The 55328-nt window shown below is 58.5% G+C and carries 62 protein-coding genes and 4 tRNA genes (1 of these 66 running past the window's edge); 29 read left to right on the forward strand and 37 right to left on the reverse strand.

What is annotated here, in order from left to right; all coding sequences use genetic code 11:
- Positions 1-847 precede the first annotated feature (847 nt).
- From MCUTH_RS00050 to MCUTH_RS00060, 3 genes are all read right to left on the reverse strand, one after another.
- Complete coding sequence (locus MCUTH_RS00050) at positions 848-2113, reverse strand: Coenzyme F420 hydrogenase/dehydrogenase, beta subunit C-terminal domain (protein WP_066953708.1); 1266 nt, start codon at positions 2111-2113, stop codon at positions 848-850.
- A gap of 3 nt (positions 2114-2116) precedes the next feature.
- Positions 2117-4177: a formate dehydrogenase subunit alpha gene (gene fdhF / locus MCUTH_RS00055; RefSeq protein WP_066953711.1), complete on the reverse strand. Its 2061-nt coding sequence runs from the start codon at positions 4175-4177 to the stop codon at positions 2117-2119.
- A gap of 133 nt (positions 4178-4310) precedes the next feature.
- Positions 4311-5165, reverse strand: coding sequence for a DNA-methyltransferase (locus MCUTH_RS00060; protein ID WP_083524714.1), 855 nt, complete (start codon positions 5163-5165; stop codon positions 4311-4313).
- Positions 5166-6362: 1197 nt separating this feature from the next.
- Here MCUTH_RS00060 and MCUTH_RS00065 point away from each other — a divergent pair.
- Both MCUTH_RS00065 and MCUTH_RS00070 read left to right on the forward strand, forming a co-directional pair.
- The gene (locus tag MCUTH_RS00065) at positions 6363-7592 is read left to right on the forward strand and encodes a tyrosine-type recombinase/integrase (protein ID WP_161937553.1); all 1230 of its coding nucleotides are present in this window, start codon (positions 6363-6365) and stop codon (positions 7590-7592) included.
- Positions 7593-7604: 12 nt separating this feature from the next.
- A complete protein-coding gene (locus MCUTH_RS00070) occupies positions 7605-8291 on the forward strand; it encodes a tyrosine-type recombinase/integrase (protein ID WP_066953722.1) in 687 nt (228 codons plus the stop codon).
- On the opposite strand, the gene MCUTH_RS00075 is transcribed toward MCUTH_RS00070, so the two are convergent.
- Positions 8288-9148 (reverse strand): MarR family winged helix-turn-helix transcriptional regulator, encoded by an 861-nt coding sequence (locus MCUTH_RS00075; protein WP_150468706.1) that lies wholly within the window; start codon positions 9146-9148, stop codon positions 8288-8290. The two genes, MCUTH_RS00070 and MCUTH_RS00075, sit on opposite strands and share 4 nt — an antisense overlap.
- Positions 9149-9287: 139 nt before the next feature.
- Between MCUTH_RS00075 and MCUTH_RS00080 the strand changes: the two genes are divergently transcribed.
- The 10 genes from MCUTH_RS00080 to MCUTH_RS00115 all read left to right on the forward strand — a co-directional run bounded on the left by MCUTH_RS00080 (position 9288) and on the right by MCUTH_RS00115 (position 15845).
- Positions 9288-9527: an AbrB/MazE/SpoVT family DNA-binding domain-containing protein gene (locus MCUTH_RS00080; RefSeq protein ID WP_066953731.1), complete on the forward strand. Its 240-nt coding sequence runs from the start codon at positions 9288-9290 to the stop codon at positions 9525-9527.
- Between the two features lie 410 nt (positions 9528-9937).
- On the forward strand, positions 9938-11023 hold the full coding sequence (locus MCUTH_RS00090) for a phage NrS-1 polymerase family protein (RefSeq protein ID WP_150468705.1): 1086 nt from the start codon (positions 9938-9940) through the stop codon (positions 11021-11023).
- Entirely contained in the window at positions 11020-13098 is a 2079-nt protein-coding gene (locus MCUTH_RS00095; RefSeq protein ID WP_066953740.1) for a DNA primase family protein, read from the forward strand. Before MCUTH_RS00090 ends, MCUTH_RS00095 begins: the two co-directional genes overlap by 4 nt.
- Positions 13095-13331, forward strand: a complete 237-nt coding sequence (locus MCUTH_RS00100; protein WP_066953743.1) for a hypothetical protein — start codon at positions 13095-13097, stop codon at positions 13329-13331. The genes MCUTH_RS00095 and MCUTH_RS00100 overlap by 4 nt, the downstream gene beginning before the upstream one ends.
- A complete protein-coding gene (locus MCUTH_RS00105; RefSeq protein ID WP_066953746.1) occupies positions 13328-13666 on the forward strand; it encodes a hypothetical protein in 339 nt (112 codons plus the stop codon). The genes MCUTH_RS00100 and MCUTH_RS00105 overlap by 4 nt, the downstream gene beginning before the upstream one ends.
- Positions 13663-13821 (forward strand): hypothetical protein, encoded by a 159-nt coding sequence (locus MCUTH_RS11655; protein ID WP_161937554.1) that lies wholly within the window; start codon positions 13663-13665, stop codon positions 13819-13821. Before MCUTH_RS00105 ends, MCUTH_RS11655 begins: the two co-directional genes overlap by 4 nt.
- A 73-nt stretch (positions 13822-13894) precedes the next feature.
- The gene (locus MCUTH_RS12025) at positions 13895-14029 is read left to right on the forward strand and encodes a hypothetical protein (RefSeq protein ID WP_263478151.1); all 135 of its coding nucleotides are present in this window, start codon (positions 13895-13897) and stop codon (positions 14027-14029) included.
- Positions 14026-14199 (forward strand): hypothetical protein, encoded by a 174-nt coding sequence (locus tag MCUTH_RS11660; RefSeq protein ID WP_161937555.1) that lies wholly within the window; start codon positions 14026-14028, stop codon positions 14197-14199. Before MCUTH_RS12025 ends, MCUTH_RS11660 begins: the two co-directional genes overlap by 4 nt.
- Positions 14196-14570, forward strand: a complete 375-nt coding sequence (locus MCUTH_RS00110) for a hypothetical protein (RefSeq protein ID WP_066953749.1) — start codon at positions 14196-14198, stop codon at positions 14568-14570. The genes MCUTH_RS11660 and MCUTH_RS00110 overlap by 4 nt, the downstream gene beginning before the upstream one ends.
- A 147-nt stretch (positions 14571-14717) precedes the next feature.
- On the forward strand, positions 14718-15845 hold the full coding sequence (locus MCUTH_RS00115; RefSeq protein ID WP_066953752.1) for a hypothetical protein: 1128 nt from the start codon (positions 14718-14720) through the stop codon (positions 15843-15845).
- A gap of 101 nt (positions 15846-15946) precedes the next feature.
- Here MCUTH_RS00115 and MCUTH_RS00120 read toward each other — a convergent pair whose 3' ends face one another.
- Positions 15947-16372, reverse strand: coding sequence for an FxLYD domain-containing protein (locus MCUTH_RS00120; protein ID WP_066953754.1), 426 nt, complete (start codon positions 16370-16372; stop codon positions 15947-15949).
- A gap of 177 nt (positions 16373-16549) precedes the next feature.
- Positions 16550-16726 (reverse strand): hypothetical protein, encoded by a 177-nt coding sequence (locus MCUTH_RS11665; RefSeq protein ID WP_161937556.1) that lies wholly within the window; start codon positions 16724-16726, stop codon positions 16550-16552.
- A gap of 52 nt (positions 16727-16778) precedes the next feature.
- Here MCUTH_RS11665 and MCUTH_RS00125 point away from each other — a divergent pair, with 52 nt between their 5' ends.
- Together MCUTH_RS00125 and MCUTH_RS00130 are read left to right on the forward strand one after the other, a co-directional pair.
- Entirely contained in the window at positions 16779-17210 is a 432-nt protein-coding gene (locus MCUTH_RS00125) for a hypothetical protein (RefSeq protein WP_066953757.1), read from the forward strand.
- Between the two features lie 181 nt (positions 17211-17391).
- A complete protein-coding gene (locus MCUTH_RS00130; protein WP_066953760.1) occupies positions 17392-17853 on the forward strand; it encodes a zinc ribbon domain-containing protein in 462 nt (153 codons plus the stop codon).
- Positions 17854-18083: 230 nt separating this feature from the next.
- On the opposite strand, the gene MCUTH_RS00135 is transcribed toward MCUTH_RS00130, so the two are convergent.
- Positions 18084-18156: transfer RNA gene (locus tag MCUTH_RS00135), tRNA-Thr, on the reverse strand.
- A 42-nt stretch (positions 18157-18198) separates the two neighbouring features.
- Positions 18199-18480 (reverse strand): DUF504 domain-containing protein, encoded by a 282-nt coding sequence (locus tag MCUTH_RS00140; protein ID WP_066953763.1) that lies wholly within the window; start codon positions 18478-18480, stop codon positions 18199-18201.
- Between the two features lie 165 nt (positions 18481-18645).
- On the opposite strand from MCUTH_RS00140, the gene mmp10 reads away from it, so the two are divergent.
- A complete protein-coding gene (gene mmp10 / locus MCUTH_RS00145) occupies positions 18646-19872 on the forward strand; it encodes a methyl coenzyme M reductase-arginine methyltransferase Mmp10 (protein ID WP_066953767.1) in 1227 nt (408 codons plus the stop codon).
- Here mmp10 and MCUTH_RS00150 read toward each other — a convergent pair.
- The 3 genes from MCUTH_RS00150 to MCUTH_RS00160 all read right to left on the reverse strand — a co-directional run bounded on the left by MCUTH_RS00150 (position 19853) and on the right by MCUTH_RS00160 (position 23115).
- Positions 19853-21751: an ATP-binding protein gene (locus MCUTH_RS00150; protein ID WP_066953770.1), complete on the reverse strand. Its 1899-nt coding sequence runs from the start codon at positions 21749-21751 to the stop codon at positions 19853-19855. The genes mmp10 and MCUTH_RS00150 overlap by 20 nt on opposite strands.
- A gap of 120 nt (positions 21752-21871) precedes the next feature.
- On the reverse strand, positions 21872-22438 hold the full coding sequence (locus MCUTH_RS00155; protein ID WP_066953773.1) for a type 1 glutamine amidotransferase: 567 nt from the start codon (positions 22436-22438) through the stop codon (positions 21872-21874).
- Positions 22435-23115, reverse strand: a complete 681-nt coding sequence (locus tag MCUTH_RS00160) for a diphthine--ammonia ligase (RefSeq protein WP_066953776.1) — start codon at positions 23113-23115, stop codon at positions 22435-22437. Before MCUTH_RS00160 ends, MCUTH_RS00155 begins: the two co-directional genes overlap by 4 nt.
- Positions 23116-23481: 366 nt before the next feature.
- On the opposite strand from MCUTH_RS00160, the gene MCUTH_RS11670 reads away from it, so the two are divergent.
- A complete protein-coding gene (locus MCUTH_RS11670; protein WP_161937557.1) occupies positions 23482-23643 on the forward strand; it encodes a hypothetical protein in 162 nt (53 codons plus the stop codon).
- A 117-nt stretch (positions 23644-23760) separates the two neighbouring features.
- Here the strand turns inward: MCUTH_RS11670 and MCUTH_RS00170 are convergent.
- Both MCUTH_RS00170 and MCUTH_RS00175 read right to left on the reverse strand, forming a co-directional pair.
- Positions 23761-23833: transfer RNA gene (locus MCUTH_RS00170), tRNA-Asp, on the reverse strand.
- 45 nt (positions 23834-23878) lie between these two features.
- Positions 23879-23963: transfer RNA gene (locus MCUTH_RS00175), tRNA-Leu, on the reverse strand.
- A 423-nt stretch (positions 23964-24386) separates the two neighbouring features.
- Between MCUTH_RS00175 and MCUTH_RS00180 the strand changes: the two genes are divergently transcribed.
- Positions 24387-24647: a tetratricopeptide repeat protein gene (locus tag MCUTH_RS00180; RefSeq protein ID WP_150468704.1), complete on the forward strand. Its 261-nt coding sequence runs from the start codon at positions 24387-24389 to the stop codon at positions 24645-24647.
- 133 nt (positions 24648-24780) lie between these two features.
- Here the strand turns inward: MCUTH_RS00180 and MCUTH_RS00185 are convergent.
- The 14 genes from MCUTH_RS00185 to MCUTH_RS00250 all read right to left on the reverse strand — a co-directional run bounded on the left by MCUTH_RS00185 (position 24781) and on the right by MCUTH_RS00250 (position 35354).
- Positions 24781-24891, reverse strand: a tRNA-Met gene (locus MCUTH_RS00185).
- Between the two features lie 72 nt (positions 24892-24963).
- The gene (locus tag MCUTH_RS00190; protein WP_066953784.1) at positions 24964-26439 is read right to left on the reverse strand and encodes an acetyl-CoA carboxylase biotin carboxylase subunit; all 1476 of its coding nucleotides are present in this window, start codon (positions 26437-26439) and stop codon (positions 24964-24966) included.
- Positions 26440-26453: 14 nt separating this feature from the next.
- Positions 26454-28208, reverse strand: a complete 1755-nt coding sequence (oadA, locus tag MCUTH_RS00195; RefSeq protein WP_066953788.1) for a sodium-extruding oxaloacetate decarboxylase subunit alpha — start codon at positions 28206-28208, stop codon at positions 26454-26456.
- Between the two features lie 52 nt (positions 28209-28260).
- Positions 28261-28914, reverse strand: a complete 654-nt coding sequence (locus tag MCUTH_RS00200; protein WP_066953791.1) for a hypothetical protein — start codon at positions 28912-28914, stop codon at positions 28261-28263.
- The gene (locus tag MCUTH_RS00205) at positions 28896-29594 is read right to left on the reverse strand and encodes an ATP-binding cassette domain-containing protein (protein WP_066953794.1); all 699 of its coding nucleotides are present in this window, start codon (positions 29592-29594) and stop codon (positions 28896-28898) included. Before MCUTH_RS00205 ends, MCUTH_RS00200 begins: the two co-directional genes overlap by 19 nt.
- Positions 29591-30262, reverse strand: a complete 672-nt coding sequence (locus MCUTH_RS00210) for an energy-coupling factor ABC transporter ATP-binding protein (protein ID WP_066953797.1) — start codon at positions 30260-30262, stop codon at positions 29591-29593. The genes MCUTH_RS00205 and MCUTH_RS00210 overlap by 4 nt, the downstream gene beginning before the upstream one ends.
- Positions 30259-30759 (reverse strand): biotin transporter BioY, encoded by a 501-nt coding sequence (locus tag MCUTH_RS00215; protein ID WP_066953800.1) that lies wholly within the window; start codon positions 30757-30759, stop codon positions 30259-30261. The genes MCUTH_RS00210 and MCUTH_RS00215 overlap by 4 nt, the downstream gene beginning before the upstream one ends.
- A gap of 80 nt (positions 30760-30839) precedes the next feature.
- Entirely contained in the window at positions 30840-31820 is a 981-nt protein-coding gene (locus MCUTH_RS00220; RefSeq protein WP_066953803.1) for a biotin--[acetyl-CoA-carboxylase] ligase, read from the reverse strand.
- Between the two features lie 5 nt (positions 31821-31825).
- Entirely contained in the window at positions 31826-32248 is a 423-nt protein-coding gene (locus MCUTH_RS00225) for a DUF2111 domain-containing protein (RefSeq protein ID WP_066953806.1), read from the reverse strand.
- 32 nt (positions 32249-32280) lie between these two features.
- A complete protein-coding gene (locus MCUTH_RS00230) occupies positions 32281-32859 on the reverse strand; it encodes a hypothetical protein (protein WP_224732761.1) in 579 nt (192 codons plus the stop codon).
- Positions 32856-34292, reverse strand: a complete 1437-nt coding sequence (locus MCUTH_RS00235; protein ID WP_066953812.1) for an RtcB family protein — start codon at positions 34290-34292, stop codon at positions 32856-32858. The genes MCUTH_RS00230 and MCUTH_RS00235 overlap by 4 nt, the downstream gene beginning before the upstream one ends.
- Before the next feature lie 11 nt (positions 34293-34303).
- Positions 34304-34711, reverse strand: coding sequence for an archease (locus MCUTH_RS00240; RefSeq protein ID WP_066953816.1), 408 nt, complete (start codon positions 34709-34711; stop codon positions 34304-34306).
- 3 nt (positions 34712-34714) lie between these two features.
- On the reverse strand, positions 34715-34984 hold the full coding sequence (locus MCUTH_RS00245; RefSeq protein WP_066953819.1) for a hypothetical protein: 270 nt from the start codon (positions 34982-34984) through the stop codon (positions 34715-34717).
- Positions 34985-35039: 55 nt separating this feature from the next.
- Complete coding sequence (locus MCUTH_RS00250) at positions 35040-35354, reverse strand: DUF2551 domain-containing protein (RefSeq protein WP_066953822.1); 315 nt, start codon at positions 35352-35354, stop codon at positions 35040-35042.
- Positions 35355-35890: 536 nt separating this feature from the next.
- Between MCUTH_RS00250 and MCUTH_RS00255 the strand changes: the two genes are divergently transcribed.
- The 5 genes from MCUTH_RS00255 to MCUTH_RS00275 all read left to right on the forward strand — a co-directional run bounded on the left by MCUTH_RS00255 (position 35891) and on the right by MCUTH_RS00275 (position 39936).
- Positions 35891-36745, forward strand: coding sequence for a protein translocase subunit SecF (locus tag MCUTH_RS00255; protein WP_066953825.1), 855 nt, complete (start codon positions 35891-35893; stop codon positions 36743-36745).
- Complete coding sequence (locus MCUTH_RS00260) at positions 36742-38202, forward strand: preprotein translocase subunit SecD (RefSeq protein ID WP_066953829.1); 1461 nt, start codon at positions 36742-36744, stop codon at positions 38200-38202. The genes MCUTH_RS00255 and MCUTH_RS00260 overlap by 4 nt, the downstream gene beginning before the upstream one ends.
- Before the next feature lie 61 nt (positions 38203-38263).
- Entirely contained in the window at positions 38264-38548 is a 285-nt protein-coding gene (locus MCUTH_RS00265; protein WP_066953832.1) for a thioredoxin family protein, read from the forward strand.
- Between the two features lie 4 nt (positions 38549-38552).
- Positions 38553-39203, forward strand: a complete 651-nt coding sequence (npdG, locus tag MCUTH_RS00270) for an NADPH-dependent F420 reductase (RefSeq protein WP_066953835.1) — start codon at positions 38553-38555, stop codon at positions 39201-39203.
- 187 nt (positions 39204-39390) lie between these two features.
- Positions 39391-39936, forward strand: coding sequence for an aldolase (locus MCUTH_RS00275; RefSeq protein WP_066953838.1), 546 nt, complete (start codon positions 39391-39393; stop codon positions 39934-39936).
- On the opposite strand, the gene aglJ is transcribed toward MCUTH_RS00275, so the two are convergent.
- A complete protein-coding gene (gene aglJ / locus MCUTH_RS00280; protein WP_066953841.1) occupies positions 39907-40833 on the reverse strand; it encodes an S-layer glycoprotein N-glycosyltransferase AglJ in 927 nt (308 codons plus the stop codon). The genes MCUTH_RS00275 and aglJ overlap by 30 nt on opposite strands.
- Positions 40834-40873: 40 nt before the next feature.
- On the opposite strand from aglJ, the gene MCUTH_RS00285 reads away from it, so the two are divergent.
- A complete protein-coding gene (locus tag MCUTH_RS00285; RefSeq protein WP_066953844.1) occupies positions 40874-41458 on the forward strand; it encodes an endonuclease dU in 585 nt (194 codons plus the stop codon).
- Here the strand turns inward: MCUTH_RS00285 and MCUTH_RS00290 are convergent.
- From MCUTH_RS00290 to thiC, 9 genes are all read right to left on the reverse strand, one after another.
- Positions 41432-41878: a universal stress protein gene (locus MCUTH_RS00290; RefSeq protein WP_066953847.1), complete on the reverse strand. Its 447-nt coding sequence runs from the start codon at positions 41876-41878 to the stop codon at positions 41432-41434. The genes MCUTH_RS00285 and MCUTH_RS00290 overlap by 27 nt on opposite strands.
- Positions 41879-41934: 56 nt before the next feature.
- Positions 41935-42537 (reverse strand): archaellin/type IV pilin N-terminal domain-containing protein, encoded by a 603-nt coding sequence (locus MCUTH_RS00295; protein ID WP_083524693.1) that lies wholly within the window; start codon positions 42535-42537, stop codon positions 41935-41937.
- 567 nt (positions 42538-43104) lie between these two features.
- Entirely contained in the window at positions 43105-43449 is a 345-nt protein-coding gene (locus MCUTH_RS00300; protein WP_066953854.1) for a helix-turn-helix transcriptional regulator, read from the reverse strand.
- A gap of 5 nt (positions 43450-43454) precedes the next feature.
- Positions 43455-43691, reverse strand: coding sequence for an LSM domain-containing protein (locus MCUTH_RS00305; RefSeq protein WP_066953857.1), 237 nt, complete (start codon positions 43689-43691; stop codon positions 43455-43457).
- Positions 43692-43838: 147 nt separating this feature from the next.
- Positions 43839-44936, reverse strand: a complete 1098-nt coding sequence (gene fbp / locus MCUTH_RS00310; protein WP_066953860.1) for a fructose-1,6-bisphosphate aldolase/phosphatase — start codon at positions 44934-44936, stop codon at positions 43839-43841.
- Between the two features lie 360 nt (positions 44937-45296).
- A complete protein-coding gene (locus MCUTH_RS00315; protein ID WP_066954640.1) occupies positions 45297-45752 on the reverse strand; it encodes an Hsp20/alpha crystallin family protein in 456 nt (151 codons plus the stop codon).
- Positions 45753-45814: 62 nt separating this feature from the next.
- Positions 45815-48241: a CDC48 family AAA ATPase gene (locus tag MCUTH_RS00320; RefSeq protein WP_066954643.1), complete on the reverse strand. Its 2427-nt coding sequence runs from the start codon at positions 48239-48241 to the stop codon at positions 45815-45817.
- Positions 48242-48312: 71 nt separating this feature from the next.
- The gene (locus MCUTH_RS00325; RefSeq protein WP_066953862.1) at positions 48313-48876 is read right to left on the reverse strand and encodes a 5-formyltetrahydrofolate cyclo-ligase; all 564 of its coding nucleotides are present in this window, start codon (positions 48874-48876) and stop codon (positions 48313-48315) included.
- A 319-nt stretch (positions 48877-49195) separates the two neighbouring features.
- Entirely contained in the window at positions 49196-50470 is a 1275-nt protein-coding gene (gene thiC / locus MCUTH_RS00330; RefSeq protein ID WP_066953865.1) for a phosphomethylpyrimidine synthase ThiC, read from the reverse strand.
- A gap of 175 nt (positions 50471-50645) precedes the next feature.
- On the opposite strand from thiC, the gene MCUTH_RS00335 reads away from it, so the two are divergent.
- The 6 genes from MCUTH_RS00335 to MCUTH_RS00360 all read left to right on the forward strand — a co-directional run.
- On the forward strand, positions 50646-51344 hold the full coding sequence (locus MCUTH_RS00335) for an anaerobic ribonucleoside-triphosphate reductase activating protein (RefSeq protein WP_066953868.1): 699 nt from the start codon (positions 50646-50648) through the stop codon (positions 51342-51344).
- Positions 51345-51559: 215 nt separating this feature from the next.
- Positions 51560-52111, forward strand: coding sequence for a dephospho-CoA kinase (locus tag MCUTH_RS00340; protein WP_066953871.1), 552 nt, complete (start codon positions 51560-51562; stop codon positions 52109-52111).
- The gene (locus MCUTH_RS00345) at positions 52108-52881 is read left to right on the forward strand and encodes a sugar phosphate isomerase/epimerase family protein (RefSeq protein WP_066953874.1); all 774 of its coding nucleotides are present in this window, start codon (positions 52108-52110) and stop codon (positions 52879-52881) included. Before MCUTH_RS00340 ends, MCUTH_RS00345 begins: the two co-directional genes overlap by 4 nt.
- Positions 52869-53822, forward strand: coding sequence for a ribonuclease Z (gene rnz / locus MCUTH_RS00350; RefSeq protein ID WP_083524694.1), 954 nt, complete (start codon positions 52869-52871; stop codon positions 53820-53822). Before MCUTH_RS00345 ends, rnz begins: the two co-directional genes overlap by 13 nt.
- Positions 53823-55040, forward strand: coding sequence for a magnesium transporter (locus MCUTH_RS00355; RefSeq protein WP_236707417.1), 1218 nt, complete (start codon positions 53823-53825; stop codon positions 55038-55040).
- A gap of 32 nt (positions 55041-55072) precedes the next feature.
- Positions 55073-55328 carry the 5' end (the start) of a potassium channel family protein gene (locus MCUTH_RS00360; protein ID WP_066953877.1) on the forward strand. It continues 947 nt past the right edge of the window, so 256 of the gene's 1203 nt are visible here — the first part of the coding sequence; the start codon lies at positions 55073-55075; its stop codon lies off the right edge, out of view.

The raw sequence follows: 55328 nt of genomic DNA on the forward strand, positions 1-55328 counted from the left end.
ATAGCCATTCGTCGACACTAACTCTGCTCCTTGTTGTTGGTTTCGTCATTAACACAAGGAGCAACGGTTTTATAGATCTTTCCCCTCAGATGGAGCCGACCCTCGACTAGAGGGTTTCAACAGAGCCAATTATTCAGTAATTTGAGAGTGCTATTAATAGGTTTCGAAATGATCGCCGTGTCCGACGAAGATATCCCAAATTCAGGCGTTTATACTCGCTTTAAGTTAATTTCTGTCATTAAACACTATATAGGCAAACGTTGCTTTTTCTATCACACACGCGCCCACGCAAAAAATATGAGGATTGAAGCGAGTTTGCGGGCCAGGTGCGCGGAAGTGACCGCACGAATCTCGCATGTCAGTGCCGGGTAATGGATGCTCGGACAAAATTTCTGCAGGTATATGCGTATCGTGATATGCTTCGATACCGAGTGTAAATGTGGTATTTTTTCCAGGAATAGGTGATTCGACTCGGCTGGTCGCAACCGCCTCATTCGGAGTCATGCTCTCCCGGCAATACACTGGCATATCGGGCTTCTAGTGGTTATGGTTGTGCTCCCGATGTCTTTTTATCACTCCCCCGGAGATCGCATGCTATAGGTGCGTTTTCGGGCTTCTGGTGGAGGCTGGTACTCGGATGCCGTCGCGGCAGGGAACCCCGGGGCGATGCCCTTAAAGACGGCGCGCATAATTTTCTCCAGAGGACGCTCTCGGGTTTTGTCACTCGAACGGACGTCATGAAAGCGCCGCCATTCTGGGGTAGATAAGCACCTTGCTAATACTGAAGATGGCGCCGGAAAAGCGTTTCGACGAAAAAAAGGGCCGATGGTGAAGAACTGAATCCCGGTCAGCGAAAGATATCAAAGATCTGGTCGCTCCCGGTCGCGGCAAGTCGGTCGCGTTCAGCCCTCTCATCGACGAGCGCGAGGACCGGTGGAGTCATATCCTCACCCGGGTGGAACCCAAAGAGTTTCTCGAGTTCGGTCTGGATGGCATGGAGGAAGACCGAGTTTGAGATCTCGACTGGGCAGAGTTCCTCGCACTGGCCGCAGTTGACGCAGGAATCGGAGATGTGGGCGAACCGGATGAGGTGGAACATGAAGGGCGGCGGGATCACGCCCGGCTCGACCAGATAGTCCCTTCTTGTGCTGCAGTCGATGCAATAGCAGATTGGACAGTTCTCGATGCAGGAGTAGCACTTGATGCATCGGCTCGTCTGCTCCTTGATCTTGTTCAGGCGCTCCGTCCCCTCGCCGAGCGCTCCGAAGTAGCGTTCCCGCCATTTGTCGCCGAGTTTGAGCATCGCGTTCTCGACCTTGCCGCGGATCTCGATTCCCTTGGGGTTCGCGGGTTCGGTGGCGACCGCTCCAGCTGCAACCGCTGAATTAAGGAGATTTGCCCCCTTCTCGGAGCAGACCTCGACGAAAGTCGCCTTGCCGGCCCGCTCACCGATGACGCCCCAGTTGCCGCAGGCAAGATCCGCCTGGCGCGGGATCTTGATCTTGCACCGGCGGCAGTTCGAGCGGCGGCCAAGCCCCTCGTTCCCGAGGAGATCCTCCGCCCCCTCTTCGAGTTCATCGATGGAGATGCCTTTGTGCTGACCGTCCTTTGTCTCGACGATGAATTTGCCTTTGTCGATCTCTTCCTTGACGACATCGTCGGGATCGAGACCGAGCCTCTCCCGGACGATGGTCCGCGCGGTCTCCGGTCGGATGGTGCCGCCGCAGTTGAGGCCGATGATGATGATATTGTCGAGGTTGACCTGGCCGCGCTTCGCCATCTCATAGATTGCCTTGACGTCGCAGCCCTTGAGAACGGTGGCGATCCGCATATTGGGTTCGGTCGCAAGGAGGCAACGGCGCATCTGCTTGGGGAGGAGCAGGGTGCCGCAGTGGAGCGACCCGGCAATTCCGCCGATCTCGGCGGGGTCGGTGATCAGGGCCGGGACGGCGTCATATACGTCCGCACCTTTCCTGACCGCAAAGACCCCGTCGACCATACCGCTCTCGAGAGCATGGCGCAGCAGAGCGGTGACCGCCCCGCCCGTCTCTGCTTTTGCGCGGAGTTCGTCGTCCGTCGTCCATGCATAGAGTAAATCGCCTTTTCCTGCCATATCTCACACCTCCGAAATCTTCTCAACCTTAACAGCACACGCCTTGAACTCCGGGATCTTTGATATGGGGTCGAGCGCGTTGTGGGTCAGCCGGTTTGCCGGATGCTCCTTGTAGTGGAACGGGATGAACATCACGCCCTTGATGATCTCCGGCGTGACCCGTGCGGGGATCTCGACTGATCCGCGGCGGGTACTTGCCCGGACGACTTCGTTGTTCTTGATTCCGAGTTCTTCTGCATCCTCGGGGTTGATCTCGATCCAGCCGATGGGCGCCTCCTTCTCAAGGCTCCACGATCGCCGGGTCATCGTGCCGGTGTGCCACTGCCAGATGGTGCGCCCGGTCGTGAGGACGTACGGATACTCGGCGTCCGGGACCTCGGCAGGGGGTTTCCACTCGATAGGCGAGAAGACTCCGAGACCGTCGGGCATGGCAAATGTCTCCCGGTGGAGGATCGGCGTTCCCGGATGTTCCGCCGTCGGGCAGGGCCAGTGCAGGCCGTCCGGGTCGAGGCGGGCGTAGGACATGCCGTGGTAGGACGGCGTGACCGCGGCGATCTCGTCAAAGATCTCCTCGGGGCTCTTGAACGAGAACTGCTTCTCGTAGCCCATCCTGCTGCCGAGTTCACAGAGGATCTGCCAGTCGGGCTTCGCCTCGCCGGGAGGGTTCTGGGCCTTTCTCCAGCGCTGGACACGGCGTTCGGTGTTGGTCTGCGTGCCGTCTTTCTCGGCGTAGCAGGCGGCGGGGAGGACGACATCGGCGAGCTCGGCGGTCTCGGTCATAAAGATGTCCTGGACGACCAGGAACTCGAGGTTCTTAAGCCCCTCCTCGACGTGCTGAATGTCCGGGTCGGAGAGCATCGGGTTCTCGCCCATGATGTACATGCACTTGATCTCGCCGGGCTTCTCGGCGAGGACGTTGATCATCTCCGTGACCGTGTAGCCGACCTTGCCCTCGGCGAGTTCGTCGACGCCCCACATCTCCTTCATCTTCTTCTGCGCCGCCTCGTCGGTGACCTTCTGGTAGCCGGAGTAGACGTTCGGGAGGGCTCCCATGTCGCAGGCGCCCTGAACGTTGTTCTGGCCGCGGAGCGGGTTGACGCCGGAGCCGGGTTTGCCGAGGTTGCCGGTGAGCAGCATCAGGTTGGCGGTTGATTTGACGTTGTCGACGCCGACGGTGTGCTGGGTGATGCCCATCGAGTAGATGAGCGCGGCAACATCGGCGGTTGCAATCCATTCTGCGGCGGTCTTGAGGCTTTCCGCGGGGACCCCGGAGACTCTTGAGACGTTCTCAAGGCTGTAGTCCTCCTTCATGACGACTTCCTTGAGTTTCTCGAAGTCTTTCGTCCGATTCTTGATGAACTCCTTGTCTTCCCAGCCGTTCTTGATGATCTCCTGCATCAAGCCGTTCAAGAGAGCGACATCGGTCCCCGAGATGAACGGCATGTAGAGATCGGCCTGCTTGGCGGTCGGGGTGTAGCGCGGGTCGGCCACGATCACCTTTGCCCCGCTTTCCCGTGCACGGATGATGCTCCGCCCGATGAGCGGGTGCTGCTCGAAGGTATTGCTTCCGAGGACGAAGACGCACTTTGACTCGGCGATGTCCTTGATCGAGTTGGTCATCGCGCCGGACCCAAAGACCGCAGCAAGGCCAGCGACGGTGGATGAGTGGCAGAGCCGGGCGCAGTGGTCGATGTGCGGGGTCTTGAGGACCACTCTCGCAAACTTCTGCATCAGGTAGTTCTCCTCGTTCGATGTCCGGGCAGACGAGAGGCAGGCCATCTCTTCGGGCTTGTAGGACCTGAACTTCTGTATGATCAGGTCGTATGCCTCGTCCCAGGTCGCCTCGACGAACGTGCCGTTCTTCTTGATGAGCGGCTTAGTGAGTCGATCCGGGCTGTTTATAAATTCGTGGGCGTAGCGCCCTTTTGGGCAGAGTTTGCCCCCGTTGACGGGTGCGCGTTGCCAGTGCGCCACGTCAACGACCTTGCCGTCGCGGACGACAAGGTTGAACCCGCACCCGGTGCCGCAGTACGGGCATGTCGTAGATACGTATTTGAGATCCATTATTCTCCCTCTGGCAGGGACTACATACCGCCTAAATTATATAATGTACATGGTCCGGGCCGGTTTTTTGAAGAATAGTGGTGGGAGTGGGTTGGGCCCGGAGTATCTCCTGCCTTAAAAAGGATAGTCTACGTCAGTCCGATCCTTCTTGCCGGCGTGCCTTGGCAATTCGGGCCTCTGCAATGGCCTGGTATTCCGGGTCGATCTCAAAGCCTATGTAGTCTACGCCAAGTGCAATCGCCGCAAGCGCCGTGTTCCCGATGCCCATGAAGGGGTCGAGGACGAGCGTCCCGGGACGGCAGCCATGGAGCCTGATGCACATCTCCGGGAGTTTTTCCGGGAAACTGGTCGGATGAGGTCGGGAGGAGCGAATGGTCCGATAGGGGATGAACCAGGTGTTCCCCCGGTCGCGGAGGTCGCGATCCGCCGCCTTCCATCGACCGATGTTGCTCTTGTCCTGGTAGGGCACGCCGATCGCCATTTTGTCGAGGATGACGTCTCCTTTCTTTGTGAAGTGAAAGATGTGCTCGTGGCATTGACTCAAGTAGCGTGAGCTGTTCACCGGCTGGTAGTGGCCGACGGCGATATCGCCGAGGATGTTTTCGTAATTCCCCACGTCCTCCTTCTCGATCGCGATCGATTTGACCCAGTGGATGACGTTCTGTAGTTCAAAGTGAGGACGGAACTGCTGGATGACATCGAAGGGTATCCAGGGGTCGCGAGGTTTGCCGCCGATGTTGAGGAAGAACGAACCGTCGTCGGCGAGGACCCGCGACGCTCCGGCGGCGACCTGCCCCATCCAGCGGAGGTAGTCCTCGCGGGGTTTCTGGTCGTCGTAGGTGTTGTACTCCTTTCCGATGTTGTAGGGCGGCGATGTGACGATGATATCGACCGAACCTGCCGGGAGGCGCTGCATGCCTTCGATGCAGTCCATGGTATGGATGGTGTTGATGGCTAGCCCGCCAGTCCTTCTCTCCTCTTCTGCCACTCCGATCACTTATTGATTCGCGGTCCAGTGCAAAAAGGTGAATGGGCCCAAGTAGGGTCGATCAGGGGAGGGCTCCCTGCCAGGGGCCGCTCCCCTGAGTCTCTCGCGGTATCAGTCCTGCTTTAGGTCAATTTCGACTCGTTCGGAGTAAGTACTACAATAAATCATTCCGAGCAGTTTCAATCCTACTTTAGTCCAATTCTAACTCGTCGGATATAGAGCCTCTGTGAGGATGGTCGATTGTTTCAATCCTACTTTAGTCCAATTCTAACAGCGCCTAAAAATGCCCTATTCAAGCATCGGGCGAGGTGTAGGTTCGCTCTACAGATATGTGATCGGGGATCTCCAATAATGCTATCGGTTTATAAAGATCCACGATCTCATCAGGTCGTCGACGCAGACGAACTTCGTCTCCCCACCTGTTGACGGGTGTAAGCGATTGAGATCTAAATGGCATCGAAACACCGGGAGAGTCTCCGGACAGAACATTGATGTGGTATCTAAAAAACCACACGGGGTGACGTCTGGTAGTACGGATCATACATTTTTGGTATGTTAGATCTCGTCCCCCTTACGTCCTAACTCTAGAAAAGATGCCCGGTACCGGTCACGCATAGTCACATGACTCTCGGTGTGGCCTAACTCCAATCATCCCCGGAGAGTGCAGTCCGACCCGTGTGCTCCCCAGAGCCGGATTTGCCACGAAGGTCATGGTCGCCGCCGCTTTACGTGAAATGGCGCTGATACGCCAGTGGCTCTCGATGTTGAGGGGAACCCGGAGGCATTCACCCACAGGATGATATCTGCTCGTTTGCCTCTCATGGCGGTTTCGTCTGCGTCTCCGGATCATTTGCGGGTTTGAGAATGCCTCCCCTCGGAAAACTGCCTTGCTCGAGGCCCTCGAAGATGATCTTCCCCCGATTATGTAATCGAACGCACAAACACAGATGGTAGAGGGCTCGCCTTATCACAAGACGGAGGGCCTCACCGATGCGCCCGAACTGGCACGGCCGAATCTCCGGGGAGCGAGGACATTACCCCCGGGTTGGAATTGGATCGAAGGGGATTGAACGATTACAGGAGTATTCGTTTACCTCAGGGTTTGAACTAAAAGCGCAAGAGCCCCAGCCGGGCTTAAGGAAACGAAGTTCTTAATCCATAGTAGTCTTTATAATGGTCGGGCGCATATCATCACTCATGGGGAACGAGCGGTTTCATCACTCGCCTGAGGAGTACTTCGAGTACGCCGAGAAGAGCCTCACGGCCGCAGTTGAGGACGGACGGATAACCCCGGAGGACGCCGGGCTTATTCGGGAGTACGTGGCGGAGAGTTCGAGTGGGTTGTCTCCCGGCCGCCAATACAAGACAGCCTATACTCTGATCGCGGTCCGGCGATACCTCCCGCCGTTCCTGGAGACGAAGAAGACGGACCTGCTCGGCGGCATCAACCGTATGCGTTTTGCGAAGAAGGATAACGGGAAGCCGTACAAGAAGAACACGATAGCCGACTACGTGCGGTTTACTAAGCGGTTCTACCTCTGGCTAGTGAAGAGGGGATATGTCGATATCCCGGCGGACATCATCAAGGAGATCAAGAACCCTCAATATGACACGCAGACCAAGAACGAAGACGACATCTTGACAGGCGAGGAAGTCTCGCAGCTGATCGACGCGGCGAAGAGCATCAAGTACAAGGCGCTGATCGGCGTGATGTACGAGGCAGGGCTCCGGTCCGGGGAGGTCGCCTCGTTGAAGTGGAAGGATGTCACCTTCCACGAGTGGGGAGCGAAGGTCCGGACCGCCGAGAAGACCGGCCGGCTCCGGACGATCCCGATCATCACCTACCGGGAGTACCTCGCCAAATGGAAGACCTCGTATCCCGGCGACCCGACCGGCGATAACTACGTGTTCCTGACGAGCCGCGGCGAGCCGATGCAGTATCGCGGGCTCGCGAAGGCGATCTCGAATTTCGCCAAGGCTGCCGGGATCAAGAAGAAGATCACCCTGCACACGTTCAGGCACAGCAGGATAACGCACGCCCTTCGCGGTGGGATGCAGGAAACGCTAGCGAAGAAAGCGTTTTGGGGCAATCAGACCACAAAGATGATCAATACCTACTCGCACCTGGTAGACGAGGATGTCGATAACGCCTTCGCCGCCCTCGCCGGCGTGGAGCTGCCCGATAGCGATCGAACGAACGAATCCCCGGAGCCGGTGCAGTGCCCGAACTGCCACCTTGTCATGCCGCCGGGGTCCCGGTTCTGTGGTCGGTGCGGGCTGACGCTTACGGTCGAGGCGGCGGAGACTGTGAACACGGTTATCAAGGCCGCCGAAGCGGTGGTGGCGAACCCGAACGACCCCGAAGCGCTCACGATCTTGCTTGAGGCCCGGGCGAGGATGGCGATGAAGAACGGCGGGGGGACGTGACCCGGGGAGGGGTTGGGGATCGAGTGGTCGGACGTTGACCTCTCAACTGGAAAGATCCACATCCGGCGGGAGATAGCTAAAAATGGAGAGCCCCGCGACACCTTCATATCGAGCGAGGCGCTGGAAGTCCTTCTCCAATGGCAAGCCTATCACCCCCTGTACGCGGAGAAGGCCGATGCGTATACTATTCCAGACGAGTATATCAGGGACACGAACCGGGTTTTTCCGCTCTCGTACAACGGCGTGCGGGATAAATATGGCCGGGTTCTTGAGAAGTGCGGGCTCGACGAGAAAGATCCCACAACCGGGTGGTTGGTGCTCCGGCTCCACGTGATGCGAAAATATTTTAGAACCCGACTCCCCCAGGGCGGCGCTTCTATCGATGTGGTCGAGTCGCTGATGGGCCACTCGGGGTATCTGTCCGACAGTTATGTCAGGATGACTGACGAGGAGGTCGAGGCGGCATACAGGGCGGCCGAATCGGTCCTGTGGGTCTTTAAGACTAAACCGATCAACGAGGGAGAGCTCCGGCAACTTGAGCAGGAGAACCGGGAACTTCGGGGAGAGCTTGCTGGCATCCAGCGGCAGATCACAATGATGAACGCGATGCAGGCGGACGTGGGCGCTACCCCGGAGGCGCTGCAGCGGCTGGTGGATGAGCGGATAAAAGAGCTGATGGGGAAGGCCGGAGGGGCCTAATCCGTTTTTACGTTCTCCAAGGAGGCCATGGCGTTCTGGTAGACCTCCCGGGTCTCTTCAAGAAATTTCAGGTGTACTTCAAATATAGCAGCCATATGTTCTGCTAGGTCATCAAAGGCGCGGAGAACCTCGCAACAGTACGGAATCCACGCTGGATGTTGCATGGTCATACACCCCCCTGTCGCGAGGTAGGACGAGAAGAACACGTCGAAGACGGCACCATTTATCTTTTTCTCGCCTGCCTGCGAGTAAACCCCGAATACACCCGAACAAGCATAGTACAGGGCGGCATACCATACCCAACGCGGATCGTTCCTCGGTAAGAACAAATCGGGCGTTTTTGCAAAGAATCCGACCTGATCCCATATCATACACGTGCTAAAATCAGGGGGATTTGGATAAACTTCTGCGATTCGTATGATTTCCTCCCAGTGTTCAAGGAACATTGTATCTCCTCTCTCACCGCCGCGGAGTGGCTCTTCCGTCAACGTGTCGAGTAGTTGACCGTGAAGCGAATCGTCTCTGACGCCAGCGGGTTTGAATACATCGGCACGGCGCGCTATACCTTGATTGAGCACCGCCGCGACACGTTCGCCGGCGAATGGCGAACCCCCCTGTTTAAGTAGAAGCATCGCTGCAGCGCACCACCCCAGGCCAGTCAATGAGTAATTTTTCCGCGAAATTCCTGTATCACCCTTCTCCTTACCATAGAGGGAGATTAGCCCGTACTCCTCCAACCTCCCAACTATATTCTGAAGTGTTGGTTGGCGAATCTCCGTTTCTTTAGCGATCGAATACACGTAATCGGGCCCCTTGCGGAACAGGTGCAAAATTGTCTTTGCCTGATTCTCAGTCAATGTGGAGCCCGTCTCATCCCATACCTGTTTTTTTCGTCCATCTAAGCAACCGGTCATATGCGTGCCTCGTCGATAGTATCAACCTACACTTATGATATTCATGCTGCTAATATATATCAGTTGCCGCTGATGTATATACATGCGAGAGATCCTTGTCGGGACCGTCCAAGGTCTGGCGCTGAGCAGATCGCTTGCGCTCACGATCCCCTATCATCTACGGGAAGAGCACGGCTTCAAGAAAGGTGATCGCTTCGCCGTCAAGACTGACGGATGGGGGCGGATCATCTATGAAAAACTGCCCGACGAGAGGGGTTGCAATGCGCCAACATCCGGCCCCTCCCGCAACCCCGACACATACGCGATGGAGGCATCGAGGTGAGTACCACTTGTTCGCCATCACAGATGGGAGTATCGGTTCCGGCGCTCGTCATCGACCAAGAAACGCTCGACCATCTACCGGCGTTTCATAGAGCGATCGCAGAAGTGCTCATCGAGAAAGGGCGCTGGCAGTTAGCAGACAGTGAGAACAAGGATTCGAGGAAGGTCTCGGCGAAGACCGACCTCAGTGACACAGCGAGGAACTGCAATGAATTATACGCAGGAGAAATATATTAAGGTTCCTATATCCTCCGGGAGCATACCCTCAGAGGATCTACCGACCGTCTGCCGGTCGTTGGCCGGCACGTTGTGCGGCTCGTTCCTGACATCAAACGGGCCATGCCGGCGCTTCTCGGTGCGGGGTTGCCCTCTTCGGCGGCTACCTAGCTATCACCTCGACGGGGCGAGCGCGTGACCACCGGCGACCCGTTCGGGGATGCGAAGGCATCCGGTTTTCAGATCATACGCTCACCGAAAGGAGCAGCGCCACAACCGCCGGCAAGATCGGCACCGGCACCAACGAGCCGCCCCGCGACCTCTACCAGGTACGCCGCCATCCCCGCCGCGATGCGACAGGCGAAGCGGTGGGTTACCTGGCAGTACGAGATTCGTGAAGGGAAGAAGACAAAGGTGCCACACACCCCCGGCAAGGGGAAGGCGAGCAGCACCGATCCCACGACATGGGTGACGTTTGAGGAAGCGTGCCGGGTGGCAGAGTTCTACAGCGGGATCGGGTTCGTCCTGGGCGACGGCTGGCTCGGGCTCGACGCGGATCACGTGCGGGATCTTGATACCGGGGAATGGTTGCCCGGAATCCTCGACGAGATCAAGAGTCTTGGCTCTTACGCGGAGCTGTCCCCATCGAAGACCGGCGCCCATGTGATAACCTTCGGGACGAAGCCGGGCGACAGGAGCCGGGCAGCGGGCGAAGTATGGGAGATGTACGACCGTGGCCGGTTCTTCACCGTTACCGGAGACCACATCCCCGGCACGCCCGATGACGTGCGCGAGCCGGCGCCCGGGAGCCTGGAGGCGATCTACGAGAAGATCGGCCGGACGAAGGAGATGCAGCAAGCGCCCCGGGCGAAGACCCCGACCCCACGATCTACAGCCGCCCCGGATCTAACCGACGCGGAGATCATCGAGAAGTGCCAGAGCGCCGCGAACGCCGCGAAGTTCAACGCCCTATGGCGCGGGGATATGTCCGGATACGGATCGCACTCTGAAGCGGATCTCGCCCTGTGCACCATCCTCGCCTTCTACAGTCAAGACCCCGCACAACTGGAGCGATTGGTTCGGCAGTCGGGACTCTACCGCGAGAAGTGGGACCGAACCGACTACGTCACGCGGACGATCTCGAAGGCCCTGGAGCATGTGGGAGAGACATGGAGCCCGGGCGGCGGCATGGATGCCCTCCCGCCCGAAGCACGATACCTCAAGCGCATCGAGTACCGGCGAAAGATGCAGGCGGCCCGGCGGGAGGCGGTGCGGGCATGACCGCGGACAACCTCTCCCCGGACGAGAAGATCGCGATCGGTCTCGCAGACGGGGATACCCTCACCACCGTGTCATGGTGGGGTGGGTTTTACTACAACATCCCTGCATCGTGCGATCTCGCGAAAGAGTGCGGGATACCTTCGGCTGACGAGGCGGCCGCCGACGAGCGCCGGGAGCAGGCAAAGCGGGTTCTGTTCCGCATCGCGGTCTACTGCCACGATAAAGGGCTCGAGGTCGCAAGCAACCTCTCCAGGCGGTGGTCCCGGCTGCCGGAAGAGATCCGCCCGACGCCCGAAGAGGTCGAGCACCTTACCAAAATGGCGAAGGTCTACCGGGAACGTGCGCGAAGGGACCGAAACGATGAGATCCTGTCCGCGGATCAGGAGGACCTGACCACCGGGATCGGGCTGACGGACATAGGGAACTCCGAACGCCTGATCAGGATGTACGGCGATGATGTCCGATATTGTGCGACGCTGAAAGCGTGGTTTGTGTGGGACGGCCGGCGGTGGGAGCAGGACGAGACGAACCGGATGCTCGACCTTGCAACGAGGACGGCTAAGGCGATCTTCCTCGAAGCGGCGACAGCACCGAACAGCGAAACCGTCGCAAAGTGGGCGATCAAATCGGGTTCGCTCGCGGCACGGCGCGCGATGATTGACGGCGCTGTGCATATGGTCCCCGTCCGCGCCGACGAGATGGATGCGCGCGAAAACCTGTTCAACTGCCAGAACGGCACCCTCGACCTGGAGACGTTCGAGTTCCGGGAGCACAGGCGCGAGGACCTTCTTACGAAAATAGCCGGTGTGCGGTATGACCCCGACGCGACATGCCCTCTCTGGCTGGAGCACCTGAAGACGGTTTTTTGCGCCGACGAGGAGGTAATCGCCGGATTTCAGGGCATGATGGGATACTCGCTCCTGCAATACAACCCCGAACAGATTATGAGCATCCTGTGGGGTTCGGGCAAAAACGGCAAGTCGGAGACGCTGAAGGCGATCGCTCTCATACTGGGTGACTATGCGACCAACATCGAGGCTGGGACCTTGATGCAGTCCCGACACGATGATGCTGGGCGGGCACGCCCGGACGTTCTCAGGCTCAAGGGTGCGCGGTTCGTGACCTGCACCGAACCGGAGCAGGACGCTATCCTTTCCGAGTCGCTGATCAAGTCTGTGACCGGCGATCACAAAGTCACCGCTCGGCCGTTGTACGGCAAGCCGATTGAGTTCAAGCCAGGTGCAAAAATCTTCCTTGCAACGAATTACTTACCGAAAATTCACGGGACCGATAACGGGATTTGGCGGAGAATATGGTTATTCCCGTTTGTCGCCGTCATCCCGCCCGAGAAACGGCAGCCGGAGTATGGCAACGTCTTGTTCGAGCAGGAAGGCCCTGGAATCCTCAACTGGATGATCGAAGGTCTCCGGCGATACAAGGAGCAGGGCAAACTCGCACAGCCCGCGGCCGTGCAAAAGGCCACGCAGGAGTACCGGATCACATCGAACCCGGTCGGCCGGTTCCTCACAGAATGTTGTGTGATCGGGCCCCGGGAGCAGGTCGGGAAAAACGATCTCTATGAGGCATACCTCTCATGGTGCGAAACCATCGGGTGGAGATCCGTGGCCCGGAACAAGTTCGGCAGCCTTATGAAAACCCTGTTTGATGACTACAGCGACGGCGCTAATCGGTATTGGATCGGAATCAGGCGCAAGACCGAGGCCGAATTACGAAACTGCGACATCTCTGCTGAGAGACAGGCCGAACTCTCCGAGCGCCCGACACCCGGCACTGACACACCTGACAGACTTTCCCCTAATTTTTCCTATACACACGCGCGAGAAAAAGTTGGGGAAAGTCTGTCAGTTGTGTCAGGAGAGGATGTCCCACCGTCTGTGTTCGCTACTATCAACACCTACACCTGGCGTGGCGGGCTGGAGAAGAAAGGCGCCCGGTGCAGCGTCCGCGGGTGTGACCGAAAGCCCGAGTGGGTGAACGAACACGGCGAGTGGCCGCTGTGTAGTGTGCACTATAACGAGCTCTCCCTCCGTACCAAACGCGAGGTGCGCCCATGACCTCCTGCCGGGACAACGCCGGGCGATACCTCCGGGAGCACTTCTCTAGTGCCGACGGCATCCTGGAACTCTGGGAGTGTTTCGTCGAACAGTGCCCCGACATGACGCTCGTAGCGGACGCACTCGACCACCTCGCCGGTTTCCATGACTACTACCGGCAGCCCCGGCAGGCGACGAAGTATCGAGCGGAGGCGGCCGCCTTGAGAAAGTGCATGGCAAAGGTGACAGCATGACAGAAACCGCGGTTTTACTGGCAGATAACGGACACGGCAGAGGCACAACCGCGCCTTTACCGCCTGCAAATCGTGCAGCGGAGTCCGGAAACGACGCACAGGCTGACGAAAAAATCGACCGGGAGCAGCTCCTCGCCGTGAGTACGGACCTGATCCGGTCGCTCCACCGCCGGATCACCGGCCGCCGGTTCCGGGGGAACAAGCACGACGGCGTGAAACTCGGGTATGCCCGGGCGCTCGCAACGGCCGTGCAGGTCCACAACCAGGTGCTCCGGGACATGGAGATGGAGGAACTCGAGCGCAGAATTGCAGCACTAGAGGAAGCGAAGAAATGAGACGAACCATTGAGCGGCGTGTTGCCGCACTGGAACAGGCAGCCGACCCCGACGCCGGCACGCCCCTGATCCTCTTCGGGGATGACCCCGAACCCGCACAGACGAGAAGACCCCGCCGCGTGATCCGATTCGACGAGGAGGACCGGCACCTATGAACCGCGGCAGCATCGAGCGCAGGCTCGCAGCACTGGAGCACGCCCACCGAAGGCCCCTCGTGGTGTTCAGGACATGAGCGACGACGAACTCATGAGCATCTTCGACGAGCACCTCGTCGAGACCGCCGCGGGGATGGTGCCATTCCGTGAGGCAAACGAGGCCGACCAGAATCGATACCTCGAAGCAGTTGTGGGGGGTGCAGTATGAGCCGAGCTCACCTCGAGCGCAGGCTCGCAGCACTGGAGGAGGCCGCGAACCCGGCGGTATCGACATGGGCTGACCTCGTGGTCGCTGTGGAGGAGGGGCGGGACCCGATCATCCTCTCGCCGGCCATGCAGGATCTCTTTGACTCCTCACTCTCGGAGAGGGGGCCATGATCCGCGATTCACTCCGCCGCCGGGTCTCTGCCCTCGAGCATGACCGGCAGGAGCGGGAGAAGTTCACCGGTGCAGCCACCGAGCAGGCCCTTACCCTCGCCGGCCGATACATCGAGAAGGCACAGCGAGCCCTCGACGATGGCCAGCCGATTCCGCGGGAGACTCTCACAATCTCGTCGGCGGTCACCCTGGCAACAGTCTACCATGGTGGCCCGGTCCGGACGCCCGACGCGGTCGAGGCGGCAGCCTGGCAGACCCTCAAGACGATCGCCGACCTCGAGGTCCCGGACCTGGCAACCGGCGAGGATCTCCGGCAGTACCTCGACCGGCTGATCGAGCGACTCGATCTAGCCGCGGTCGTCGAGCCGTGAACACCCCGCCGGCAGGGTCATGCCGGCAGAACCGATGACACCATGACAGAAACAGCCTTCAAGACAAGCGACTTCGGCCCCACCATGCAGGCGGCCCGGATCGAAGAGGAGGAACGGAAGATGAAACAGCGCACACGGAGGAGATAGATGGGGCTACTCGGCAGTCTGGTCATACGTTACGCGGCCGAAGGGCACCATGATGTGATCCGGGCCGACAAGCGCGTCCGGGACAGTCTCTCGACGACCGCCCGCCACGCGAAACGCGACGAGGCCGCGACGAAAGGGTGGATGCAGCGGCACATGACGGCGCTGCTCGCGGTCGCCGGGACGATCGGGGCGGCGATGTACACGATCGCCCGAGAGTCGCCGTCGATGAGCGCCGCGATCGGGGAGATCCGGCTCGCGTTCTCCATGTTCTTCATGGACGTTGGGGAGCGGGCAGCGCCGTTCTTCGAGGGGCTGGCCGATCTGGCCGGGAGGTTCCTCGAAGAATGGGAGAAACTCCCGGACAGCATGAAGGACGCGCTCGTCGGGGGCATGCCTGCGATCCTCGAAAACTGGGGTCAGCTCTTCGCGGACCTCGCCGCCACCGCGGATCGCTATCTCGGCACGGAGGACACGTTCCAGACGCTCGCGCAAAAGATTCTCGATACGTGGGACTGGCTCAAGAAAAACGCCCCGCTGGCCGTCTCGGCGATGTTCACCCGCATCGGAGAGGAGTGGGGGAAGTTCCGGGAGGATCCGATCGCGTGGGGGGCAGATCTCGTGACCCAGTTCGTTACCGGCGTCCGGAACCTGGCTCCCGCCCTGTACAACTACGTGATAGGGGTCCTCGGCACGGTTGCCGGCAAGTTCCTCGATTGGCTACCGGGCGCCTGGCAGTGGGGCGTCGACCTGATGAACAATTTCATCGGCGGTATCCGGTCGATGTTCGCCTGGCTGGACAGCACGATCGCGACCATCAAGAGCAAGATCGAGGCGGTGATGTCGTTCGACATCTCGGCAAACGATCGCATGGCCTATCGATGGGGTTCGGACCTGGTCCAGCATTTCGAGGCTGGCATGCGGTCAGTGCAGCTCTCCCCGGTCCTGCCGGTCGCTTCACCGGCGCCTGTGGCTGTGGGTGCCGGCGGCGGGATATCGCAGACGGTATACGTCGATATTGGGGGGATCACGGTGTCGGGAGCGGCCGCACAGTCCCCGCTTGACGAGAGAAAGATCGCCCGAATGGTGCGGGACGAGATCGGGCAGGCGCTCAGGAGCCGTGGCCGATGACCCGAGGCATCGCCCCGCCGTGATCCGGGCTACCCGCCCCTTTTTCTCACCCTCAACCTCCCGGCAAATTTGCCGGAATGTCTGCGAGGACCCGGCCTTGCTTACCAGGTCGAGCCCACCCCGATCTTGTACGAATCCACGGCGCCGTCGGAATCGTAATACGTCACCTTGAACTTCCACGTCTCGCCCGGGTCAAGGTCCTGGACGAAGTCGGCCCCGTTTCCAACCAGGTTGCCGTCATGGTCGTAGAACTTAACATCGATGGAGCCCCACGAAATACGCTCATCCCCGATGTTCTTCGCGCTCCCAACCACGTAAATGGATCCGTAACTCCCGTACTCGAGTTCATGTGACACGATCTGGAGAGCGTCGCGCCCGGTCACCTTCGTCGGTGTCGCGGCGGCGGTCGTCGGCGCGGTCGGGCCGGGTTCGTCGTCCCCGGATACATATTGGGTCCTGCTGGTGCACCCGCACGCGGTGACACCCACCACGAGCAGGAGAATTATCAGAATGGCTGAAAGCCTCATATGAAGGGAGGTACAGTTACACCATACTTAAGCGTTGCAGTTTTAGATCACGGGGCATCGTAGGCCGTGCCCAGGCCCCCGCACTGCATATAAAACAAGGCGATCTCACGCTGGATGCCGAAGTCTTCGGCACAATCGAGGCCGTTAAATCGACGACATGAGGGCACACAGAAGGGGTTATTCGACCTTCTCAACAACGACGCGGCGCTTATCCTCTTCGATTCTCACCGTGACCTCTTCGCCGGTCTCGAATGGGAAGCGATCATCCCCGGCCACATCCGCCGGGATGGTGACGTATCGGGTTCTCGCCCGCTCGGAGAGCTGGATAACCTTACCCTTTCCTTCCTTTGACATAGTGAGTATGTTGGTAAGTAAAGTATTTATACTTACAGGTATACTTAGTATTATGGTAAGTATAACACTGACAAAGGAGGAAGAACCCATGCAGAAGAAATTTACCCCGATGGGAAAGATCCAGAAGCACCACGACGCCCTGCAGGTGCAGGTGGATGGGTGGAAACTCGGCGAACTTGTGATCGCCGCCGCGGACGTTCCGAAGATGCTAAACGGCCGCGTGGTAGATGTTCAGTTTGTGCAGGAACGCCCCGGCCACGAGGTCTTCGTCGGTCACGCCGGCAGCGCCCGGATCTCCCGGAGCGGCCGGGCGGTGAACGTCCGGATCGAGAGCAGGCTCATGTCGGCCCCACTCGCGGCAGTGCAGAAGGTAATCACCGGGCAGCAGCTCGCCGCCAGGCTCTCCGCCCCGGCCCCGATCATCGACGCGGACCGGGAGCAGGCGAAGTCGATCGACCATGACCTCGTGAGGTCGTTTGCATGATCCCCGTCGAGGACGCGGAAACCCTGCGCGCGGAGGCGGAGGCGCTTCGCGCGGAAGTCCGGGAGGTCGTGGCCATCCTGGAGAACTGGAACGCAGACCGCCGACCGTAACCACGCGGGCGGGAGGTGCAACCCCTCCCGGCGGCATCCGTCAAGGGGAAACCAACAGAAGAGACGATATCATGACAAACGTCAAATTTGGAACCACTGTTTCGGCGGTCTTGGAGTGCCTGGACTTCGCCGAAAGCGACCTGACAGACGACGAGCGCCACAACTCCCGCAAAGCCCTGGAGCACTACAAGGCAGCGGTTGCACAGACGATCCGCGAGGTCTTCGACGAGGCGGACGTCCCCGGCCCGGCCGCCCCGGAGCCGGTGCCCTGCACGCGGTGTGGTGCCATCCTGGAGGGAGAGAGGCGCTTCTGCACCGTGTGCGGTATGCCGCAGAAGAAGGAGGCGCCCGGCGACTCCCTGGAGAGGATGCTTGCAAAAGATGCCGGCACGACCCCGGACGACCCGCGCTTTAAGGCAGTGGTCGCCCGGATCCGCGAGGAGCAGCCGGAGGCGTGGGACGCCCTGGTGCAGAAGATCGCCACGGCCACGGCGGCCCCGAAACCGAAAGAGGCAGAGCCGGCGAAGTCCTAATCCTACACTCCTTCCGCTCTTTTTCGAGACGACTCTATGATACTGTTCGATCGCGACAGCCTCACATTGTTGGTTTAAGGCACGATCTCCCCTCACATCGATACTTCCCACACGTGGAAGAAGATCGTGCCTCATATCGAATCTGTGAAGGTTTCTCGTTTCGCTTCACAAGAGAAATAACCCCAATCTGGAGCCTGTTTCAAGAACGGATTAAGAACTTGGCTTCTTCAAGCCCCAGCCGAGATTTGAACTCGGGACCTGCTGATTACAAGTCAGCCGCTCTGCCAGCTAAGCCACTGGGGCACACCCTATTATGTGGGCGGTCTGCAGTAAAAAAGGTGGCGCTCACCCCGGGTTGTCTTCGCCCCTCTCCATGCCCTCGGCCGGTTGTGGCCATAGGGTCTTGCCGTCGTAGAGGATGCGGCGGATCCGGTGGTAGGGGATGCAGGCGACGTGGGTCCCGGAGTCCACCTCCAGGTACTGGGCATCGAGCGCGACGACCCGCTCCCCCTGCACCCGTGAGCGGTCGCCGGGCGCTCCCCGATCGACGTACTCGACCTCGACCCGGGAGAAGTCGTAGCCAGGATCGTGGTAGAGCCGGAGCAGCAGCCGGTGGCTTGTTCGCATATCCTTCCTCTCCCACGATCACCTTGCCCACCCCGGGGCATAAAGGTGCACGGTGCCGCTCGGGTTGTCGTGCAATGCCCGTTTTGTCGATGGGCCTGGCTGCAGCGCGACGGCAAGGATGGGTCTGCAATCTTCATAACCGAGGAGCACAGAAGTACCATCAGAATGTCGCATCTCACCGTCGATCTCGGGGGTCGGCCCGGCCTCGACTGCCGGGGATTCTGCTCGTACTGCTACTTCAAACACGTCAAGGGCACAACGTCGTTCGGCTGCAAATACTGCCTCCCCTTCCAGAAAGGCTGCGACTACTGCACCCGGGGCGTGCGCGAGGGCTATACCGGGTTCAAAGACCTCCGGAGCGTCGCCGACGAGACGCTGGCAAACCTCCAGGTGATGGGCGACGATCTCGACCGGATCACCATCAGCGGGGGTGGGGACCCGAGCTGCTACCCGGAGTTCCGCGACCTCATCGAACTCCTCGGCAGCATGGAGGTGCCGCTCCATATCGGCTACACCAGCGGCAAAGGGTTCGATGACCCCGGTATTGCCGACTTCCTCATCGATAACGGCCTCGCCGAGGTCTCCTATACCATCTTCGCCGCAGACCCAGAACTGCGGCGAGAATGGATGCACGACCCGACGCCGGAGACCTCGCTTGAGATCCTCGACCGGCTCTGCGGCGCAGTCGACGTCTACGCCGCCGCAGTCATCATCCCGGGCGTCAACGACGGCGAGATTCTTGAAGAGACCTGTGCGTGGCTGGAGGAGCGGGGTGCAAAGGGGCTGATCCTGATGCGGTTTGCAAACCGAACCGACCAGGGGCTCATTCTCGGGAATGCACCGCTCCTAGAGGGGCAACGGGTCCATACTGTCGATGAGTTCCACGATATCGTCACCGACCTAAACGAACGGTTCTCAATGAAGATCAGCGGGACCCCGCTTGGCGATCCCTCGATCGGATCGCCGTTTGCAATCCTTCACGAGCCCGACCTCTTAAAGAAACTCCCCCGGGTCAGGAAGCGTGCGACGGTGATCACCGGGAGCATCGCGGCCCCCTTCATCCAGCGTGTCCTCTCGATCCGCGGCTCGACATCAAGGGTCGTCAAGGTCAGAAAGGAGATCGCCTGCCTCATCACCGCCGACGACCTTGCCGGGGTGGACCTGGCGAGGCTTGAGGACGCTGTGGTCATCCCCGGTCGGGCCTTCGTCCATGACGCCGAGGCCCAGAAGATCCTCTCCGCAGACGGCGTCGACCGCGTGGTGGTGCGCGGCCCCGATATGCTGACGGCCGACGCGGAGATGAGCATGGGGATGACCCGTACGGAAGTGCTCGATAAAGAGATGGAAGGGTTTGCAGCCCTGATCAACACGATCAATCGTTACGGCCGGTGACGGGTGGGCACGCCTGGAGCGTGAACCGGAAGGCGGCCCCGGACTCCGGATGCCCCGGCACCCGGTCCTCGACCCATATCCTGCCGCCGTAGCGCTGGACCAGGGTGTGGACGATGTAGAGTCCTAGACCTTTGCCGCTCCTACTCCCTGTTTTCCTGAACTTCTTGAATACCATGGGTTTCTCGGCGTCCGGTATCCCGGGACCGGTATCCTCGACCGAGACCAGAATTCTCCCGTCCTCCTCCCGTGCAGTGATCCAGATCGAGACCCCGGGGCCGCCGAACTTGACGGCGTTGCCGACGAGGTTTATGATGATCTGGCCGAGGAGATCGTCGGCGGCGACGCACAAGGTCTGCGGGGTGTAGTGGATATCGACGTCCGGAAAGAAGGAGATGATATCCCTGATGACAGGATCGAGATTCACCGGCCCGAGTGCGGGAGTTTCCTCCGCAATCCTCCGGATCGTCGATACGTTCCCGATGATCTCGGCGCTCTGCCTGATAGCCGCTGCGAGTTTTCGGGCAAGACCCTTATCCGGCTCGGCGAGTGTCTCTGCAAGGAGTGTTGCATAGCCGCTGGCGACGGTGTTTGCGTTGTTGATGTCGTGCGTCATGAGGTCCAGGTAGAAATTCGCCTGCTCGTTGAGCCACATTCGCTCGACGGCGCCCCCTACCTCCCTGCCGATGGAGACGAGCACCTCCCGCTCATCCGGTGAGAAACTGTGCACGGTCCGGCTGACCAGGTTGATGGCGCCGATTACTCGTTTCCCGGTCATGATGGGGATGCTCGCAAACGCCTGGATACCTGATCCGGCATCCTGCGGGTAGGTGCGCGGGTAGTTCTCTACAAAGTGCGCCGCACCCTTCCCGAGAACCTGGTCGTATGGCGGTGCACCGAGATCGATGATCCGTCGCCGGAACGAGAACCCTTCCGGAAGCCCGATCTCGGTGACCAGTTCGGCGCTGGACCGGCCGGGATCGATCAGGTAGACGCCGCCGCCCTCAAAGATGAGGAGTTCCAGGGTCTTCTCAAGCACGCCTCTCAGCAGTTCGTCTAGATCTGCCGACGATGTGGCAGTCCTGACCACCTGATTGATGACATAAAGTTGAGTGTTCCTGCGCCGGATCCTCTCCTCGGCGAGTTTTTGGTTGGTGATGTCCGCAACGCCGATGGCAACACCAACGTATCCGGAGTTTCCGCCGGTCACCGGTGAAGTGGTGAGTCTGGCGTCGATAACCCGTCTGTCGGATCGGCGGAGCCGGAGTTCAGTCTCCTCCCGCCCGCCTCCATCCCGCTCGATCAGGATCCTTGCCCGTGGGACGTCGACCGGGTCGACGAAGGAAAGGAAGGGGGTCCCCTGCATCTCGTCTGTGGTGTAGCCGAGGATCTCCTTCATCCGAGCACTGGCAAAGACGATAGTGCCTCTCTGGTCGACCACGAGGATTCCTTCATGCAGGCTCCTGCCGATCTCGTGCCAGAAGCACTCTATTCGCTTGAACGCCACCTCGGTGCGCTTCAGCATGAGAGTATATCGGATGGTGCAGAGCAGGAGTTCGGGGGTGAGTTGCTCCCGGATCAGGTAATCGTCCGCACCACGCCAAAGGAGCCTGATCGCGGCGTCAAGGTCGTCACGCGGGATGAGAAGGATGACCGGAACACCGGGGGCATTCTTGCTCACCCGCGTCACCACATCGGGATCGTTATCGGGGTCGAGCATGACGAGATCGAACGGCTCCCGCATGAGGGCAGCAAGACCGTCGGCAACCTGCGGGTATGAGATTATCTCAACCGGGAGCCCGACTTCCCGGAGCAGCTGCTCTATCAGCAGGGCGTCGCCCGGGCTCCTGGTGATGATGAGCAGCCGGAGGGGTTCGGGCATTCCTTCATTCCCCCGCCGTCAGGTTCTGGATGTCTGGTAACTCGAATCCCATACCCATGCGAGGCACGCCGGGATACGCCCGGAACACTTCCATCTTCTATCCGGTGCTGACGATAAGTCTTACTGAGCGGTTCCCACTAACTTGAGGAACCGTTCGATGATCCACTCGTTTCTGACTTCGGGGTGGAAGAGGGTACCGTAGAGAGGGAGTGAATGGTGCCGGATCGCCTGGAGGCACCGGTCGGAGGCGGCAAGCGATATGAACCCATTTGGAGCCTGCACGGCCTGTTCATGCAGTTCGTATGCAAAAAAATCCTCCTTTCCGGCAAAGAGAGGATCGGGAATGAGCACTCTGATCTCGGTCATGCCGATCTCGCAGCACGGTTCGATACCGCCGCCGAAGGCAGCCGCGAGAACCCGCATCCCGGAGGAGATGCCGAGCACCGGGCGCTTGAATTCAGAAAGCCACTTGAACCGTTCCGGATGTTCTGCGAACCCGGTATCCTGGAGCGCCGTCCCGCAGATGATCGCCGCATCCGCGGCCTCGATCTCCGGTGCACCGACGGCGGTGTAGTGGCGGGTGGCAAACGGTGTTCCGGCATTCTGGAGGTGCCGTTCAATCGGCCTGACAAACTCGTCCCGGGAGAGCGAGTTCTCCCTGTAGCAGAGGTCGAGAACGAGGATCATTTTTCCATCAACCCCGCCCGCTCAATCCGAAGGACGCCGTTGTAGTTCTGGTAAACTCGCGATGCTTCCTCGATCGCGATCCGCTGTGAGAAGAAAGGGGCATCGACGACGAACGTCTCAAACTCCCCACCTTCCCCGGTGAGGGTAACCTGGTGCTTCCGGGCGATTCTCCGGAGTTCATCGAGGGTATGGCGGTCGATCTCCTTCCCAAGCCATGATGCGTCAAAAGGAGCGGAAAAAACGCCGACGATGATGGCCTTAAAGCCGGCGCTGATGAGTTCGTCCATGTACGCCTCCTGGTCTGTATCCCAGAGCGGGTTGAAGCACCAGAGGCCCAGTTCCTGGCAGACCCGCTGGACCCTTGTTGCCTGGTAGACAGAGAGGATCGCCCCGGTGACGATCCCTTCGATCCCGAACTGTTCCCGGGCAACGAAAAGAGCCCGCTTTAAGTCTTCAAGTTCGGTCTCCTTCTCCCCTGCCGTCTCCACCTCAACGAGAGGGAGCCCAGCCGCCTTTGCCTGGAGTGCGGCAAGGCGGATGTTTGGGGTGTGGAACATATAGCTCTCGGGGTTCTTGGAGACGACCGTGATCAGACAGACCACTTCTTCCTGTTGCATCGATTTCCAGCAGGCAAAGAGTGAGTCCTTCCCACCGGAGAAGAGCACGCCGAGTTTCATCGTAACTGCATATCGTTCTCTTTCGGGCATGATAACTCCTGCGGCGCGGCAGAACTATGTGCCTTATGGGAATCCGGGTGCATGTGGGCTGGTAGTTGCAAAGGGGGACGCTGCGTCGGATTCTGGGCAACGGCGAGATGCCCTGAGGGCGCCGGGCGAGCGGGATCAGGCTTATATGGTCTCGAACCTTCACCCAACGTTGGCACCTGGAGTATCAGGAGGTAGCCGCTATGGCCGGAGATAAACAATACCTGAAAGATCAGATCGAAGTGGTGGTAAACTGTGTCCTGGTAGATTATCGAGGGGATTCTGAGTCGCGGGATCGGGTTATCCATGCGATTATAGAATGGGCTGAGGAGCACCCGGATGAGTGGGATGAACTGCAGGCACGCTGCCAGCAGCGCCATGAAATACTGGCGTGATCTCTCCCTGCCGGTACGGCATCTCTTCTATCCTTTCCTCTCTGCGCGGTTTGTCCCAGGGCGCATCGAACTGTTTGTTGTCGAGCCGGATATCTGGCGGATCTGATACTCACGAACGGCTTGGTGGCTATGGAGCGAAGAGTTGGGTCGGGAGCGGTTGGGGTTATTACTGGAGAAGTGGGATGTGCTCTATCGCCTGCTGAAAGATGGTGAGAGAATGGAACGCCCAGGACGGAATTCGAATCCGTGTCGACGGCGTGACAGGCCGTCATGATAGGCCACTACACTACCTGGGCACTCTGGTGATTCTCGCCGCCCGTTGCCCGGGCGAGAAGCATAAGTGCGAGGGGAGCGATTTGAACGCTCGAACTCCTACGAGACAAGGCCCTCAACCTTGCGCCTTTGACCTGGCTTGGCAACCCTCGCTAGGGTATGAGGAAGAACATGCTTTACGCATGAACGGAGATGGGTAATCCATCGGTTGCGCTTTCGCACCCCGTTTACCTCATTTAATCTGTCGTCATCCCTCAAATACTTTTGTATGCTGATGGGGTAGCAATGCGGCCTGGCCCCCCTGGCAGCACGAGATCGCTCCTGCAACTGCGGTCTATTGGATGTAGGATCGGGTCAATGCAGAGCGGTTCTGGCAGGGCCTGAAGGACACCACGTTTGACTGCCGATAGCGGGGTTTGATTAACCGTCGGGTCCAATGGGATTCCATGAAGACCCCATCCCCGGTTGTATGCCTCTGCTGTGTGTTGATACTTGCTCTGTTTACCGGTGGTTGCATAGTTCACGTCAAAAACCAGGAGTATTACGATAACCAGGAGTATTACGATAACTGGGTTGTTGCGGAGCCGAACAACCCTGGAGGCCTGGTGCATCCGGGGGATGTACTACAACAATAACTATAATCAGTACGCCGAAGCGCTGGAGAGCTGCAACAGGGCGCTTGAACTGGACCCGGAGTACGGGCAGGCATGGTACCTGAAAGGAGTCATCCTGACGAATATGAATAGGACCGACGAAGCAGCGGCGTGTTTTGAGACTGCAACGAAGTACGATCCGGGATTGCCCCGGGGAATGCCGCTTGTTAACGGAGATATGTGAGTGTGTAAGGGAATGCACTCCCGTGAGTAGTATGGATCTGCTCACCGGTTGTTGTCTTTCTAGTCCCCATGCAAAGGTGGTCTGAATAGATGTATAAAAAACACTTTCTGACAGATCTGAACCTGAAAATCGATGCTGCGGGTGGGATCCGAACCCACGATCTCCAGATGTCCCAGGTTTGGACGCACCGTTTCGCTTGAAAACCCTATGAGTCTGGCGCCCTAACCAGCTAGGCCACCGCAGCACACAAAGTGCATTATAACAATGATGTATTGACAAATAAACCTTACGTCTCCCCAAAAAATTGGATGACGGGTTACTTCATGTTTTTCTGTAGATACACGTTGACTGCTGCGGTTATTGCCGCCACATGTTTCCCCTGCCGGAGCGACGCGGCCAGTGTCTGCATACGCGCCTCTTCCTCGTGGAGGTAGCGGCGCAGATCCGCCATGATATGCTCCTCCTGGAGGAAGTGTGTGTGCGTATCGCCGGCGATGAAGTGAGCGTTATGCATGATCGCGTAGTGGAGCGGGAGCGTTGTCTTCACACCCAGGATGACATACTCGTAGATGGCCCGGCGCATCCGCTGGATAGCCTCCTCGCGGTTGGAGCCGAGAGCGCAGAGCTTCGAGATCATCGAGTCGTAGTGCGGAGGGATGGTATAACCCACATGAATGCCGGAGTCAACCCGTATCCCCGGCCCGCCCGGGGAGCGGTAGCGGACAATCTTTCCTGGATCCGCAGCGAAGTTGTTCAGGGGGTCCTCAGCGTTAATCCGGCACTCGATCGCGTGCCCCCGGATACTGACATCCTCCTGGTCCATCGCGAGTTCCTCCCCGGCAGCGATGGCGATCTGCTGCTTGACCATGTCAAGCCCTGTGATGAACTCCGTGACCGTGTGCTCCACCTGCAGCCGGGTGTTCACTTCCATGAAGTAGTAGTTGCCGTTTGAATAGAGAAACTCCACCGTGCCGGCGTTCGTGTAGTTTGCTGCCTTTGCGGCGGCAATGGCCGAGGCTGTCATCCGTTCGCGGAGTGCGGGTGTCATGATCGGACAGGGTGCTTCCTCGAGCAGTTTCTGGTGCCGGCGCTGGATCGAGCACTCACGGTCGTAGAGGTGGAGGATGTGCCCTTTCGAATCGGCAAGGATCTGAATCTCGATGTGGCGCGGTTTCGTGAGATATTTCTCCACGAAGACCGTCGGATCTCCGAAGGCGGATTGGGCGATCCGCATGCCTTTTTCGATTGCTTCCTCGAGTTGCTCCTCGTTCTCGGCGATGTGCATCCCGATACCGCCGCCGCCCGCGCTTGCCTTCACAATCACCGGGTAGCCGATCTCAGCGGCGACCTTCTTCGCTTCATCGAGGCTCCTGACGCCTTCCGGGGTGCCGGGAAGGACCGGTACACCCGCATCGTGCATCATCTGCTTCGACCCGATCTTCGAGCCAAGAGCCTTGATGGTCTTCCACGATGGTCCGATAAACGTCAGACCTTCATCCTCGACAAGTTTTGCAAAATCGGCATTCTCAGCAAGGAACCCGTACCCCGGATGAATTGCCTCCGCTCCGGTCTTCTTCGCCACATCGCAGATCCGCTCTTTGTTGAGGTAACTCTTTGATGGGTGCGCCTCGCCCACGCAGAATGCTTCGTCGGCATACTTGACGTGGAGTGAATTCTTGTCGGGTTCTGAGTAGATAGCAACCGTATCGATACCCAGTTCCCGGCAGGCACGCATAATCCGGATGGCAATCTCGCCACGGTTAGCAATCAGGATCTTGTCAAAGTACTTCATCGCGCAAACAGTCCCTATTCGATGATCATGAGCACATCGCCGTTCTGCACGACGTCCCCGGCATCCACGAAGATCTCCTTCACCGTGCCGTCGCGTGGACTGCGGATTGGGTTCTCCATCTTCATCGCTTCAAGGACAATGAGGGTATCGCCCTTCTTGACGGTGCTCCCACGCTCGGTCATCACCTTCAGGACCATGCCCTGCATGTTGCTCTTGACGCCGCCGGCGACCTCGCCGCGGGGGATCCTCTCTTTGGCTGATGATTCGGCTGCAGGTCCCGGGACCGAGCCTCCCTCCACGGTAATGATCCGGACCGAGAAGATCTCGCCGTCCACCTCCACCTCCATGGACCGGGGTATGCCTGCAGCCCCTGCTGGTGCGGTGACGACTGCCGTCTTTTCCGGGATCACTTCGGCCTTCCGCTCGCCCCGGAGGAACGAGGGAGCAATGTTTGGATAGAGGATATAGGTGAGAACGTCCTCCTCACGGGTGACGAGACCCTGCTCCATTGCTTCCGCCCGCATCTGCTCGTAGATGGGTTCGAGGAGATCCGCCGGACGGACCGTGATCGGTTTCTCGTCGCCGATGATCATCTTCTGCACCTCCGTGCTGATCGGGGCGGGTGAGCGGCCGTAACAGCCGAGGACGTAGTCCTTTACCTCTTTTGTCACGTTCCGGTAGCGTCCGCCCATCAGAACGTTGAGCACCGCCTGCGTGCCCACGATCTGGCTTGTCGGTGTCACGAGCGGCGGGTAGCCGAGGTCCTCTCTAACCCGGGGGATCTCGTGGAGCACCTCATCCAGGCGGTCAAGTGCATTCTGCTCCTTTAACTGGGAGACGAGGTTTGAGATCATACCGCCCGGAAGCTGGTAGATCAGCACGTCCGAGTCAACCCTGTCTGCGATGGAGTTGAAGAGCGGATCGTACTTCTCCCGAATCTCACGGCAGATGTTGCGGACCTTGCGGAGTTTGATGAGGTCTATCTTTGTATCCCGCGGCGTTCCGGCGACGCTTGCAACGACACTCTCCGTTGGAGGCTGGGATGTGCCGAGGGAGAACGGCGACATCGCCGTGTCAAGAATATCCACGCCGGCATCGATCGCCGCCTGATAACTCAGGGGTGCCACGCCGCTCGTACAGTGGGAGTGGAGACAGACCTTGACATCTGCTACCTTCTTGATCCCCGAGATAAGGTCTCGGGCATCATGGGGCATGATCAGTCCGGCCATGTCCTTGATGCAGATCGAGTCGCAGCCAAGCGTATAGAGCTCCTGCGCCATATCGATAAAGGACGCAACGGAGTGAACCGGGCTTGTCGTGTAGGAGATTGCGCCCTGCAGGTGCGCGCCGACGTTCTGGACCTCCTCCATCGCTTTCTTCATATTCCGGATATCATTCAATGCATCAAAGACCCGGAAGATGTCAACTCCGTTCCGCGCCGATGCCTCTACGAACTTCTCCACCACATCGTCCGGATAATGCCGGTACCCTACGAGGTTCTGCCCTCGCAGAAGCATCTGGATAGGAGTGCGCTTGAGTTCAGCCTTCAGCATCCTGAGACGGTCCCAGGGATCGTCGTTGAGGAACCTGATGCAGCTGTCAAAGGTCGCCCCGCCCCAGGCTTCGACAGAGAAAAAACCCACTTCGTCGATGGCTCGGGCAAGAGGGAGCATATCTTCTGTCCGCAACCGGGTGGCGATGAGCGATTGATGCGCATCCCTAAGCGTGGTGTCGGTGATATTGAGTGTATCCGATTTGGCAGCACACATCGAATTTGCACCTCGAAGGGCTGAGAAAATATCAATAAAGCCTCTAGAAAATTCATCCTAATAATATAAAAACGTCGCGAAGGGGCAGGCACGATAAAATCCCAAAAAATACGGCTGATATGGATGCCAGAAGATCTTTTGAGTCCCTCCTGAACTCTGGACAGATCTCTCCTCCGAACGTATACCCCCGCACGGCAAGCAGCCGTGCGATATCGTCGGATCGCCGGATCTCCGTAACAATGAGGGTGACGGCGAGCGGCACGATCGAGCGCAGACCGGGTCGGATTCCCTTCAGTGCCATTGCCACCTGCGCATGCTCGATATCCTCCCGGATAACGGCGAGCCCTCCAATTCCCATCTCGGCAATGAGCCCGATCTCGAATCCAACCCGGTTGCCGAGGGCCCAGACCGCCACAGAAAGAGCATCTCCCTCCCTCGTCTCGGCATATGCCCATGCAGCAAGCAGCAGAATCACGGTCATCCGGATGAAGTAGGAGAGACCAGGTCCGCCCTCCAATGCAGAGACGAGGGCTGTGACGCCGATCATCGCAATAAGGGGGATGAGCACCCGCGGTCCCGGGAGGGTTTTTGTGCGCGGTGTCGCGAGCAGCCACCAGACGAGGGCTGCGACGGCTCCTGCCGTGCTTGCAAACGCAGCAAGCGAGAGGACAGCAGCCGCAAGGAACCTCAGTCGCGGATCCTGCATAGCGCCTCCCGGGCGTCCTGGAGCCTGATGTTTTCCGGGCGCGCACCCTCGTTTAAGGCGTATGCAAGGTACGGCGGAGCGTGCCGCCATCTGGGAATCGCATGGGGAACACCGCCGAGGCCGGTCAGGGTTCCGTTCTCCATCTCCCAGATTGCATCCACCCGGGGGAGGACCGCGCTCTCGTGCGAGAAGATGATTGTGATGCCCTCTCTCCTCCCCTCGATCATCCTGCAGGTCCTCTGTTTTGCGGTGCAGTCGAGCGAGCTGAACGGTTCGTCCAGCATCAAGAGGTCCGGATCTTGCATGATGGCGCAACAAAGGGTCAGCCGTTTGAGTTCACCGCGGGAGAGGCGGAACGGGTCATCGTCTGCACGCCCGACCAGATCCGCCCGGGCAAGCACCTCGTCCGGGTCAAGGCCCCAGGATGCAGCCTCCCCGGCGACGGTCGAGGATGTTATGTGGTACTCCGGGAACTGGAGCAGGACCTGGACCGAGGAGATCCCGTGCCTTCGGACGGCGCCACCGGTTGGACGGAGAAGCCCTGCGATCAGGAGGGCGAGCGTCGATTTTCCACTGCCCACCGGACCGCTGACCAGGTGTACGCCCTCATCGAAGGTGCCGCTGCCCCGGAGGGTGAACGTCCCCCGGGCAAACAGGAGTTCATCAAGTTCCACTCTCATGAACGGAGCCTCCAGATCGTCGGGTAAAAGCACGTCCCCTCGAGCGCCGAGAAGACCTCGTCGGGCGTCCCGTGGTGCCGGACCCTGCCGCCGTCCATGAAGAGGATGAAGTCCGCTTCGGCTGCGGCATCCATCGATTGGGTGCACCAGAGGACGTGGGCGGCCGGGCTCTCCCGCACGATGCGGTGGACGCGCTTTGCGGTCCCGGCGTCCAGGTGCGAGTCGGCCTCGTCGAGGATCAGCACCTCGGGGTTATCGACAACGGCCGCGGCCAGCCCGACGAGGGCCTTCTCTCCCCCGGAGAGGGCCGAGACCTTCTTATCGAGGAGGTGGACGATGCCGACCGCCTCTGCGGCCGCCCTGACAAGTTCATCCGCCCTCGTACAGGGGTAATGGCGGAACCGCGGGGTCGATGCAATCTCGTCGTAGACCCGGGAGAAGAGGAGCGTCCGGTCCGGGAACTCCCCTACCCACCCGATCTTTGCAGCGGACGGCGGCTTTCCGAGGATCTGGACTCTCCCCCTCTTTGGCTCCTCGAGTCCGGCGCAGACCGAGAGGAGCGTCGTTTTTCCGCTCCCGTTCGGCCCGATCACGGCGATATGGCGTGCAACGAGAGAGAGATCGGGAATATCGAGCAGTTTATGCCGAAGATCGGTGATGCGGATCATGCCAGACGCTTTCCTATCGAGTACGCTGCTGCGACCTTCACGACCTCCCCGATGACGAACGGGGCGACCCCGAGCAGGACAGCCTGGGGGAGCGCAAGCGAGGCCGAGTAGGCGAGCCATGCAACCCCGAAGAGGTAGATGACGGTTGTCGCCAGAATCAGGCCTCCTACACGCCACTGTATCGATTCATGCTCGTAGGCGAGCCCGACGATGAGGGCGGCGGGGATGAAGCCGATCAGGTACCCTCCCGTCGGGCCGAGGAGCACCCCAAGACCCGCCGTACCGTTATGGAACATCGGCAGGTTCGCCGCCCCGAGGAGGACGTAGAGCCCGACGGGTATCACTCCGTAGCGTTTCATGACGATACCCGCAAGAAGCACAAAGAGTGTCTGGAGTGTGAGCGGGACCGGGGGCAACGGGATGGATATCCAGCTCCCGGCAGCAATTAGCGCGATAAACGTGCCGCTGTAGGCAAGGATCCGTGTTCGACGTATCATCTAGACCGTCTAGTATGGGACGGCCGAAGAGAAAAATCCTGTCAACCAAAAATTTTGTTGTGGTTGACAGGTGGCCCGGGTCAGAACTGGAAACAGTCGCCGGAGATAACCCGCTCGACCTCTCCGTTGTCCTTGCGGATGATCAGGGCGCCGTGCCTGTCGATGTCGATGGCTTCTCCCTCAAAGGTCTTGTTGATGGTCTTGATGACGACCCGGTGCTCAAGCGTCAGGGAGAGGGTCTTCCACTCGCGAATGATGGAATCGTATTCTCCATCCTCGAGCTGCCGATAGCGCAGCTCAAATTCCCGCAGTATCCGGGCAAGAAGCGCCACACGATCGACCTCATGGCCCACCTCATCCTTGAGCGAGGTGATTGTCTTCTGCAGGTCCGATGGTAGATCGGCAAGTGAGATGTTCGCATCGATCCCGATCCCGAGAAGGGCATAGTGGACGGTATCTGCCTCTGCGGCGAGCTCCAGGAGCAGCCCGGCAACCTTCTTATCCCCGATGAAGATGTCGTTGGGCCACTTGATGAGGGCGCTGATGTTGTACTCCTTCCGAATGGCCCGGGCGATTGCGATCGCCCCGGCCATGGTGATCATGAAGAGGTTGTCAAGCGGGATCCGCGGTTTTAAGACGATGGTGGCCCAGATCCCACCGGCGGGCGAGACCCAGGCGCGTCCGAGTCTCCCAACGCCGCCGGTCTGCTCCTCGGCGATGATCACCAGACCGTGCAGTTGTTCAGGATCCGTCTCGCCGGCAAGTCTCTTCCCGATCCAGCTTGTGGATGCGGTGCGGTCGAAGTGGCGGATCTGCCGTCCGATGACCTGCGTGCGAAGTTTTTTCTGGATCTCGTACGGAAGGAGCCTGCTTGTTGCCGCTTCAAGGCGATAGCCTTCCGCCCGCGATGATGAGATACGGTATCCCAACTTTCGGAGTTCACGTATCTGTTTCCAGACTGCTGAACGGGTTATGCCCAGTTGCTCTGCAATTCGCTCGCCCGATACCGGGCCGGATGCTTCTTCGAGAATCTTTAATACGCTGATTGCCGTATCCTTCATGTCTATTACCTTTGCGTTGCAGGCGACTCAGTCGAGGGCGGATATGGATTCTCACCAAAGATCTGCCTTTGGATCTCCGCGTTCTGCTCCATGAAACCCGCAATATCGAAGATCCCGGTCACATCGACGATCCCAATCGCGCCGATGGCCTTGCCTTCCTCGTTTCGCACCGGCGCCACTACCACCGGGATGCCTTTGTATGGGCCTCCTTGCGGCCTGACCCTCAACGTGACGTTCTCCGCCAGGACTTCTTCAAGAACGGGGCCGGTATAGGCCTCCTCAATAATCTTCCCTCCCTCGATTCTGAGTCCGGGGTAATCTCGGGAGCGTGCTGTAACAGGCAGACGGCCAAGCAGTTCATGGATACTCATCATGATTGGAGCGAGATCGCGCGCTCTCGAAGACTCAGAGATGATATACTGCTCCATGGTCGTACCCCTAACTTTTCATCACGGTTTATCTAAAATAATGTTTCCCTCTCGTTGCAGGAGAACTCCTTCAAAAATTCACGTGTTGGGTACTCATGGATACTGGAGATCAGAATTATTCCGTCGCCGACCACCTTCTCGATGAGAAGCGCCTCACCGGTATCCGCGGCGGCAAGCGTCTCACCGCCGTGGGACGGGAAGGTGCCATCACACTCGACGGCGGTCAGGTCGTATCCGGAGAACAGGGAGTTGTATCTGCTCTCCCTCTCGAACCTGACGGCACGCGGCCCATAGGCGAACGTATAGGTTACCGGGAATGGGAGCCAGTCGTAGGCGTCATCACGAGAGCATCCTGCCCCGAAGACAAGCAGTCGCCCACCGTTCTCGACGAAACGCCGGATACGCCCCTCTGCGGCCCGAAGAGCCGGAAGAAGGTTTGAGTAGGACGGGTTTGCAAACCCCGTCGGGACGATGAGTGAACCGAATCGTCCGCGCCAGAAGGGAGATCCAAGCATATGGGGGTTGACCGTCTCACAGCAGGAGCCGCAGTCCTCGATGAGCCGCGAGAACATGAGAGGACTGTCCCAGAGCAGCCCGGTTCTGCCGGTCACCCCTTGATCACCCCGAGCGGCTCAAGTCGGACAACGATATCCGAGAGGCCTGCTTCATGCACGACCCGGACCACTTCCCCGCTTGGCTTATAGACTTCGGGTGCTTCTTCAGCGAGGGCGGCGTCGCTGTGAGCTCGCACCACAATGCCCTCTCCTGCGAGTTGCTCCCGGAGTTCTCTCCCGCGGACTTCTTTCTTCGCCTTCGACCGGCTGAGCACTCTCCCTGCGCCGTGGCAGGTGCTCCCGAAGGTCTTTTCCATAGCAGTCGATGTGCCGCGGAGGAGGTAAGAGGACGTCCCCATGCTTCCTGGGATGATCACGGGTTGCCCGATCGCGGCATACTCCCTGGGAATACCCGCTGCCCCGGGACCGAACGCTCGTGTCGCGCCTTTGCGATGGACGCAGACCTCCATCGACGCACCGTCGACGTCGTGGCGCTCGAACTTTGCGACGTTGTGTGCGACATCGTAGATGAGCCGCATCTCATCGTAATCGATCCCGAAGAGCTGCGAAAAGACTTTTCTTGCCTCGTGCATGATGACCTGTCGATTCGCCCAGGCATAATTTGCAGCGCAGACCATGGCGCCATAGTACGCACGCCCTTCTGGGGAATCGATAGGAGCGCAGGCAAGTTGCCGATCCGGGAGTTGTATCCCGTATTTCGAAAGCGCCCCCTCGAGCACCCGTATGTGGTCGGTGGCGACCTGGTGGCCGAGACCCCGTGAGCCGCAGTGGACCATGAAACAGACCTGTCCCTCAGATATTCCAAAGGCCTTCGCAACCTCGGGATTGACGATCTCTCGCGCCACCTGAACCTCCAGGAAGTGGTTTCCCGCGCCGAGCGTCCCGATCTGCGGCACGCCTCGCTGGCGTGCTTTGGCACTGACCGTCTCCGGTTGTGCGCCGGGCATCGCGCCTTCCTCCTCGCACCGGGCAAGATCAGCGCTCGTGCCGAGTCCGCGCTCAACCGCCCATCGTGCGCCGTCGACCATGATATCGGAGAGCTCCTTGTTTGAGACCCGCAAGGTGCTTTTTGCACCAACACCTGTCGGTACCGCGGCAAAGAGGCTCTCGATCAGTTCTCGCTTCTTGCCGGAGAGATCGGCCTCGGTCAGAGGTGTCGTGATCAGCCGGACGCCGCAGTTGATGTCGAAGCCAACCCCGCCGGGAGAGATGACCCCCTCAGTCATATCAAACGCGGCAACACCGCCGATGGGAAACCCGTATCCCCAATGAATATCGGGCATGGCAAGCGAGTGTTTCACAATCCCGGGAAGGGTTGCGACGTTTGCAAGCTGACGAATTGCCCCTTCCTCAAGTGTCTCTCCAAGCGACGGTGAGAGGAAGAAACGCCCGGGTACCCGCATATTGGGAACATACCCGATGGGGACCTCCCATTCGAGGTCTCCGACTTTATTGATTCCTTCAAGCATATGGACCCCTCTTAAATATCGAAGATGATCTCCACCACATAACCCTCTTCTTCTTTAACGATTTCGAGTCCAAAGTAGGATATACCCTTGACAATCGTCCCTCCGGAGTGCCGCTTTGGATCGAAGGGCTCACCTCGTGCGGTGGCGGTGAGCCGGGTACCCTGGACATCAACGTCAAACGTGCAGAATACGGTGCCCTCGACCTCGGTGATGAAGAGCAGTTCCGAGAGGTAGTCGATAAGGAGGGCCTCGAGGTTATCGGCCTCGAGGGAGATCTCTCTCGTGACGCCGCGGTCAATGCAGGGGCCGTACATGATTTGGAACATGGCTCGGCCTGCATCGGCAAAGAGCTCGTTTATGGTCCTTCCCCGCACCCGCATCTGGACGTCGGCGGTATGTTCCAGTTCTTCGAAACTCATGGTCTAGAAGTCATCATAAAATATAGGAATCATTCCCTTGTGAACGGAGTCGATGTAGCGGGCCTGATACTTCGAGACATAGATGGTATAATCACCAACCGGGATCTTCAGATCGGTCGATTTCGGCGGTTTCACTGACGTCGGGAGGAGGATGGCTCCGCTGCAGGATGTGCTCACCCTGAAATCACGCTTTCTCTGGAGAACGTATGTTCGGACGTCGTCTGTGATGTAGATGCTTGGCGATGGTTCAGACCCCTGTGTATCACTCTGCATGATTAGTCTCACATATTGGTTTTGGGTATAAAAAAAGAGGTATGGTCTTTGAGTGTTACGTTATTCCGAGGATCTTCGCCACCACATCCACGTACTGGTCTTTCAATTCGTAAATTGTCTTTGTTCCCTCTGCGTTCCGCTTCACATGCAGAATGCCCATTCGGGATGCAATGATACCTACCATTGATGCGATGGAGTGATAGCTGATCGAGAACTGCTTCTGTAACCTCCTGTAGATCTGGGGGATGGTCAGAGATTTTACTTTCACGAAGAGGCTGAGCAGTTCGTGCCGGATTCCATCCCGGTCCCGTGAGAGATATCCTTTGAGTCGAGTTTCTATCTCTTTTTTGAGCTCAGAGGGTGATCTCATATGTGCTTGTGATTCGGTATTTTATATATATCTTTTCTTTTCAATCGTTTAATCGAGTATTCTGCCAGGAGGACGACAATTGTCTGACGAAATATGGTGAGGATAAATTAGATTGGTCTATTCATAATACTGTAACATATAAGAGGATATTTTAGAAATTTAGTGAACATAACCCGTGTTCTTGTTGCTCAGGATCTTCCTCCAATGAACTCTCCTGCAAACATTCTGCGTGCCGCTCTGTTCTGTGGGCAATGCTTGCAGGCATGCGCGTAAAGACGATGAACATGAGGGTTGGCCTGGGATCTGGCAGGGACAGTCTGAATGGATAAATGCGTTCTGGCCCGGCGTGATGAGATCTGCAAAGATGGGCTGCCATGCTTCGTTAGGACCTACGCGGAGGGAGAACCGGGCGCGATCAGACCTTATTCTGATCCGGGATATTTTGGGACGGACTCGCGCTCCCCGGGCGGATCACGATTCGCGCCTCGTATGAATGAGCAACCCTTTAACCTATCACACCCGTACACTACTACGGCATGGAATTTTCCGGATATGATATCAACAAATACTCTCCGCGGCAGATGGTAGCGCTGCCCCTCGTTCTTCTCCTCCTTGCCGGGGTCCTGGTGGGCTATACCACGCTCACCACCGGCCTGCCGGTAACTCCGGGCATTGACTTTGTAGGGGGAACGGCGGTCACCGTGTTTACCGCTGACAGCAAGGAGACGTTAGAGGCGACCTTTGCCGGGTATCCACTGCTATCGGTGGGTGAGGGGATCGGCAACGGAAAGTACCTCCAGTTCGGTCCCATGGACGATACGCAGCTTCAGGATCTCGCTAGGCTCATCAATGAGAAGTATCCTGATGCGAAAGTAGACCAGATCGGCGAGACGTTCGGAAAGACCCTTCAGGGCCAGGCAATCCTCGCACTGATCTTCTCGTTCATCGGGATGGCCGTCGTGATCTTTCTGGTGTACCGCAAACTGGTATCAGCAGGCGCGATCGTTCTTGCGGCCTTTTCTGATATCTGCATCACTGCGGCGATCATGCAGATCATCGGCATCCCGCTCTCCCTCGGGACTACGGCGGCTCTTCTGATGCTGATCGGGTACGCTGCAGACAGTAACGTCCTGCTGACCACACGTCTCTTGAAGCGCAAAGGGAAACTCGAAGAGAAACTCTCCGGAGCCTTCAGGACCGGTATCATCATGACGACGACGACGCTTACGGCCATCGCCGCGATGTGGGTCGTCGCCACGGCAGGCCAGATCCAGATCATCAGCGAGATCGCAAGCGTCCTTCTCATCGGGCTTTTTGTCGATATGATGAACACCTGGATGTTGAATGCCGGGATACTCAAAGGATACATCCGCCGGGAGAATAAGAGATGAACAGCGAAACCATCAAGAACCTTGTTAAAGACTGGCGGGTTGCCCTGCTGCTCGTGCTGGTCGTCGGCTCCCTCATCGGCATCTACCTCGCCCCCCCGAACCCGGAGAAGGGGCTTGAGGGGAACCTCCAGTTCGGTCTCGATCTCGAAGGGGGATCGTGGCTGCAGATGGAGTTCCAGTCCGTGGTCGTGACCTACTCGACCGACGGATCGGTTGGAAACCTCATAGAGAACCTGAGAACTGGTCTAGATGCGGATGTCATCCAGATCGACCAGAACCACCTGGAGATCCGAAAGAGCGTCTCACGCGCTGACCTTGAGCCGATCTTTGCAGAGTCGGACGCTTCGATCGTCGGTTACCAGAAGGGTGTATCGGCGCTCACCGCGGACGAAGTAAAGCGGATCTTAAGCGACAAGGTGAACGCTCTCGGGATGCAGGACGCGCGGATCAACCTCCTTACCCCGACGGGAAGCGATTACCCGCAGTATGTGCGGATTGAACTTGCCGGCGTCGATATGGCGACGGCGCAGGAGATTGTCGGCAAGCAGGGTCTCTTCGAGATCCGGATCCAGACGACCGGCAACGAGACCGAGCACGTCCTCTACGGCGACCAGATCACGAGCGTCGGCGTGCCGCAGAGAGATCCCGGAACACAGGAGTGGGGTGTCGGGTTCTCGCTCTCTGATGCCGGCGCAGAGGCCTTCCGGAATGCCGCCATCGAGCACGGAGCGGTCGACAACCCAAGAGCTCATTACCTCATGATGCTTCTTGACAACGAGACCGTCTACAGCGCTCCCCTCGACGGGAGACTTGCGACAGAACTCCGGTCGGGCCCGGTCAGGTCGCTCTCCGCGAGCACCGGCCTCGGCGATGAGGGGCTAGAGGAAGCACAGGCGCTCCAGGTTCACCTGCGTGCCGGCGCCTTGCCGGTGAAGGTGGATATCGTCGGGTCTGGCTCGGTCCCCGCGGCGTTAGGCGAACAGTTCAAGATGGTGGTCCTCATTGCCGGGGTGCTTGCCCTGCTCACCGTGGGAGTCGTCGTCTACTACCGCTACCGGGAGCCCTCGATCGTGATCCCGATGCTCGCCGTCAACTTTTCAGAGATCGTCATTCTGCTCGGTATCGCCCGATATTTCGTGCAACTCGATCTCGCCACCATCGCCGGTCTGATAGCGGTTGTGGGTACCGGTATCGACCAGCTTGTCATCATCACGGACGAGGTTCTTCACGAAGGGCGCGTCCCATCGCCGAACCTTTATCTGAAACGGTACGGACGGGCGCTCGGGATCATCTTCGCCTCGGCGGCGACGGTCTTCATCGCCATGCTCCCTCTCGCGTTGATGGACCTCTCCACTCTCCGGGGCTTTGCCATCATCACCATACTCGGTGTCCTGATCGGTATCCTGGTCACCAGGCCCGCGTATGGAAAGATAATCATGGCAATCCTCTCCAAATAAAAATCCCACAACAACCTTTATTACCCCATTCACACACAGTGTGTGAATGGGGTATAGTCTTATGGGAAAACCAGTTTTGATGGACTTTTTCGCCGAGTGGTGCGGCCCATGCCACCAGCAGTCACCGATCATCGATGAACTCGAGGCAAGAATGGGCGACAAAGTTGAGATCAGGAAGATTGACGTCGGTGTTGATTCCGAGCAGACACGCCAATATGCCGCAAAATACGACATTCAGTTCGTACCGACGCTAATTATCGAGAAAGATGGAAAGATCGTCCAGAAACTGGTGGGTGTACAGGATCTCGAGAAACTTGAAAGCATCCTAAAACCGCTGGTCGAGTAAGGCAATGAAGATCGGGATCGTCGGTGGAACCGGTGAGATAGGGGAGGGCATGGCGCTCCGGCTCTCTCCGAAATACGATGTGATCGTGGGGTCACGTGAGGAGACAAAGGCGATAGCCACCTGTGATGCCTGCAGGGCATCTCTGGAGGAGCGTGATCTGGCGTGCAATCTCCTCGGGGTCACCAACCAGCGTGCGATCGACGAGGCGGATGTTGTCATTCTCGCGATACCGTTCAGACACGTGGCTCCCACCCTGAAAACCTTGACCGGGTTTGAGGATAAGATCGTCATCAGCCCGGTCAATCCGATCGAACGGACAACTTACTTCTATTACGCTCCTCCGCCGGAGGGTTCGGCGGCGATGATGATCAAGGGGATGCTTCCAGAGAGCGCGATCGTCTGTGCCGCGTTCAATAACGTCGCTGCAAACAAGTGGCGGGCGCTCGACGAGGTGCTGGACTACTCGGTCGCCGTCTGCTGCGACGACGATGGTGCAAAGCGAACGGTCATGGATCTTGTCAACAGTGTATCCAGCCTCCGTGCCTATGATGCAGGACCGCTTCATGCCGCTTCCATCGTTGAGAGCCTCACACCGCTTCTCCTCAACATCGCGCGGTTCAACGGGATGAAGGATGTCGGAGTGAGGTTTGTATAATCCTGCCCGGGAGAGGTTTTTGTGGCTCGGGACCTGCACCTGACCCCAAAAACCTGAACTCTTTGGTAATCGTATTCGCTCTGCAAAGACTGTTTTAGAACTCTGATCTCTTCTCGATAGTCCCAACCAGCACACAGATATCCCCTGTCGCGCCAAATCATTCTGTACGAAGTTCGGGATGTCTTAAATGCTGGATCAGGAATTCGAACGAATAGGAAAAAGGCTCTTTTTGGAAGGGCTTGTCGGAGCGAATTTCGGGAACATGAGCGTCCGGGCGGAGGAAGGCGGCTTTCACATCACCCGGACCGGCGCCTACCTCGACACCTGCGAGATGCCGGCCTTTGTTCCGGAGAAAGGCGACGCCCCGCGTGAAGCCTCGAGCGAGTACCGGGTCCACCGGGCGGTCTACCGGGAGACGCCCCATTGCGCGATCGTCCATGCCCACCCTGTCCACGCCGTTGCCGCCTCGCTCGATGCCGATATCATCCGGCCGGCCGACAGCGAGGGGGGGATGCTCTGCCCGGCAATCCCGGTCGTCACCGGGAGCCCGGGGACCAACGAGATCGCAGAGAACGTCGCCGGGGCGCTTCAGGCCGGTCATATCGTCATTGTCCGGGGGCATGGGACGTTTGCCGCCGGAAGAACACTTGATGAGGCGTATATCTACACCTCGATAGCAGAGTATGCCTGTAGGATTCTCTTCTTATCGGGGCGGCTTCGGGGGGTTCTGTAACTCCTCGATCTGACGGATGATCTCGCGGTGAAACCCAAGGAGCATGTCGCTGATAACCCCGAACATGAAGATCTGAAAGCCGACCACGATCAGGAGGACCGTGAGGATGGTGAGCGGCAGGTGCTCGATATTCTTGAGCCATTCGAGGACGACATAGATCCCGATGACACCACCTGCAAGCGATATGAGGAGACCGATGATCCCGAAGTAAAAGATCGGGTTGTTCGTCTTCGCGAGCCGGTATATGGTCGAGAGTATCCCGATACCGTCGTGGAGGGGATTTAGTTTGGTGGCGGTGCCGGATCGTGCGTAGTATCGGACAGGAACGACGGCTATTCGCTGCCCGTGTCTCACCGCCTCGACTGCCATCTCCGTCTCGATCTCGAATCCGGTCTCCTTTAAGGTCATTTGCCGGATCGAATGAAGGGTAAAAGCGCGGTAGCCGGAGAGGATGTCACGAAGGTCTCGTCCGTGTGCTATCCTGAACATCAAGTTGATGATATGGTTGCCGAGGTGGTTCAGCCTCGTGAACGCCCCTTCCTCCGGGTTGGCAAGGCGGTCGCCGATGACGTGATCGAACCCCCGCCCGAGAGGTTCGAGCATTCGCTCCGCGTCTTCCGGCGAGTTGGTCCCATCTCCGTCAAGCATGAGCACGTAAGGCTTATCGATGATCTCGATAGCCTCGATAATGGCGTTGCCCTTTCCCTTCCCCGTCTGTTTCCGGACAATTGCTCCTGCAGCCTGTGCAATCTCCGGGGTCCCGTCGATGCTGTTCCCATCCATGACGAGGATGTGGTGAAACCCGCGCTCCTGGAATTCCTGGATCAGTCTGCCGATCGTCGGGGCTTCATTCAGCGTAGGGATGAAGATGCACACCTCGTCGCGCTCGATGCTCATTGACGTACTTATATCCAATTGGGAATCATAAGGACTTCGCATGCACGTTGCCAAATCGGGGCTTAGGGTTCTCGGGATCGCTGAGAGTTACTCCGGGCGTGAGCGGTCCACCCTTGCCGGGGTCGTCATGCGAAAAGATCTCCTTATCGACGGGGTGGCCTTTGCACCGGTGACCGTCGGGGGATCGGACGCCACCGATGCGGTCATCCGGGTCTTTACCGGCCTTGCACGAGAGGATATCAACCTCATAATGATCAGCGGAAGCGTCATCGCCTGGTACAACATCATCGACCCCGTAGCGGTGCAGGAGGCGACGGGTCTCCCCGTCATCATCACTACCTACGAGGAGTCGGAAGGGCTCGAGGAAGACATTCGCCGGCACTTTCCGGGCGACGTTGAGAGGCTTGCAGCATACCGCCGGCTTGGCGAGCGTATCCCCGTCAGGCTGCACTCGGGATACGCTCTCTTCATCCGGCCTTACGGACTTTCCTTCAAGGATGCTGCAAGGCTCTGCAACGACTTCACGCGCGAAGGGAAGGTGCCCGAGCCGATCAGGGTTGCCCGGCTCATTGCCCGGGGTCTCGTCCGGTCGTCCCGGTCAACTCCTGACGACCATGACCGTTGACGTCGCATGATCGACGACGTAGGAACTGACACTCCCGAGGATGAATCGGTCGATCCGACCTCTGCCATGCGATCCAATCACGGTCAGGTCGGCGTTGAGCTCCTGCGCGAGAGCGGTGATCTCCGCTCCCGGGTGTCCTCGGCGCTTGTGAACCGTCATCCGGACTCCGGATGCGGCTGCCTGCCGCTCCGCTTCGGCGAGAATCTCATCCGCCTCCCGTTCGAGCGAGTCGAGGACTGCCTGCCTTGCTAAATCGGGTGGTTCGAGCTCGTTGAGCATCAGTGTAGGGTAGGTTTCGGTCTGGACAACATGTACGGCATGAAGGGCTGCTTTCATGGAGCGGGCAACGGCCAGCGCTTCCTCGAGCGCTCTGTGACCGATCTCCGACCCATCGATCGCGACGAGTATCAATTTGAACATAATCGTCTGTCTGAAACGTACTGATACAAATACATGGTCTTTGCAGGCGTTCCACCTCATGCCTGCACGGTGTGCTTCGAGATTATCTCCCCCGTCTGCTTCTCCAAAATCTCGACGGTGACCTGTACGCCCGGGTAGATGGTATTGTCGGAGAGGTCCAGTTCCAGCTCCTCGCCTGGATTCCAGTAGGGGGTGCGGCACCCCTCGCCCCCGAGCGTCTTTACCCCGTAGTGGTGCGATGGTATGAGCCGGTGGCCGTTTAAAGTCTGGACGACGCAGACTTTCTGGCCGTTCCGATATATGACTGCCTTTAAGCCGTCGTTTTCGTAGACCGTGCTGCCGTTATTGAGGAGCACTATCCTGCTTGCGCAGGTGAATTTTCCTGTCTCCTTGCTGTTATGAGAGATCTCGGTAATAATGATCGGCGGCTCTGCAGGCTCCATCCAGGACCCGGACGGGAGCATCGCAAGCGCCATCAGCAGGACAAGAATAGCGAGGATGATGGTGATGGCAACCATCAGGAGCGTGCCGTGCGTCTCCGAGATGGCTCGATCACTCTCCGTGGTCAGCTCTACTGGCGCTTCGGACGGTTTCCCTGGCTGAGATGCCGTTCGTAAAGCCGTTGAAAATCGAAAGATTGTGCTATCCGCTCCCAACATTTACGTCCCTGTACCGTCTTCTTCCCGCGGACCGCGGACCACGACAGCCCGATGCGCCAACTGCGCTGGGTCTCCCGGCGGGCGTTCTGACATGAACTACTGGAGCAATGGTTTGCCCGCACGGCATCTCTATCTGTATGCAGGGGATAGTGACTCCCCATCCTCCTTGAAGCGTCATTCTCGCCTTGGATGAGAATCCCACCATCTGATAAATAAACGCTACGAAACGAAGTTTCAGTTGTGAGTGATTGAACTATGAAACAGAACTCAGGTCCATCTCGATCGATTTTTAAGCGGACTATGGAGCAGCCACTTGCCTGTAGGAGCTGCTGATTGCGCCCAGGATACAGAGGCCGGTCTTCAAGGTTAAGGCCTGAGGGAGTGGCATCTTACAGCGCAGGCTATGAGATCTCCTGGATGAGAGGCGGAGGTCACAAGGGGGCGTGCGGCATTGTCCGAAGAAATGAGTGCTGGAGGCGGACACACCCGGTAAGGGGCGGGGCCGCCACCCCATCATCAGGAGTGATGACCGCTGGTCCCGGTCAATCGAGGGACCCCTGGGAAGCGTCACTCACCCTGGTACTCTTCAAGAGCGAGCTGGTACATCCAGTCGAAGAGGAGCGCGCAGTCTTCCGGGGTACACTCCTGATCGCAGCCGATACAAGGGAGGATCTCTCCTCCTGCAAGGATGAGACAGGGGTCAATCGCCTGTTTCTTCGCCCGCAATAGATACGTCTTGATGCCGTCGCTACGAAACTCGATACGCTCGATCAGCCCGGCATCCAGCAGTCGCTTTACGATTCTTGAGCACTTTCTGCTGTCGATGTCAAGGAGTTTCCAGAGTTCGCTCTGGAGAACCCCCTGGCGATGAGACTGAATGACCTTAAGTGCTTCTTCCTCCTGGTCGGACATGGCTATCAGAGCAGGGGTGCAATAGTCAAAATGTTATTGCCTCTTATGACGACGGTCCCCAGTATGCGGCCCCTCTGGTCGCCTTTATACTCTGTGGTCTCGTCCATATGCAGATTCAGGTGTTCGTCAACCGCCACGAGCCGGCCCTGGAGTTTTCTGCCGTCGTCCTTGATCTCAACGACTATTTTAGAGTCTACGAGAGAAAAAACCTTTTTTACGGGGAGTACAATGCCGTTAACCATCTGTTCTTATATGGTTACCCTCACGCATTAAATTTTCCGTCAACCATTTCCGGCATAGAAAGAGGCCTCCCTGCTACAGAGATCTCGTTCGAGTACCCTTGATTGCAATCAATGGCTGGCAGTCCAAAAACCAGGAGTAAAAATGGGTTACTCGGGGAGGTCTTCCCAGCGGTCCTTGAACTGCTTCTCGACGCCGGGGAGAGTGGTATACTCCATCTCTTCGAGCGAGAGGCGGTGAGGTTCGAACGGTCCGTGGGCCCTGAGCATACTGGAGAGTTCGCAGCACTGTTCGCGGACGCGATCGAATGCCGGATCGTCGAACATATCTGCAGGCCCGATCAGTTTCCCGTTGCTGACCTGGAACCCGAGACAGATGACCCGGGGCGGTCCGTCGAACTGCGTGCAGTTTGCATCGCAGACGCCGACCGGCATGAATGGTCCATGGTGCGAGCCGCGCATCCAGCCGGCAACGAGGATGGGTGTCCTGAAGGGGTCGATGACCTCTCCGACCGACGGGAACCCGCTCTGTGCCCTGACGATCATGACCGGGTCGTCCTTGCCGACGTAGCGGCCGGCCATCAGATTCAGTCGCTGGGTGCTGGTGGAGGCCGCGATTGTGCCATCCCTCTTCCAGACGTACTTGATCACATAGCGGCTCGGTGCTCCGATATAGGCAAGAAGGCTGTAAGATTCTTCGGGCGTGTTAAAGCGGATCCTCCGCTTCTCGATGACATCGTGGACCTCGAAGGTGAACCCTTGGTGCATCGAAGGATCGATGACGAGGCCGGACGTGCTGAAGGGATCGGCGAAGATCTTGTAGAGGAAGTAGTTCCACGCCCCGGGCTCGGTCTTGTCGGCCATGAAGATCAGAACCGGATCGGAACCCCGCTCCTCAAACTCCATCTCGGCAACGCCGGGTCCCATCCCCTTAACATTGCCGCTGAAAGCATCCCCAAGGAGGTCCTGGCCGGCGCCGTAGAGTTTCATCTCTTTGGCAACTCCGGCGCACTCCATGAAGATATCCCACGCCAACTTGTGGATCTCTTCATTGTCCTCACCCTTGGTGTGCGTCATGATCAACTCGAGATCATCACCGCAGTGGGTAACATGCGAGTCGATGATGATCTTGCCCTCTGCTTCCTTGAGCCTCTGGGCGGCCAGTTCAAGGATCTTTGGGTGGGTACGGGAGTGCCCTGGGAAACTGCCTATATCTGCTTTAATTACAGACACGGTGGTCTTAACCATTTAATCACCACTACCTGGACGGGCATAGCCCTTACGACTAGTAGATAGGTATTACTGTATATGTAGGTGTTGTTGCCTTGAAAAAGGGTTGGCTGGGGCAACGTATAGTACGACTTCCTATCCTTGATGTGGACCGGATTTCTTTCGCATGTGTGCGGCGGGAAGTGGCATTCTGCTTAATGTAGTGAGTTTTGGCTTTTTGGTCCAATTATACTCTTCAATCCAAAAAAGGAAGGCTATCGGTGTTCAATCCCATTGGGGTCTAATATGTGACTTAGATGTCCGCCGCGCGTCCCCTCCCGGGGCGGCAGATGAGGAAAAAGAGGAGTTGCCGGGTTCTGCCGGGTCTTGGGACGGCCCTTAATCGATCCGGATTGTTTTGCCCCGTGAGAATTTGACCTCCAGGACACCATGCTTGTAGTTTGACTGCATGGAGTCGGGATCCACGGCCGGCACCTCCACCGAGGTCAGCTGGTTTGCGCCGGCGATGATCGTCAATGTCCCATTGATGAGTGACAGGTGAATTTCATCTTTTTCGACACCCGGGAGATCGACTGCCACCGTCACATCATCGTCGGTTGTAAACATCTCTGCGATCGGCTCGATCTTTCCTTCCGATGAGGGTTCTGCAGGCGCAGATACGGGTTCCGTCTCCTCCGTCGTTGGGGCCTCCTGTCTGCTGGCATCATGAAGGACGATCTTGAATCCATAGGCAAACGGCCTGTTCTGATCTCCCTGCTCTTTGAGCCCCTGCTCCATGAGACGTTTCATCAGCTCGTTGAGCTGCTGGAAGATGTCTTCTGGGGTGTCACTCATGTGCATCACGTTGTCTTTGACTCTGTTGATGAGGGACCGCCCCCAGAAGGGGACCGGTCCCATCAGAACGCCATGCCTGTCTGGGGCAGCGGACGTTCTATCTTGGTCTTCAGTTCCTTTGTGAGACGGCTTATCTCACCGAAGTCTTTCTTTCTCGCGTAGACCGCGTCTTTGAGGGCCTGCACCAGATCCTTGACTTCTTCCTCGATCTTTCCAGTCTCCCGCGTCCTGACCCGGTTGATGGCCGAGACGGCCTCTTCAAGGGCCGACCGCTGCTCCTGGTTGTAGAGGATCTTCCAGGAGCTGCGTTCGTTCTCTTCCAACCGGTCGATATCCAGCGAACCTTTCACGCGGGTGAAGGCATCTTCGAAGTGTTTCTTCGTGATCCTTACATTGCCGATCGCCTGGCGCCGTTCTTCCTCGGGCTTCTTGCCCATCACAGCAATGAACTCGCGCATTGCGGATATCTTTGCTTCACGGACCAGTGCCTCGATGTCGGCTCCAACGTAGCCTTCTGTCCTGTCAACCAGTTCATCGATGTTGACATCGTTTGAGAGGATCTCTTTGTTCCTGAGGTAGACCTCGAAGATCTTCTTTCTGCCCTCACGATCCGGCGGAGGAACGTAGATGATCCGGTCCAATCTGCCGGGGCGAAGCAGCGCCTCGTCCAACATGTCAGGGCGGTTGGTAGCGCCGAGAACCACGACATTGTTGAGCTCCTCGAGGCCATCGAGCTCTGTCAGGATCTGGCTTACCACACTTTCAGTTACGTGTGATGATCCTATATAAGCTCCGCGCTTTGGCAGAAGTGCATCTATTTCGTCGAAAAAGATAATCGACGGTGCAGCTTGCCTCGCTTTCCTAAACACCTGACGAATTCCGCGTTCTGATTCCCCGACCCATTTCGAAAGGAGTTCCGGACCTTTTACAGAGATGAAATTGCATTCGCTCTCGTTTGCGACCGCCTTTGCCAGGAGGGTTTTCCCCGTTCCTGGGGGGCCGAAGAGCAGGATCCCGCGGGGTGGCTTAGTGTCCAGGGAGGCAAATACCTCCGGGTACTTGAGCGGCCACTCGACGGCTTCCGCAAGATCTCTTTTTACGTCATCAAGGCCTCCGACGTCTTCCCATTTGACATCGGGTATCTCCACGAGCACCTCCCTCATCGCGCTCGGCTCAACATGCTTGTGCGCTTCGATGAAGTCCTCGTTCGTTACACGGAGCTGGTCGATGATCTCGGCAGGGATCTCCTCCTCGATCTTGATCTGCGGGATGATCCGACGCAGCGCGTGCATCGCCGCCTCCTTTGCAAGCAGCGCGATATCTGCGCCGACGAACCCATGCGTCGAGCGGGCGTACTCCTCAAGGTTCACATCGTCGGCAAGCGGCATGCCCCGTGTGTGAATCTGGAAGATCTGCTGCCTCCCTTTGGTGTCCGGGATGCCGATCTCGATCTCGCGGTCGAACCGGCCGCCGCGCCGCAGAGCAGGGTCGATCATATCGGGAAGGTTCGTTGCGGCGATTACCACGACCTGACCACGGGTCTTCAACCCGTCCATGAGAGCGAGGAGCTGGGCGACGACCCGGCGTTCGACCTCGCCCTTCACCTCTTCACGTTTGGGCGCGATCGAGTCGATCTCGTCGATGAAGATGATCGAGGGCGCGTTCTCCTGCGCCTCCTCAAAGACTTCGCGGAGACGCTCCTCGGATTCGCCGTAATACTTGCTCATGATCTCGGGGCCCGAGAGCGTGATGAAGTGAGCGTCCACCTCGTTTGCCACTGCCTTTGCGATCAGCGTCTTTCCTGTACCGGGCGGGCCGTAGAGGAGGACACCCTTTGGAGGCTCGATGCCGAGGCGCTCAAAGAGCTCGGGGTGCCGGAGGGGGAGTTCGATCATCTCCCGGACGAGTTGCAGTTCGCGGTCGAGACCCCCGATATCCTCGTAGTGGACGTCGGCCGCCCTCGTCTCCCGCTGCCCCTCCTTGGGCTCGTATGGGGTCTCCTTCAGCTCGATCTCGGTGCTGTCGGTGACGATGGCGATGCCTTTCGGGACGACTTTGGCGACCGCGAACGTAAGCGGGTTGCCGAGGATGCTGACCGGAATGTATTGCCCCTCGATAACCGGCCGGCCTCGAAGGAGTCTTGCCAGGTACTGCTCGCCGCCGACCAGCCGGATCGGCTGGGTCGGCTGGATGGTCACTTTCTTCGCGTATCCGGCCTCGGTCTTCTTGATCTTGACTATATCGTCGATCCCCGCCCCGACGTTGCGCCGGGTGTTTCCATCGATACGCAGAATTGCCCTGCCGGTGTCCTGGGGGAATCCAGGCCATACGAGCGTCGCTGCCTTCTGCCGACCTTCGATCTCGATGACGTCCCCGCTGACAAGATTGAGAGCCTTCATTGTGTCGATGCTCAGTCGGGCAATCCCACGACCGGCGTCTTCATGAGCCGCCTCTTTGATGGTCACCTCAACAGAGTCGATATTAGCCATGTGCTCCATCTCCTGTGATGTTTACCATAAGTAAGTGAAAAGTTATATTTATATTTTTGCATTGCAGCATCCTATTTGCACTGGATGATACCCTTTTCTGTAACAATGAAGTCCATCTTCACGTCGTAATCGTCAGCAGGAATGCTCTCCATCTGCTGGCAGGAGAATGCAATCCCAATCTTTTTTGGGCGTGGGTACCGGCAGAGGAAGCGGTCGTAATACCCGGCGCCGTAACCAAGCCGGTTCCCTTCGGCATCAAAGGCAAGCATCGGTATGATGACGGCTTCGACCTCCTCGGGCCGGGCCGGAATCTCGTGACCGATCGGTTCGGGAACGTTGAATGTGCTCGGGACGAGGACCCCGGGGTCCGGGAGATACGAGAGGCGAAGGCTGTGGGTCTCCCGCTCGATGATAGGCACGACAACCTTCACGCCCCTGCGGTTTAACTCGAGGATGAGGTCATTTGTCTCGACCTCCGGGGCTTTTGAGACGTAGACCATAACCGTTTCAAACCCGTTCAGGAGTCCAAGGAGCCGTTGTTTGATGCTGCTGCTGTACGCTGTAATCTCGTTTTGGGAGAGATGGGATCGGACCTCCTTTGCCTGCGCGCGGAGGGCCGCCTTTGCCTGACTCATTATAGGAGTTTTGGCTCAATCAAACCATAAAATATACATGCTCCCGGGCGGGAAAGCCGTCGCTTCGCTGCTTTCCGCTCCCCGCTGCAGACCTCACAGATCCCGCGGAGCAAGAATGCCGTCGCGGCGTTCTGGGGTGCATCGAGGATCTCGTCTCGGGATGCCCCTTCCCTTCAACGCGATGCCCATATGGACCTTCGGGCAGCTGCCTGCCTCAGTGGCGATCCCCTCACGGTCCACGTTACCGTGAACATCAACTTCCGCTCTTTGGCGAATGTAATATTAAAAAGTGGGAGTGTCCCGCCGGACTCTCCTATTGTTAGAAGTTAAAATGCCGCCCGACAATCTTTAACGCGCAGTAATCGCCGCACATTGTGCAGGCATCGGTGTCGGCCGGCATCCGTTCGTTCCGGATTGCCCGGGCGCGCTCGGGGTTGATCGCGATCGCAAACTGCCGTTCCCAGTCAAGTTCCCGGCGTGCGTGGCCCATCTCGAGATCGGCGTCCCGCTTCTTGAGTTTGATCATATCCCCGACGTGGGCGGCGATCCTTGAACTGATGACGCCCTCATAGACCTCCTCGGGGGTTGGGAGCGCCAGGTGTTCGGCCGGCGTCACATAGCAGATGAAATCGGCACCGTAAGAGGAGGAGAGCGCGGCCCCGATGGCGGCCACCCGGTCGTCGTAGCCCGGTGCGATATCGGTGACGAGCGGCCCGAGCATGTAGAACGGCTTTCTGTTTGTGACCCGCTTTTGCAGGATGACGTTCGCCTCGATCTCGTCGATCGGGATATGCCCCGGTCCCTCTATGATCGCCTGCACACCCTCTGCGTGAGCTTTGTCGGCGAGTTCGGCATTGATGAGCAGTTCCTGAATCTGAGCGCGGTCGGTCGCGTCGTGGACCGCACCCGCCCGCATCCCGTTGCCGAACGAGAGAGTGACCTCGTGCTCTTTTAAGATCTCAAGCAGGTAGTCGAATTCAGAATAGAGCGGGTTCTCTTTTTCGTTGTGGAGCATCCACGCGGTCATGAAGGCGCCGCCCCGGGAGACGAGCCCGCCGTGCCGTCCCTGGTTCTTTAAGCGCTTCATCGTCTCGTAGTTGATCCCGGTGTGGATCGCCATGAAGTTCGTCCCGAGCTTCGCCTGCTCCTCCGTGATCCGGAAGAGGTCGTCCTCCTCCATGTGGACGACGGCCCCGTATTTTCGGGCGGCCTCGATGAACGCCTGGTAGAGCGGGACGGACCCGACCGAGAGGGTGGTCGCCTCGATGACCCTGCGCCGGATCTCGACGAAATCGCCGCCGGTGGAGAGTTCCATCAGCGTATCGGCACCGGCGCGCTCGGCCTGCCGGGCCTTCTCGACCTCCATATCGACGTCCACGATATCCGAAGACGTTCCGATGCTTGCGTTGACCTTCGTCCGGAGTCCTTCGCCGATACCGCAGATCTTCACCTTGCGATAGGGGGAGACCGGGATGACGATATGGCCCTCGGCCACGCCGCGCCGGACGAAATCCTCAGTTACACCTTCTGCTGCCGCAACAGCCCGCATCTCTTCAGTGATGATGCCATGTCGGGCATCCTCTATGAGTCCCATGGCTCTATATTTGAGAGAAAGGGTTGATAAAGGCTTGTTTTTGCGATTTGACCTAAGATTTGCTTGTTTTCTCCTAAAGTAAAATTGATTTACGCTTACTCAGGTTTTGTTTCCTAGCCGGGAAGCCAAGACTTACAAGAGAGTGGAGAGCACCAGTACATCGATTGGTGATCCCTTGTACGTCAATTTTGGTGGCTTTGTTCCAATCAGCACCGTCGACTGGCGTGGGCGGGCAGCCTGCACCGTCTTTCTCAGAGGATGCCCCGCCCGGTGCTTCTACTGCCACAACGCCTCCCTTCAGGGCGGTGAGGACCTTCGCGACATAGATGAGATCCTTGAAATGATCCGGAGTTCCCGCATGCTTGCAGGTGCCGTCGTCTTCTCCGGAGGAGAGCCGACACTGCAGGGGCCGGCGCTCATGCACCTCGCCACCGCTGCCAAAAAGATGAGGTTCTCCGTCGGCCTGCACACAAACGGGATGTTTCCCCGGGTTATTGAAGCCCTCCTTAAGGAGCATCTCGTGGACATGATCGCGCTCGACCTCAAGACTACATGGGAAGACTACGACAATCTACTGGGGCTTCCCGCCGTCGATGCGGTGAAGGGGTCGCTTGATCTCTGCATGCGGGCCAGGGCCAACGGCAGCCTCGGAAGATTTGAGGTCGTGGTCACTCTCTTCCGGGGCAGGGAGAGTGATCTCCCATCCATCGCCAGGGCCACCCGCGGGGTTGATCTCGTGCTCCAGCAGGGAGTTGCCCCGGGATTTATCCCCCTGACCCGACAGGAACTCGAGGCGGCAGCAGCGCCGCTTGGCCGCAAAGTTCGGATACGGACCCGGGAGGATGGCGAGGTCGAGTACGACCCGGAGCGGTAGGTGTTCTCGCGATGCACCAGGTCCGGTTTTGTCGATGCAGCGCTGACGTTAAGCATAATAGCGTCGGGAACGCACGGTTATGGAGACGCTCGTGGCGGCTGCCCGGACCTCGCATTACGGGGATCGGGCGGCCGGCTACACCAGGATTCTGCAGCCGGTCTCTCGCCGGCACGGCCTGCTGTTCTGGATAGAGTATAATAGGTGGAGAAGTCCTGATGAAGGTCATTGGAATTGTTGGTATGCCGGCAAGCGGGAAGGGGGAGGTATCAAGGGTCGCCAGGGATCTCGGGATCCCGGTTGTGGTTATGGGCGACGCGATACGGGAGCAGGTGAGAGCGGCCGGTCTCCCCCTGACGGATGCTAACTGTGGCGCGATCGCCGGGAAGTTGCGCGCAGATCTCGGTATGGACGCCATCGCCCGGATCACCATCCCGATCATCGAGGAGACGGGTGCGCCTGTTGTCCTGGTGGACGGTATTCGGGGAGACTATGAAGTAGCGACGTTCAAAGAGCACTTCCCCGAATTCACACTGATCGGGATCGTCTCGTCGTTTGAGACCCGTTACCGGAGGCTCGCAGAGCGGGGGCGATCCGATGATTTCCTCACCGTTGAAGAACTCCATCTTCGCGACGAGCGGGAGCTTGGGTGGGGGCTCGGCCGGGCTTTAGAAGAAGCGGACTGCCTGATCACGAACGAGGGAACCCTTGAGGAGTTCACTGCCGAGGTCCGCGCCCTGCTCTGCCGGCTGGGAGGGATAGGAGAATGAGTCTGGTACCATATTTTTCATCCTCATCCAAGGTCTGGGAGTCGCGGGACTGGGTCTTCGGGCTCGAGGAGATCGGGTATGCCGGCTGGGAGATTGTTGCCGACGGCAAATATCGGCTTGACAACCACGAGAACTTCGCCGCTATCCAGGATAACCTCGAGAGCACCGGCCTTCTTGCGACCGTTCACGCGCCTTACAGCGACTTAAACCTCGCATCACTCAACTACCCTATCTGGCGCGAATCGATCCGCCAGACCTGCTGCTGCATTCATTATGCCGCCGACCTGACAGACCGGGTGACGATCCATCCCGGGTTTGTCTCCCCCGTGGGAAAACTCGTTCCCGAGAAGGTCTGGGAGATGCAGAAGACTGCGCTTGTCGAGATCGGAAAGTACGCGGAGGACCACGGCGTTCTTGCGTGCCTCGAGAACATGATCAGCATTAAAGACTTCCTCTGCCGCTACCCCGAGGAGATCCTCGGGCTCACGGAGGGGATCGCGGGGATCGGGATCACACTAGACCTCGGGCATGCCAACACGAATGGTCTTGTCGATGCGTTCCTTGAGCATGTTCATGAGGTCAACCACCTGCACATCCACGACAACCACGGAGCGTCGGATGAGCATCTGGCGCTTGGTGACGGCACCATCCACTGGGAGAAGGCCGGACGGATCATCGCTCGGGACTACTCCGGTCCGGTTGTGATCGAGGGCCGGACGCTTGAAGAGGCAAAACGAAGCCTTGCAGCATTCAGGAAGTGGTTCATATAGCCGGCGAGACGTTGCATGTTCACTTCCTCGGCACAGCGGGGGCTCTCCCGTCTCCACAGAGGAACCCATCCTCGGTCCTGATTCGGCGCGGAGCCGACACTCTGCTCTTCGACTGCGGGGAGGGGACTCAGCAGCAGATGATGCGTGCCCGAACCGGATTTACGGTGAATGCCATCTTCATCACTCACTGGCATGCCGACCATTTTCTTGGTGTCTTCGGGCTCGTCGAGACGCTCGCGTTCATGGGGCGGACAGATCCGCTCCCGATCTACGGCCCACCCTGGGTCGAGGAGTTCGTTGAGATCGTGCAGAAGATCAACCGTCATGCCCGTGGGTTCCCCGTCACCGCACACACACTCGAGCATGGCTCGGTCGTACCCTTCAACGGTTACACCGTCCGGGCGTTCGCGACGCTCCATGGCATATCTGGACTTGGCTATGTGCTTGAGGAGGACGAGCGGCCCGGCAGATTCAATCGCGAGCGGGCCATCGAACTTGGTGTCCCGCCGGGTCCGCTCTTTGGACGACTTCAGCGCGGGGAGACGGTCCGCATCGTCCGTGACGGCGTCGAGGTTGAGGTCCGACCCGACGACGTACTGGGCATGCCGCGTCCCGGGCGGAAGATCGTCTATACCGGGGACACACGCCCGCTGCAGCACCAGCCCGATACTGCTGCATTGATCCGGGATGCAGACCTTCTGATCCATGATGCCACGTTCGATGATCAGGAGAGTAACCGGGCCCGCGAGGTCCTCCATTCGACCGCCGGCGAGGCGGGCGAGGCTGCAGCAGCATTAGGGGCCCGTATGCTTGCCCTGCTGCACATCAGCTCCCGCTACGCGAGCACAGCAAACCATATACGCGATGCAAAGCGACATTATGAGGGTGACGTGATCCTGCCAGCCGATCTGGCGGTGCTGGAGATCACATACAGGAGCTGATTGAGATGGACGGTGATGGTGATGGAGCAGGGCCTATCCAGCCAGAGCCACCTGATCCTGACGGGTCTTGGCGCCCTGCTCATCAGCGCCGCCATCTCGAGCGTTGCAGGCATTTATCTTGGTTCTGCCCGTGAAGTCCTCGCATTGATACCCGGCCTGATGGTGCTCCTGCCGTCGATAATCCATATTCGGGGGAGCATCGCCGGCGTCTTTGCATCACGCCTCTCCTCGGCGATGCACCTTGGGGAGTTCTCCATCGACTTTGAGGAAGGCTCCGTTCTCGGCGACAATATCCGCGCCTCGTTTGTCATAACGATTCTTATCGCGTTCGTTATCGGCGTCTTTTCCTATGCGGCGAGCCGCATCTTCGGGTACCCCGTGATTGGCGTCACCGACCTCGTGCTGATCTCGGTCGTCACAGGCATTGTCGCGGGAACTGTGGTGATGGGGATCACCCTGCTCGTTGCTCTTGCAAGTTACCGCTACGGTCTTGACCTCGACATGATCGGCGCACCGGCCGTCACCACCACAGGGGACCTCGTTACGCTTCCGATCCTCGTGCTCTCCGCGACGCTCATCGTGCATCTCTCTCCCGGATTCCGTCTGGTTCTCGGAGGTCTCGCAGTCGTGGTCGCCGTCGCGACCGTTCTCTACACCTGGCGCCGCTCGGAGGGGCTCGGCTCGATCGTCCGGGAAAATCTCTACCTCCTCATCCTGCTCAGCGTCCTCGGCACGCTGGCCGGTCTGACCTACTCCTTCAACCTCGAAGAACTGGTGACGGTCGCAGCCTTTCTCATCCTGATACCGCCGTTCACGGGAGGCCTTGGGTCAATTGGGGGCATTCTCGGGTCGCGTCTCTCGACCGGGATGCACACCGGCGAACTCAACCCCTCTATCCTTCCCGAGCGCGGCGTCGTGCATCATTTTATTATTTCCTACCTCTATACGTTGATATTGCTTCCACTGCTAGCGCTCATCGCGCATGGTGCAGCGGTGCTCATGGGGTTGAACAGCCCCGGCCTTGGGATACTGGTCGCCATCAGTCTTGTGGCGGGTCTGGTTGTCATGACACTGGTGAACGGCGTGGCGTACGTCACTGCGAGTCTTTCATTCCGCTACGGTCTCGATCCCGACAACTTCGGGATCCCTGTCGTCACAAGCCTGATCGACCTGATTGGCGCAGCTGCGCTCGTGGCCGTGATAGGCCTGCTGTTGTAGTGAAAGAAGATGAGAACGACGGTTATTAGACCATGATGGAACACGAATACCAACCGGTCAGTTTCAAAGATGTCCTCATTGAGATGAAGGATATCTCGGAGCTGATGGTTGATCTCTCTTACTCCGCAATACTCTTCGATAGCAAAGAGATCGCGCTTGAAGTGGTCAATCTCGAGGAGAGCATGAATAAACTGGTCTATCAGGCCAGGATTCAGAGTGTTCTTGCCGCGAGACGGATCGAAGAGGCAGAGGCAATGAGTGGTATGCTCCAGGTTGCCGAGGCCGCAG

It is taken from the genome of Methanoculleus thermophilus, from assembly GCF_001571405.1.
GTDB classification, from domain to species: domain Archaea; phylum Halobacteriota; class Methanomicrobia; order Methanomicrobiales; family Methanoculleaceae; genus Methanoculleus; species Methanoculleus thermophilus.

Bases quoted from the DNA above. Each gene is read 5' to 3' on its own strand.
- MCUTH_RS00050 (WP_066953708.1), bottom strand. From the start codon at position 2,113: ATGGCAGGAAAAGGCGATTTACTCTATGCATGGACGACGGACGACGAA.
- fdhF (WP_066953711.1), bottom strand. From the start codon at position 4,177: ATGGATCTCAAATACGTATCTACGACATGCCCGTACTGCGGCACCGGG.
- MCUTH_RS00065 (WP_161937553.1), top strand. From the start codon at position 6,363: ATGGGGAACGAGCGGTTTCATCACTCGCCTGAGGAGTACTTCGAGTAC.
- MCUTH_RS00080 (WP_066953731.1), top strand. From the start codon at position 9,288: ATGCGAGAGATCCTTGTCGGGACCGTCCAAGGTCTGGCGCTGAGCAGA.
- MCUTH_RS00095 (WP_066953740.1), top strand. From the start codon at position 11,020: ATGACCGCGGACAACCTCTCCCCGGACGAGAAGATCGCGATCGGTCTC.
- MCUTH_RS00100 (WP_066953743.1), top strand. From the start codon at position 13,095: ATGACCTCCTGCCGGGACAACGCCGGGCGATACCTCCGGGAGCACTTC.
- MCUTH_RS00105 (WP_066953746.1), top strand. From the start codon at position 13,328: ATGACAGAAACCGCGGTTTTACTGGCAGATAACGGACACGGCAGAGGC.
- MCUTH_RS11655 (WP_161937554.1), top strand. From the start codon at position 13,663: ATGAGACGAACCATTGAGCGGCGTGTTGCCGCACTGGAACAGGCAGCC.
- MCUTH_RS12025 (WP_263478151.1), top strand. From the start codon at position 13,895: ATGAGCGACGACGAACTCATGAGCATCTTCGACGAGCACCTCGTCGAG.
- MCUTH_RS11660 (WP_161937555.1), top strand. From the start codon at position 14,026: ATGAGCCGAGCTCACCTCGAGCGCAGGCTCGCAGCACTGGAGGAGGCC.
- MCUTH_RS00110 (WP_066953749.1), top strand. From the start codon at position 14,196: ATGATCCGCGATTCACTCCGCCGCCGGGTCTCTGCCCTCGAGCATGAC.
- MCUTH_RS00115 (WP_066953752.1), top strand. From the start codon at position 14,718: ATGGGGCTACTCGGCAGTCTGGTCATACGTTACGCGGCCGAAGGGCAC.
- MCUTH_RS00120 (WP_066953754.1), bottom strand. From the start codon at position 16,372: ATGAGGCTTTCAGCCATTCTGATAATTCTCCTGCTCGTGGTGGGTGTC.
- MCUTH_RS11665 (WP_161937556.1), bottom strand. From the start codon at position 16,726: ATGTCAAAGGAAGGAAAGGGTAAGGTTATCCAGCTCTCCGAGCGGGCG.
- MCUTH_RS00125 (WP_066953757.1), top strand. From the start codon at position 16,779: ATGGTAAGTATAACACTGACAAAGGAGGAAGAACCCATGCAGAAGAAA.
- MCUTH_RS00130 (WP_066953760.1), top strand. From the start codon at position 17,392: ATGACAAACGTCAAATTTGGAACCACTGTTTCGGCGGTCTTGGAGTGC.
- MCUTH_RS00140 (WP_066953763.1), bottom strand. From the start codon at position 18,480: ATGCGAACAAGCCACCGGCTGCTGCTCCGGCTCTACCACGATCCTGGC.
- mmp10 (WP_066953767.1), top strand. From the start codon at position 18,646: ATGTCGCATCTCACCGTCGATCTCGGGGGTCGGCCCGGCCTCGACTGC.
- MCUTH_RS00150 (WP_066953770.1), bottom strand. From the start codon at position 21,751: ATGCCCGAACCCCTCCGGCTGCTCATCATCACCAGGAGCCCGGGCGAC.
- MCUTH_RS00155 (WP_066953773.1), bottom strand. From the start codon at position 22,438: ATGATCCTCGTTCTCGACCTCTGCTACAGGGAGAACTCGCTCTCCCGG.
- MCUTH_RS00160 (WP_066953776.1), bottom strand. From the start codon at position 23,115: ATGAAACTCGGCGTGCTCTTCTCCGGTGGGAAGGACTCACTCTTTGCC.
- MCUTH_RS11670 (WP_161937557.1), top strand. From the start codon at position 23,482: ATGAGTGGGATGAACTGCAGGCACGCTGCCAGCAGCGCCATGAAATAC.
- MCUTH_RS00190 (WP_066953784.1), bottom strand. From the start codon at position 26,439: ATGAAGTACTTTGACAAGATCCTGATTGCTAACCGTGGCGAGATTGCC.
- oadA (WP_066953788.1), bottom strand. From the start codon at position 28,208: ATGTGTGCTGCCAAATCGGATACACTCAATATCACCGACACCACGCTT.
- MCUTH_RS00200 (WP_066953791.1), bottom strand. From the start codon at position 28,914: ATGCAGGATCCGCGACTGAGGTTCCTTGCGGCTGCTGTCCTCTCGCTT.
- MCUTH_RS00205 (WP_066953794.1), bottom strand. From the start codon at position 29,594: ATGAGAGTGGAACTTGATGAACTCCTGTTTGCCCGGGGGACGTTCACC.
- MCUTH_RS00210 (WP_066953797.1), bottom strand. From the start codon at position 30,262: ATGATCCGCATCACCGATCTTCGGCATAAACTGCTCGATATTCCCGAT.
- MCUTH_RS00215 (WP_066953800.1), bottom strand. From the start codon at position 30,759: ATGATACGTCGAACACGGATCCTTGCCTACAGCGGCACGTTTATCGCG.
- MCUTH_RS00220 (WP_066953803.1), bottom strand. From the start codon at position 31,820: ATGAAGGATACGGCAATCAGCGTATTAAAGATTCTCGAAGAAGCATCC.
- MCUTH_RS00225 (WP_066953806.1), bottom strand. From the start codon at position 32,248: ATGGAGCAGTATATCATCTCTGAGTCTTCGAGAGCGCGCGATCTCGCT.
- MCUTH_RS00235 (WP_066953812.1), bottom strand. From the start codon at position 34,292: ATGCTTGAAGGAATCAATAAAGTCGGAGACCTCGAATGGGAGGTCCCC.
- MCUTH_RS00240 (WP_066953816.1), bottom strand. From the start codon at position 34,711: ATGAGTTTCGAAGAACTGGAACATACCGCCGACGTCCAGATGCGGGTG.
- MCUTH_RS00245 (WP_066953819.1), bottom strand. From the start codon at position 34,984: ATGCAGAGTGATACACAGGGGTCTGAACCATCGCCAAGCATCTACATC.
- MCUTH_RS00250 (WP_066953822.1), bottom strand. From the start codon at position 35,354: ATGAGATCACCCTCTGAGCTCAAAAAAGAGATAGAAACTCGACTCAAA.
- MCUTH_RS00255 (WP_066953825.1), top strand. From the start codon at position 35,891: ATGGAATTTTCCGGATATGATATCAACAAATACTCTCCGCGGCAGATG.
- MCUTH_RS00260 (WP_066953829.1), top strand. From the start codon at position 36,742: ATGAACAGCGAAACCATCAAGAACCTTGTTAAAGACTGGCGGGTTGCC.
- MCUTH_RS00265 (WP_066953832.1), top strand. From the start codon at position 38,264: ATGGGAAAACCAGTTTTGATGGACTTTTTCGCCGAGTGGTGCGGCCCA.
- npdG (WP_066953835.1), top strand. From the start codon at position 38,553: ATGAAGATCGGGATCGTCGGTGGAACCGGTGAGATAGGGGAGGGCATG.
- MCUTH_RS00275 (WP_066953838.1), top strand. From the start codon at position 39,391: ATGCTGGATCAGGAATTCGAACGAATAGGAAAAAGGCTCTTTTTGGAA.
- aglJ (WP_066953841.1), bottom strand. From the start codon at position 40,833: ATGAGCATCGAGCGCGACGAGGTGTGCATCTTCATCCCTACGCTGAAT.
- MCUTH_RS00285 (WP_066953844.1), top strand. From the start codon at position 40,874: ATGCACGTTGCCAAATCGGGGCTTAGGGTTCTCGGGATCGCTGAGAGT.
- MCUTH_RS00290 (WP_066953847.1), bottom strand. From the start codon at position 41,878: ATGTTCAAATTGATACTCGTCGCGATCGATGGGTCGGAGATCGGTCAC.
- MCUTH_RS00295 (WP_083524693.1), bottom strand. From the start codon at position 42,537: ATGTTGGGAGCGGATAGCACAATCTTTCGATTTTCAACGGCTTTACGA.
- MCUTH_RS00300 (WP_066953854.1), bottom strand. From the start codon at position 43,449: ATGTCCGACCAGGAGGAAGAAGCACTTAAGGTCATTCAGTCTCATCGC.
- MCUTH_RS00305 (WP_066953857.1), bottom strand. From the start codon at position 43,691: ATGGTTAACGGCATTGTACTCCCCGTAAAAAAGGTTTTTTCTCTCGTA.
- fbp (WP_066953860.1), bottom strand. From the start codon at position 44,936: ATGGTTAAGACCACCGTGTCTGTAATTAAAGCAGATATAGGCAGTTTC.
- MCUTH_RS00315 (WP_066954640.1), bottom strand. From the start codon at position 45,752: ATGAGTGACACCCCAGAAGACATCTTCCAGCAGCTCAACGAGCTGATG.
- MCUTH_RS00320 (WP_066954643.1), bottom strand. From the start codon at position 48,241: ATGGCTAATATCGACTCTGTTGAGGTGACCATCAAAGAGGCGGCTCAT.
- MCUTH_RS00325 (WP_066953862.1), bottom strand. From the start codon at position 48,876: ATGAGTCAGGCAAAGGCGGCCCTCCGCGCGCAGGCAAAGGAGGTCCGA.
- thiC (WP_066953865.1), bottom strand. From the start codon at position 50,470: ATGGGACTCATAGAGGATGCCCGACATGGCATCATCACTGAAGAGATG.
- MCUTH_RS00340 (WP_066953871.1), top strand. From the start codon at position 51,560: ATGAAGGTCATTGGAATTGTTGGTATGCCGGCAAGCGGGAAGGGGGAG.
- MCUTH_RS00345 (WP_066953874.1), top strand. From the start codon at position 52,108: ATGAGTCTGGTACCATATTTTTCATCCTCATCCAAGGTCTGGGAGTCG.